Raw genomic sequence first — 46,609 nt, forward strand, 5'->3', positions numbered from 1 at the left:
TTTCCAGGTAGATTGTAAAACTCTACAGTTATCTTCTGATTCTCAACATAGACATCACTATCACTTCTAACAATAGCATCTCCACCAGACTCAAAACTCTTCTGCTTTTCCTGTTTGGATTTAACCACATCACCGCTACCCTCTTTTAAAACAGCTGGTTTATACCCATCTACGAGACTAACCCCCAACAAAGTCCAGCCATCATTTTCGAGATTGTAGCTATCAAACTTCACAGCTAAACTATTGTTTTTGCCCATCAGTAAGAGGAAACCATCCTTTATCTCCCATCTAACAAGATCGCTTCTGGGATAACCCTCTATAATTCCACCTTTACCAAATTTAACCTTAAACGTCTCGTCCCCTTTGGTGAAAACCCAGACCATATTTTCAAACTCAAATGCCTGAATAGGGAACTTGTACTGATTGGCATAAGCCAGCGAAACCAGCATTATGATGATAAAAAGGATTTTAGAAATCTGTTTCATAAGCACCCCCTTTGCAGCTCATAAGTAATTCTAACCATCCACAAATAATTATCAATTAAAATTGCGTGAAAAAATTTCATACTCTAATGGCACAAACTTTGATAAGAATACTACAAAACGTACAGGAGGCAAAAATATGAGAAAAAAAGCTCCTAAAAGACGGATACAGATAATAATACTCATGACTACAGCAACCCTACTATTTGGTTGTGCCACAAAGATGGAAACAAATGTCCCAACAGCAGACTATAAAAAGGAGATAGAGGAATACCACAAAAGAACCTCCCCCAAAGCCCCCACAGCATCTCTATGGACAGATATAGGTAACAGCAGTGCTCTCTTTCTCGACTATAAAGGTAGAACAATAGGTGATATCGTAATAGTAAAGATCGTGGAATCATCCTCAGCCACAAACTCCAATTCCACCTCCGCATCAAAAACATCCTCCTATGACATGGGGATTACAAGTCTTTTAGGACTACCAACCCATTTGGGGATGAAAAATTTTCTTGGCTCTGGCAGCCCTTTTAATCCAGATATTCAGGAAAGCACGAAAAACAGCTTTACTGGTCAAGGGAAAAAACAGAAATCAGACCAGGTCAAAGCCACTATGGCAGCAAGGGTTGTTGATGTTCTTCCCTCAGGTAATTTAGTAATAGAAGGTCAAAGGGAGATCATCGTTGATCAAGAGAAACAGGTGATCACCGTAAAAGGTATAATAAGGCAGAAGGATATAGATGCCGACAATCAGGTTCTTTCCACTGCCATCGCAGATGCCCAGATTAGCTATAGTGGTAAAGGTGTAATCTCTGATGCCAATAAAAAGGGTTGGCTCAGCAATATCATAGATTGGATATGGCCATTTTAGGGAGGTTAGCATGATTAGGATAATTATATTCTTACTGTTGTTCACAATAAATCTTCACGCGGGAACAAAGATAAGGGATCTTGCTAAAGTAGATGGGATAAGGGACAATCAGTTGGTGGGCTATGGCCTTGTAGTAGGATTAAACGGTACCGGCGACAAGTCTGGCACCGAGTTTACCATTCAATCCCTTACGAATATGCTGGATAGAATGGGTATAGCTGTGGATAAGAAAAAGGTAAAAGTAAAAAATGTTGCCGCAGTCATGGTCACAGCTAAACTCCCTCCATTTGCAAAGCCCGGCACAAAGGTGGATGTGGTAGTCTCCTCCATAGGTGATGCCAAAAGTCTTGAAGGTGGAACATTGATACTTACCCCCCTTGCAGCACCAAATGGGCAGTTTTATGCTTCGGCTCAAGGTCCCATATCGGTAGGTGGGATGAACGTCCAGGCTGCAGGGGCAGGAGCAGTAAAAAATCACCCAACAGTTGGTAGGATCCCAAACGGTGCAATCATAGAAAAGGATATCAACTTCAACATATCCGAAGAGAATATAAGACTCCTTTTCAAGGATATCAGTATCTCAAATATCGTCAAAGCAAAAAATATAATCAACAAGTTTTTCAAAAACAGTGCAAACATAGTAAACCCAACAACCATAGAAGTAACAATCCCTAACGAATACAAAGATAAGTATTATGAATTTATGGATACAATCTTAAATCTGGAGATAGATACAGAGACCTTTGCAAAAGTAATAGTTGATGAAAGAACAGGTACCATCGTGATGGGTTCGGATGTCAGGGTGAATACAGTGGCCATCTCCCACGGAAACCTGACCATTAAGATAACAAGCAGCCAACAGGTAAGCCAACCAAACCCATTATCACAAGGTCAAACAACCACCACAACCCAAACAGATATAAAGATTGAAGAAGACAAGGCAAAACTTATGGTCCTACCTGAAGGTGTGAGAATAAGCGATCTTGTTAAAGGCCTTAATGCCATAGGTGTCACCCCAAGAGACCTTATAGCAATATTACAAGCAATCAAATCTGCAGGTGCCCTTCAGGGTGAATTAGAAGTAATTTAGGAGGGGATTATGAACTCAGTCATGAATATAGCCAATAAAAACTTTTTGAATTTAAATAGAGAAGAGCAGTTAAAAAAAGCCTGCGAGGATTTTGAAGCTCTCTTTTACGAAATGGTATTAAAATCAGCAAGAGCTACTGTCCCAAACGATGGTATAATCAAAAGAAGTTTTGGTGAAGAGATTTTTCGGGAGATGTTGGACGGTGAATTTGCAAAAGGTATGGCTAAATCCTCTAAAGGTGGATTAAAGGAGCTCCTTTTTGATCAATTAAAACATACCTTACCCAAAAACTATAACAGTAGTGATGGGGTAAAAAATTCCCATAATCTTTTGGCATAGGTATTGCAAATATATCATAAAGAGGTCGGAAAGAGATTGAAAATTGTTCTAAAGTAATGTAAAGTTTGGTCGATAATCCTGATAAGGGAAAGTAAAGGAGACGGTCATGAGAGTAGAGGACAAATATATACAGAATTTTGAAAAGATAAATAGTATGAAAAAAAAGAGCACAGATACATCTAATGTGCAAGATGGTGGAAAAGAGAAAAATACCATTGCAGCAAGATCTGAGGTTTCCTCTCTCTTAGATAGAGTCAAAAATGCTCCCGATATCAGAAAAGAGAAAGTCGACCAGATACGTAGCCAATTAGAGGCTGGGACCTACAATGTGTCCGGCAAAAAAGTTGCTGAAAAGATTGTTGGTGCAGCTTTAGATAATATTTTCTAACTTCCGACTATACTACTAAACCTAAACGTGGAGGTATTTATGGAAACAATCCAGAACCTTATAGGTGTACTTAAACAACAGCTTTCCTTGTACAATGCCATATATGAGTTGTTAAAAGAGGAGAAATCATACATTTCAAAATGGCAAATAGATAAAACCTTAGAAGTGGTAAAGCAAAAAGAAACCCTTCTATACAAAGAGAGACTCCTTGATGAGGCGAGGGAAAAAATCGCCAAATCCCTCCAGAGAAAAATGAATCTCAAAAATGCTTCACTAAGTGTTCTTATCGAGGCATGCAACGATAGCTCAATCAAAAATGATCTAATCAATTTGAGAAAGGAGATAATTGATATAACCAACAAGATAGCAAATGAAAATATGTCCATCAAAATCCTTTACCACACAAACCTCCAGTTGATTAGAGAATTTTTCGAACAGATGGGTTTCACAGAGAATTACTCCTACGACAACAGTGGCGTAATAAATCACAAAAACATCGGAGTGGCAAGAAGTGCTTAGGTACTTTTTCTTAAAATAGGAGTATAATATGGCTAACATATTTGGCATCCTTCATACAGCTGTATCAGGTCTGTACGTGGCTCAGGCAGGTATAAGTGTAACAGGTCATAACATTGCAAACTTGAACACAGAGGGTTTCTCAAGACAGAGAGCTATCATCTCCACAGAAACCCCTTTGAATGTCCATCCAGGGCCATTTGGAAGGGGAGCAAAACTTGACAAGGTGATGAGAACCTACGACGATGTCCTCGCAAAAACATTGAGAAACGAAACCAGTTCTTTAAGTTATTGGGAAAACCTCCAAACAACGTTGGATAAGGTGAAAATACATTTCAACGAATTGGAATCCGGATCAGGTCTTGGTGATTATCTAAAGGAGTACTTCAACGCCTGGTCAGACCTCTCAAACACCGCCCCTGACAACTCAGATGAATCCTATGTCAAGCGCAGAACACTGATTGAAAAAGCCACAACTCTCACCATGAAAATACGGGAAAGCTATTCGAATCTCGAAACCATTAGAAAAGAGAATGATGCAAATATAAAAATAAAAATCGACAAGATCAACGATATCTCTAAAAACATAGCATATCTAAATTATCAGATAGCCAAATCTGAAGCCAGCGGTAATATTGCAAACGATCTTAGGGACAAAAGGGATATTCTTTTAAACGAACTGAGTAAAATAGTAAACTTCGTAGCATCAGAACAGGACGATGGACAGATATCTGTATTTGTTGGTGGGATATCGATAGTCGATTCCGCTCAAGCGAATGAACTTTTTGCTGTAGAAAATAAAGAAAACAATGATCATTACGATATATACTGGGGAGCCAGTGGACTCAATAAACCCCAGGTGAACATCACTGACAAGATCTTAGGGGGGGAACTGTACGGTGAATTAAAAACAAGAGACGGCTATGTTGGCAAGTATGTAAAACAGATTAATCTATTAGCAGAACAACTTATTACCTCTACAAACAAGCTACATAGCATAGGTCAAGGGCTAAAACGTTTCGATCAGATCACATCAAACAACGGAGTAATAAACCCTTCCTACAAATTTTCTGAAAAGGCTGGTGAATTCCAATACCCAATTTCAAAAGGTACTTTTAGGATAGCGCTTTACAACAATGAGGGGAAAATAGAGACATACTACGATATAGACATAGATCCAGAAAAGGACTCTTTAAATGCCATCATAGCTCGAATTTCATCTGCAGATGGTGATCCTAATGGTGGTAAACTCCAGGCTTATCTTGCAGAAAACAACACATTAAAGATTACAGTAGAGTCTGGATACACCTTTACCTTTACTGAAGACACTTCAAACTTCTTGGTGGCTGCTGGATTAAACACCTTTTTCAAAGGCCTTTCTGCAAAGGATATCGAAATAAACGGACTTGTTAGTAACGACACAAGCTTCATAGCCACCTCTCTTACAGGTGAACCTGGTGACAATCGAAATGCCCTTAAAATTGCAAATATTAAATTCGATTCGCTGAGTAGTGGCGTAACTATAGATGAGTTTTATACCACCTTCGTTTCCATGATAGGAAGTGACAAAAGTCAGGTTGATGTCTTTTACAATACAAAAAAGAATGTGGTCCAAGAATTGAAGATAAAAATGGATCAGATCCAAGGGGTTTCAATGGATGAAGAGTATACCAACATGATCAAATACCAAAAGGCCTACGAAGCAAACGCAAGATTCCTTACCGCTGTGGATCAGATGATAGATAGGTTGATAAACAACACAGGTTTAGCAGGACGATAAGGGGTAAGCCATGAGAGTGACTTTTAATATGCTGTCACTTAAGTATCTAAGTAACTTAAGCAGTAGCCTTGAAAAGGTAACCAACGCTAATGAAAAAGTGGTAAAGGGTAGAAACCTCCTTGCCCCTGAATCAGATGTAGTCTACTACGCATCATCCCTTAATGTCCAGAGGACAATAGATGAAGGCCAACAGTTCTCAAGAAATGCAGAAAATGCCATTAGTTGGCTGTCAAACTATGAAAACGAGTTGCAAAGAGCCTTTGATATAATAAGAAATGCCAAGAACGAATATGCCATTGCCGGTGCAAATGCAAGTCAAAACTCCGTAAGTAGAAAAGCTTTAGCTGGTGATGTTTCCAATCTATTGCAGCAGTTGGTGGATGTAGGCAATGCAAACTATTTTGGCAGATACTTTTTCTCCGGCTATAAAACAGATACAAAAGCCTTTGCCTCCGACAAAAGGGAAGTTAGTGCAGTAAAGATTACTTCCGATGGCGACATACTAAAAAGAAATGTTTTTGCCGATCTTCCAGAACTTAAAGAGGGGAACTATAAATTGGAAGTTACCTCTATGGGGAGTGAGTATATAAGCATAGTTTTAAAAGACGCAAAGGGATCACCCCTTATAATTGACTCAAACGGCTCAGATGAATCAGGTAAAGGGGGGAACCTAGCAGGTACACAACTTAAAGTGAAATTTAGACCAAACGAAGTCGTAAATTTAGGTGTAGGTATCGCTGTAAAACTCCCTACCTCCAATACATCTTTTACAGCTTCCTTCTATTACAAACCTGGTGATGATATAAATTACATGGGGGACAAAGGGCAAATAACCACAAAGATCGGCTACCAACAAGATGTTACTATAAACTTCACCGGCCAAGAAGTCTTCACAGAGGTGGAAAGGATCCTTAAAGGGACAAGATACAACACCATTAAAGGCCTACAGATAACTGAGACCACAAAGTTTTCCCAATTCGATGGAGCCAACATCTCTTTAGCAGATTACATAGAAGTATCTGGTACTGACCATAATGGCCTTAAGGTGGGTACCGCAAAAATACGTGGGATAGATATAGTAAATTTAGATATGACAAATGTCTCATCGAGTGACCGTACTTTCAATTTGGAGTATGCGGGAAAAATCAGATCGATTACCCTAGATGCCAGAAGTTATAAGGATATAGATGATGTGATCTTCTCAATAAACAGAGAGATAGAAACATTGGGTTGGGCAGAGGAGATTGAAGCCAAAGCAGATGGTGACCGTATCCTCATCTCCACCACAAGATCAGGTAATGCTGTAAAACTAAAACTAACTGCAACAGAACAAAACCCCTTCGGTTTCCCCACAACTATAGAAGAAACAGGTAGAGATACAACCTTCGAACTATCCTATGACAATTTTGACAACACTTCCCCATTGAGTCTATCGTTTTCATCTGTTTTTGCCGATGCCCAGGTAGATATATATCTGGACAATAAACTCATATCCATACCCGCATCAGCAGGAAGAACTTTGACAAGCTTGGTAACCCAGTTGAATAATCAACTTCAAAACATGAAATTAGATGCTATCTACAATTTCAGGGAAAATGCAGGTAATCTTATTGTTGAAAAAACAAATATCGATTTCACTAATACAACAGCCCTATCTGTAAGACTCAACGACGGTACCAACAACCTTTACAAGACAGCCACTCCCCGAAAGGTGGGATACCCCTCTGCTAATGAGAAATCTGTTTCAGATCTATTAAGGTTTATCGAAAATCTTTATGATAACACAGTAGATGCACGCCTTGAAGATGGTAAAATAGTGGTTAGCGACAAAAGAGGCGGTCCAAGCAAATTCACCCTAAAGCTCATCCCCAGCAATAGCGGAATCGGATACCCTGAAGTGGAACCAAAAGCCATATTGAAAGGTAAATATACAGGTGGAATGGACGATGAATGGATCGTATCAATGACCTCATCTGGCATATACAGAAATATAACCATAATGGACAAAAACAACAATATCATAAAAGTGATAAACAACATCGATACCACCACCTACAATGGAGGTGAGGTCGATCTCGGATATGGTGTTAAAATGGTATTACCAGGTGAAACAACAGGCGTTGTAACACCGGCACTGAGCTTCAAGTTACAACTAAAGGCTTCCTCCAGCCTAAGTTTTGGTGACATGAACATCGTTCAGGAAGGAAAAAATGTAAACACCTTTAGGTCATTAAAAAATCTATATGATGCCCTAAACCTTGACATACCAAAGGAAGGGATAGGCGCCCCATCAGCATGGAGAGATGATAAATTCAAATCCACAATGAAACCATACCTTGATGGCACCTTCAGGGGTAATTATAACGATCAGTGGACCTACGAGGTTTTAACCCAAGACAAGAAAACATCGTTTTATCTGCAAAAAGAACTCTCCACTTCCTCCATTTCAGAAATAGCAACAGCTGGTAGTGTCAACTTTGATATCCTTCTTAAAGATAAAGATGGCAATATGATCAGGGAAAGCTTCTCCAATGTCCAACTGGCTAATCTTATAGAGGAAATCAATTCTCCTTTAAGAACAAACCTTTATAAAAACGGTGTAAAGGCTGAATTGGTAAACAACAAGCTCGTGATAAGATCTGGTTCGGGCACCCAAGAAGTGGAATTGACCCCTACTGATCAAAACTCAGCTCAGTTATTGGGCTATTCCGTCATGTACAATCATGATAACGACCTCAACACTCCAGATATATCCTCAAACTATAGAACCATATTCAGCAAAAATCAGATCTCTTACAATCTATCCAATGCCACCGATGCCCAGAGGACACTCAGTTTTAATTATTATGATGGAACTAACTGGAACTCAACCTCTATAAAGATAGATAAAAAAGACTATACAGGCTTAGATGATCTTATTGATGAAATCAACAGCAAGATAGCTTCCACCCCTTCAATCGCAGGTAGAATAACAGCAGTCAATATAAACAACCAGCTATCATTTCAATTTAACAACACAATAAATAACCTGCTGATATCTGGCGATAATGAAGGCACTTTGGGGTTTTTTAAGGCTGGAGATACACTTAAGATAAAAGTATCAAATTCAAAAGGTGAGCTTATTAACACACTCACCTTTGACACAGCCAACAAACTAAAGTATGTCGCAGATGGTGTAAAACTCTCCTTCAACACTGGAATAGCCTACGCCACCGACTCCTTCAGCTCCACAGTTGGTTCTGGTATCAACTACGAAATCGGCATCCTCGATAAAGCAGAAAACCAGATAAATGAGAAGCTCACCATAGCAGGTACACGTTATAATAGAGCAGAATCAGTGGTTAACTTTCAGGCGACTCTAAAAACAGTCTCAGAGACTGTAAAAGCAAAATATTTAGGCTCCCGTTCCGAGGATGCTACTGCAGCCATTACTGAATTTCAATTAGCTCAACAGGCATATCAGGCAGCACTGGCCACTTCCACAAAACTGATGCAACTATCGATATTAGACTATATAAGATAAAAATAGGAGGCAAAAATGCAAACTATGTCAAAGACTAAAAAAACTGTTGAAAAAAAGGTTTTATACTCCCTTAAATACGGCAAATTGGAGTTCACCGAAAAAGATCTCTTCTATATGACTACACCCCTTTTAGGTTTTGCTCATCTTAGCGATTTCTTACTGATATCTTCAGAGGAACACCTCCCCTTTTATATCTTCCACTCCGCTGAAGACCCCACTGTCTCCTTCATAGTTGTAGATATCACCATGTTTTTCCCAGATTATGCTCCAGACATACACAAAAGAGACCTAAAAATCTTACAAGCAAAGTCTGTTAATGATCTTAAGCTGTTTGGTATCGTTGTAGTACCCCCCAACCCAAAAGATGCCACAATCAATTTAAAAGCTCCCCTTGCGATAAACCCACAAAAAAGACTTGCAAAACAGATAATTTTGGAGGATGATAGGTACCAGATCAAAACACCTCTGTTTAAGGAATAAAGATGTTAGTACTTACAAGAAAAATTGGTGAGAGCCTCATAATCGGTGATGATATTGAAATTAAGATTGTAGATGTCAATGTAAAGTCTGTAAAGATTGGGATAGAGGCACCAAAATCTGTTACTGTCTATAGAAAAGAGATTTATGAGGCGATCAAACAGGAGAATATACAAGCAACAGACCAGGAGAATATAGTGTCTTTGGTGGACTATATAAAAAAGAAACAACCCTAATTTTTTAATACTGTCAGCCAAAAGATAAACGAAAAGACTGATAGTAGAGTGGATATCATGATGGAACCGCTTGCAAGCTCTCGGTCACCATCCATCATGTCTGCCAATACAAAGTTTACAGTGGCAGGGGGTGAGGAAAGCATTATGATCAAGATCTTCTCCTCGAGATCTAAATTCATCCTTAAAATCTGAAACAGTAAATATGCAACAAACGGCAATCCCATAAGTTTAATGACTGCAACCAGACTCAGATAAACTTTATTACCCCTTATGTACCCCAAATTTATCGTAGCCCCTATTCCTATAAGAGCTATAGGGAGAGCAACCTTACTAACAATTTCCAATGGTCTAACCAAAAAAACTGGTAATTCCACCCTAAAAAAAGAGAATAATAATCCTAAAATGCATGAGAAAGCTATTGGGTTTATTAGTGTTGAGTTTATTACCATTCCCAACTTGCTCTTATTTCTACCCTTACCCATACTTAGTGAAACAACAGATAATAGATTAACAAAAGGAACAATTATAGCCATAAGAATACTACCCACCGCAAGACCTTCTTTACCAAAAGCATAAAATGCCACAGGAAGCCCCATATATGCGTAGTTTGCTCTAAAATTATTCATAGCAAACGTTCCAATACTCTGAATCGGCATCTTTATCACTTTCCCCAACAATATACTAAATACAAACACCAAAAATACAGAGATCATCATCACCAATACAACTGGCAAGTAGTTTGATATCTCTAAGGTTGTCTTTGAAATCTCATAAAAGAGCAGAGTAGGCAAAAAGAAATTAAAAGTCAGTTTATTGGATGTTTTTATATAATGTTCATCGAGGTACCTGAATCTTTTTAGGATATAACCAAATAAAACAACAATAAATATAGGTAAAACCAATAAAGTAGTATCTATCATGTTAAAAAGCTGGAGGTGATCACCTCCAGCTGATTTTTTTAATCAATATCTACTTTTATATCCCAGTTTTTGATCCTCATTGTTCCATTTCTTTCAAGATTGAGCTGCATCTTGAAGCAACGATCAAACAGTTGAGGCTCATGTCCTACACCTTTGCTCAAGCATTCTCTTTCTGCCATTTCAAGGTACTCCATCAGGATAGGCTTGTATTCAGGATGAGCACATTTTTTGATGATCTCACGAGCCCTATCCTTAGGTGCAAGACCCCTTAAATCTGCTAAGCCCTGCTCAGTAACAAGTACATCAAGGTCATGCTCAGTATGGTCTATATGGGGAGCTTTTGGGACTACACAACTGATACCTATTGGGTCAGTCTTGCTTGGACGTGTAGACGGCGTGTGCATAATGGATAGATATGCATTTCTCAAGAAGTCTCCAGATCCACCAAGACCGTTGATCATCCTTGTACCACCTACAAGTGTTGAGTTTGCATGACCATAAATATCAAACTCAACAGGTGTATTCATAGCAATAACACCCAATCTTCTGATAACCTCTGGAGAGTTAGACTGGGAAAGCGGTCTTAATGTAATTTTTGGTGCATAAAAATCCATTTTTTCAAAGAACCTTGGGAATCCAGGATTCTCAGAAAGTGACAACGAACAAGCTGAAGCATAATCAAGCTTCCCAGAGTCAAAAAGATCAAGCATTGTATCCTGTAAAACTTCAGTGTAAACAGAGAGATTGTAGAAATGACCCTTAACAAGGCCACCCACAACAGCATTTGCAATAGAACCGACGCCAGACTGCAACGGTAGAAGATTCTTAGGTAACCTACCCTTCTTGACCTCAAAGTCAAAGAAGTCAAGTATATGGGCAGCAATGGTATCGGAAGTATCATCCAACTCTGCAAAAGCTCTCCCCTTATCCCTATATTTGGATTCGACTATTGCAATGATTTTATTTGGGTCGCATGGCACGTATGGTGTACCAACCCTATCATTTGCCTTTGTAATAGGGATAATCTGCCTATGAGGTGGATGTTTAAGCACCATAATATCGTGCATACCCTCAAAGGAAGGCTCACCAGTATTAACTTCTATAATCACTCTATCGCATACCATCAAGATCTCTGGTATTACACCACACGAAGAGGTAGGTACAAGCCCTCCATCCTCAGTAATTGCAGAAACCTCTATTATTGCAAGATCAAGTTTCCCTGTCTCTGTATCCTTAGTATAGAAGCCGTAGCCCAAATCCTGAGCAAACAGAGAAAGGTGCTTGTCCCCCATTCTTATTCTACCTTCATTAATACCCTTTTGAATATTTTTACCAGTTTGATATGGCCACCTTCTATCAATCATATCAAGAGCTGCCCATCTATCCTCAGTCTCAGCACCAACAGAAGCACCTATGAAAAGGTTAAACTTCCATTTACCCTGCAAATTGTTTTTCTCCACATAATCTGCAAGTGCTATCGGAACAGCCTTAGGATAACCTGCTGGAGTAAAACCAGACCAACCAAGATTCATACCCGGCTTAAAAAATTGGATCGTGTCCTCTGCCTTCATAACCTTTGACAGAAGACTTTTCATTCTTACTCTTGATTCAAGTGTTCCGTAATCTGACATGTATTCCTCCTAAGCATTCCGCCAATGCGGTTTTTTATTTATGACAAAACATTTTTTTGCATCATTTAAGCTCGGTATCTGCTCCCTCACAGTTGTTATCTTACTACGATCAATATCCACATAAGCAATCCCGCTTTCTTCACCCAAGCAAAACAGCTCTTCACCCCAGGGATCAAAACCTGCTGAGTAGCCACACTTGAGTTCTTTATCGTTTTTTACAGCTTTAGAACAGGAGCAACCTACCACATAAGCCTGATTTTCAATGGCTCGTGCCCTCAAAAGAGTCAACCAGTGCAATGATTTGGCTGCAGGCCATATAGCTGGCACCAGATAAACTTCCGCCCCTTCATATGCAGATATCCTAAATATTTCAGGAAACCTTATCTCATAGCAAGTGGCCATAGCAAAGTTAACATCTTTATATTTAAAAGTTGTTATATTTTCGTCTGATTTTAAAAAATATTGGTCTTCCCTTTGGGGTGAAAATAGGAACTGCTTCCTATAGGTCGCTATCACACCATCAGATGTTATACCATAGGTTGTATTGTAAATACCTACAATAGCTTTTTCAGGCATACTACAAACAATTAACTTATTTACTGCGTTTGATTTTAAAAGGCAAATAATTTCCTCTACTCTTGACGCATGATCACTAATACCAGTATAATCAAACCCACAAAACCACATCTCAGGTAAAAGAACAATATCAGCCTCACAAGACAATATTTTACTGACAAAAGTATCGATATTTTTATCAGCCAGACCAGTATAAATCACTTCTTGTATACAAGCTATCCTCATAGATTCTTTCCCTTTTGTTTTTTAAAACAATATCTCTAAAATGTCAAGATATAAATATCAAGAAACAGTATAGATTTTTTCTATAAGTTAAATAGATATCCTTTACCTTATTTCCACTTGAAAAAGGGCAATACTTTTATATAAAATATTTCAGGAGGTTCTCAATGGGTACAGTACTAACCTTTATCAAAGGTGACATTACTGAATTAATTGTGGATGCGATAGTAAACCCTGCAAACAGTGCTTTAATTCTTGGCAGTGGTGTAGCTGGAGCAATAGCCAAAAAAGGAGGTCCAGAGATTCAAGAGGAGTGCAGAAAGATAGGCTTTTGTCCTGTTGGTGAGGCGGTAATAACATCTGCAGGAGGCTTGAACGCAAAGTATGTTATCCACGCAGTTGGTCCCAGATATGGTATCGATACCCCCTCAGACAGACTTCTATACAATGCAGTCACAAATGCTTTAAAATTAGCTGAAGAATACCATATATCCTCTATAGCTCTTCCAGCAATATCCACAGGCATATTTGGATACCCTTTGGATGAAGCTGCCAAGATCATTACCGATGCCATATATGATTTTATAGACAGAAAGCCTTTCTATGTAAAAGATATTATCCTATGCCTCTATAGCGATAGGGATTACGAAACGTTTATCAAATATTCAAAACACAGACATGAATCTTGAGAATACACTTTTTTTCAGTGCTGTTGTTCTTTTTCTCGTTTATGCTCTAATAAAAAACAGAGTCTCAAAAACAACACAAGAATGGACCTTATCTGGTAGAAACCTCAACCAATGGCAAGTCTCTTTTGTCATAATAGGCACACTCGTTGGTGGAGCCTCCACCATAGGAACTACCCAAATAGCTTATGAATACGGTCTTCCATCACTTATATTCACCTTTTCCAGTGCCTTAGCCTGTTTGGTTTTAGCTTACTTCTTTTCAAAAAAACTTAGGCAATCGGAAAGTATCACAGTAATTGAACTGATTGGACACCACTATGGTAAGAAAACAAAAAAGTACCTCTCCCTCTTTGCCCTAACTGGGATATTCTTGCAAACAGTTGCCCAGATGATAGCAGCCTCTTCCATCATAAGAGCAAACCTAAATCTTAACTCATCAGCAGCTATAGCTGTTACCTCCCTTTTCATAGTAATGTTCATCGTGTTTTTTGGTATCACTGGCGCATCTTTTCTGGGTAAATACAAGATTTTTATGTTGTATATAATCATGATTATCTCCCTCATGATAATTCAGTCGCACAACTTACCCTTTCAAGGGTCCACGTATAAAAACTATGGGGCAATGCGGGCCGCAAAGGATATTATCTCCACCCTCATTGGTGTTTTATCCACTCAAACATACCTTCAAGCTATCTTTGCAGCAAAAGATATAAAAAGCGCTAAAAACGGGGCATTGCTGTCAGCAATACTCATACCACCAATTGGGATAGTTTTCTACTTAATTGGTATTTACATGAAGACTACTGCACCTAATATAGCGTATACAGCTGATACCCTAGCCATCTTTCTAAAAACCCACTTACCAGCTGAACTCTCCTCAATCTTCTTAGCATTCCTATTCATAATATCGGTGGGGACAGCTTCAGGATTATTCTTAGGAACTTTAACAATGCTTTTTGAAGATAATCTCAAAAACCTTTTTAAAAATAAAACTAATACCATACAATATTACAGACTAATAGGTATTATCCTGATAATATTATCAGCAATAATTACCTTAAAGGTTAAAAACAGTATTTTAGAATGGAGTTTCTTATCGATGGGTCTTAGGGGAGCCTCCATATTTTTACCCCTTGTTGCCATTATATTCGACTGGAATAAACAAAATAAAATTACCTACTACACCCTTATTCTATCACCAATATGTTATATAATCGCTATCTTCATATTATACTTATAGCTTGACAATTTCCGTTAAAACAGTATGTTCATTAACCATAGTAAGTACTCGGAGCAATTAGATGATATTTGACAAAGATGCCATAAGTTATGACAGTAAACAGATGCACGCCCATAGGGCAGCTGTTATTGCTAATGAGATTAAAAATGCCATCCCCATCGATAAGGATTGGATAATGGCAGATTTTGGATGTGGTACTGGTTTTTTAGGGTTAAACTTTGTGAATACAGTTAAACATATTGATATGTTTGACACCTCAGAAAATATGCTTGCTATCCTTAAAGAAAAAATCGTCACCAACAACATATCCAATGTAAACATAAAAATGTTTGATATCTTTAAAGATAACATCCGAGTAAATCGCTATCATCTAATTATCTCCTTAATGGTGCTACACCATATCAAAGATCTTGCAGGTGCCATCCATAGGCTATCAAATATGGTAAAGAAAAACGGCTTTTTAGCCCTCTCAGATCTGGATAAAGAGGATGGTAGCTACCATGAAAAGGATAAGCCACCCCACAACGGCATAGATCAAACGTTACTTACCGAAATCTCTGTAAATAATGGTATGGAGCTTGTATATTGTTCTACACCATACACTGTGGAGAAAAACAAAAGAAGCTACCCCATCTTCTTACATATATACCAGAAGCTATAGAGAAACTACCCCTTCAAGGTATAAAACATAATACCCAAATACTCTTTGAAGGCCTTTGAAACTATATTTAGATTTCCAGACACGGGCAAAAAATCGTATATGCTATAATACCCATCAAATTTAAAATCAGCCGGTTCAGCACAAATGTTATTAATACCACTTTTTTTAAACAAAATCATCGATCTTTTGGTATGATAAGCTGAGGTAACAAGGATGATATCCTGTTGTTTGAGTTGTTGTAGTATAGCCAAAGTAAAACGTACATTTTCCACAGTATCCCTACTATCCTTATCGGTATATATCCTATCATCCTCGACTCCAAGACCAACTAATATAGCTTTCATCAGATCTGCTTCATAAGGTAGCTTATCGTTAACCCTACCTCCAGTCAAGATTATAGGACCTTTGAGTCTTTTTTGAATTTCAAAGCCTTTTAAAACTCTTTTAAATGAATCTTCACTAAGTTCTTTTTGCCCATAAACCCCACCACTTAAAACAACGATCACACCTCTATCGCATCTGCTATTTCTAAAACCCTTTTCCAGTGGGTACAAAAACAGATCCTTAACAGGGGTAATAGAAAAAAGGTACAAAAGAACTCCAGCTAAAAGCAACACATATCTCTTTAACCCTTTGAGCCAAAAAGATGCCACCAAGAATACCACAATAAAAATACCTGGTGGTATAACAACAGAATACAGGAGCTTTTTCAAAAAAAGCATATCTATTTCCTAATCTTAGCCCAACTGTCCTTGAGCCCCACAGTTTTGTTAAACACCAGCAGATCTTTTGTAGAATCTTCATCCTTTCTGAAATATCCGTTTCTTAAAAATTGGAAATACTCCTCCTGAGTCTCAAGGAGGAAAGGCTCCCCTTTTGCTCTTTTAACTATCAAGGAATTTGGGTTTATATAATCGGTCCAGCTTTTACCATCCTCCACATCATCTGGATTCTCCTTTGTAAAAAGATGGTCGTAGAGCCTCACCTCGATATCCACAGCTTCCTTTGCTGAGACCCAATGTATGGTCCCTTTGACCTTCCTACCATCGCTGGTCCATCCACCACGGCTTGCTGGATCATAGCTACAATAAATCTCCATGATATTACCGTCCTCATCCTTTTTAAAACCTGTACAGGTAATGTAATAACCATGTTGTAGCCTAACCTCTTTACCCGGAGCAAGTCTAAAGAACTTTGGATCAGGATTTTCCATAAAATCTTCCTGTTCGATATATAGCTCTCTGGAAAAAGGGATCATTCTTGTACCCTTATTGGGATCCTCTGGGTTATTCACCGCCTCCATCATCTCCACTCTATCCTCGGGGTAGTTTGTAATGATGAGTTTTACAGGATTTAGAACCACCATAACCCTTTGAGCCCTTTTGTTGAGATCCTCTCTAATGCAATACTCGAGCATGGCATAATCCACAACACTATTACTTTTAGCAACCCCTATCATCTCTGCAAAATTTCTTATAGCCTCAGGGGTATATCCCCTTCTTCTAAGTCCACTTATGGTGGGCATTCTTGGATCGTCCCAACCATTTACGTACCCCTCTTCCACAAGCTTCAAAAGCTTTCTCTTGCTCATGACTGTGTATGTGAGATTGAGTCTTGCAAACTCTATCTGTTGGGGATGATATACTCCAAGCTCATCCAAAAACCAATCATAAAGGGGTCTATGATCCTCAAACTCTAATGTACATATAGAATGGGTAACCCCCTCAATGGAGTCCTCCAACCCATGAGCCCAATCGTAAGATGGATAAATACACCATTTATCCCCTGTTCTATGATGTGGCTTTTTTATGATCCGGTACATGACAGGGTCCCTTAGGTTTATATTAGGTGAAGCCATATCTATCTTAGCCCTTAATACAGCCTCCCCTTCTTCAAACTCCCCATTCTTCATCTTTTCGAAAAGAGTAAGGTTTTCCTCTACACTCCTATCCCTATATGGGCTATTTTTACCCGGCTCAGTCAGCGTACCTCTATATTCCCTCATCTGCTCTGGGGTAAGATGGCACACATAGGCTTTCCCTTTTTTTATTAGCCTAATAGCCATCTCATACATAAAATCGAAATAATCTGAAGCATAGCACTCCTTTTCCCCCCACTCAAACCCTAACCACTTCACATCCCTTTTTATGGATTCCACATACTCTGTATCCTCTTTTTCCGGGTTTGTATCATCAAACCGTAGATTGCACTTACCACCAAACTTTATAGCTATACCAAAATTTAGACAGATAGATTTTGCATGTCCTATATGGAGATATCCATTGGGCTCCGGCGGAAAACGGGTAATTACTTGCTTGACTTTGCCACTTTTAAGGTCATTTATGATGATCTCTTCTATAAAATTTGAAGGGGTAAAATCCATAACTGTTTCCTCCTATATAGTAAAATACTGCGCTTTATCACTATGCACAATAATTGCTGATGTAGTAAATTCTGGCACCATCTGATATGTTTCTGTTATCGTAATCCCCATTTCGTTCGCTCCTAAAAGTTCTGCCAAGACTTTATTCCCCTCTAATTCTGGACAGGAGGGATAACCAAAACTGTATCTTAGCCCCCTATACCTGTTTGAAAGTATAGCATCGATGGAGTTAGGCTCATTTTCGGTGATATTTAGCTCATGTCTAATCTGCCTATGCCAATACTCTGCAAGTGCTTCGGTAAGTTCCGTGAAAAAACCATGATACAAAAAGTATCTTTTATAATCACTATCTTTAAGTGTCTTTAAAAACTCCACAGGCTTTTCACCCAAACTCACTATCTGTATGGGTAAAACATCAACTATCCCCTTTTCGAAAGGTTTGAAGTAATCTGCCAAACAGAGGAATGGTTCTTTGTTCTGGCGGGGGAAAATAATCCTTATGATCTCCCTTTCATCATTGCTCAGCACAACAAGAGCATCACCATCACTTACCACCTTAAAATAGCCATACCTTATATTAAAATCGACAAGGGCATACCCTTTTACTCTGTTTACTATATCCTCATATTCCTTTAAAACAACCTTTTGAATAAGCTCCTCATATTCAGCCATAGACTGTTCTTTTAATTTTTTATATCCCCATCTATTTGTCCAAAGGGTCCTTCTATTGAGAAACGTTAACACATCATCAAAAGACTTAACCGCCCCTTTTTTCACACCATAAAATGGTGGGATAGGAACTACAGATGACGATAGATCATGTTTCACCTCCACTTTGCTGGAGGGGGAAGTCACCTCTTTTCTATTCCCAGACTCTTTTGATCCCATGTTATCTAAACTGCTACTTTGCAAATAAGTAATAGCAGAAAATGCATCCCTACAATAGTAAACCTCACCATCATAAACCGGTACACACTCATTCTTTACAAACCCTTCAGTCAGCGCGGCACCCCCCAAGAGCACCTTTACTCGAAGTCCTCGCCTGTTTATCTCTTCAAGATTCTCCTTCATAATCAATGTAGATTTCACAAGAAGACCACTCATACCAATCGCATCGGCACCTACCTCTATAGCCTTTGCTATTATCTCCTCCACAGGGACTTTTATCCCCAAGTTATAAACACGATAACCGTTATTAGAAAGTATAATATCCACAAGATTCTTCCCTATATCGTGAACATCACCTTTTACTGTAGCAAGCACTATCTTCCCTTTAGGCTCTGTATCCACCTTTTCCATGAAATTTTCCAAATAAGATACAGCTTTTTTCATCACCTCTGCCGACTGCAAAACAAATGGCAGAAGCATCTTACCTTGACCAAAAAGGTCACCTATCTCCTGCATGCCGTTCATAAGAATTGTATTTATAATGTCATAAGGACTATGTATCTTCAAAAGTCTATCCAATACCTGTTCTAACTCTGTTTTATCACCTTTTTTAAGTTTTAGTACCAAAAGCTCCTCGTCGGATAGGTTATTAACAGATTTTAGACCGTTATCCTCTGTTTTCGTGGAATAAAAGTTTATAAAATTTTCAAGGGCACCCTCTTTACCATAAATGAGATCTTCAGCCAGTTTATACTCTTCAGCAGGTATCATATCTTCGGGTAGTATTTTAGATGCATGGACTATGGCCATATCAAGACCTGCCTCAACTGCTTTTCTTAGAAAAACCGAATTAAGCACAACCCTACTTTTAGGTAATAAACCAAAGGAAACATTGCTAAGACCTAATAACGTTTTAGCTCCTGGCAGATCGTTTTTGATCCTTTTTATCGCCTCCAATGTCTCCACAGCAGCATACCTCAGGGTAATATCTCCACTACCAATGGAAAAGGTAAGTGGATCTATGATCAGGTCTTCTGGATCAAAACCGTACTTAGCAGTAAAAGTATCATAAATTCTCTTTGCTATACCAAATTTCTTATCGGCGGTCATAGCCATCCCTTCCTCATCAATGGTTAACCCAATAACCGCCGCAGGGAAATCTTTTACAAAACTTAAAACCCGATGGAGTTTTTTACCTCCATCTTCAAAATTGATCGAATTTATAATAGGCTTACCTGTATACCTTTTCAGAGCTTCCTCTAAAACATCAGGCTCTGTTGTATCTATAACTGCAGGCAGCAACGACATTTTATTCACCATAGAGATAAACATTGACATATCCCTTTTCTCATCCCTACCTGCATATGCAACACAAATATCAACAAAATGAGCCGCCTCATCCTCCTGTTCCTTTACAATCTTCAGCATACCATCAAAATCATCTTTCAATAAAAGTTCTCTAAAGGCTTTACTACCGTTTGCATTAGCCCTCTCACCTATGAGGGCAGGAGGGGGGTTTTGGGTCAATGGGGTTGAAGTATATATACTAGATGCCATCCCCTTAATCTTAAATCTCTGAGGCTCTGGGGCCTTAAATCTATCGCATACTTGCCTTAACGCTTTTATATGTTCATAAGTAGTACCACAACAACCACCGATAATAGATATGGGATAATGATGCAATAGATCCGACATAATCGTTGCCATCTGTTCTGGATTCATATTATAGATAAACTTCCCATTGACATTTATGGGTAGCCCAGCATTTGGAATACATGATATTCTGCCTCCCCAACTGGAGGATAAGGTGCTAAGGGGATCATACATCATATCAGGCCCCAAAGCACAATTTATACCTAAAGAATATAAAGGGTAGCTGCCGATCGTAACAGCCACAGCGCTAAGATCTGAGCCAGTGAGCATCGTTCCATTTGTTTCCACCGTCACAGAAACCATGATTGGTAACCTAACACCTTTTGCTTCCATAGCTCTCCTACAACCATTTATGGCAGCCTTTATCTGGAGCATATCCTGACATGTTTCTATTATGAAAAGATCTACCCCACCATCTATTAAAGCTACAACCTGTTCGTAATACATTATAAATAGATCATCGTAGGATATATGCCCAAGACTAGCCAGCTTTGTACCAGGTCCAATAGATCCAGCCACATACCTACCAAATCTATCTGCCACTCTTTTTGCTATCTGGGCAGCCCTAAGGTTTATTTCGTATACATTCTCCTCCAAACCATATTCAGACAAAACCAGCCTCGTTCCACCGAAGCTGTTGGTCTCTATTACATCAGCACCTACCTCAAGAAAATTACCATGTATCTCCTCTATAATATGGGGTGCAACTATGTTTAAGTACTCGTTACATCCATTTTTACCACCCCATGTTTCGTTAGGTATATCATATTTCTGAATATTTGTCCCCATTGCACCATCAAAAAGGATCACACGCTCTTTTGCAAAATCTTCAAACTTTAGCATTCTTACCCCTTTCCCATGAAATATATACTATAACCATTCCAATAACCACAAGCACAAAGCTTACCAGATGGGGAGCCCTAAAATACCCGATCATCAGGTCGTCCGCCCTAAATGTCGTCACAATACCCCTTATAACACCATAAAAGATAAGGTACAGCCCTGAAATAAGCCCCTTTCCTATATTATTGTCTCTTCGCCAAAGATATATAAGTATAAAAGCTCCAATAAAGTTTAGAATCATCTCGTAAAAAAACGTTGGATGCACCGGTAAAGATCCAAACTCCACATATGCCGGTGGATTATAAGTAGGCGGAAAACTTATGCCAAAGGGGACATACTCTTTTAGCTCATACAACCTGTTTTCAAATTGCACTACAAGCACCTGCTTTTCTATAATCAACCTATGTAGCATATTCATACCTTCAGTACCATTAGGTAAATTAAAAGCGCTTTTTACAGTTTGCCAAAACTGTGGAAATACATTTTTCATCCTGAATATAATATCCGGTGGTGTTATAGTAGGCACACCGTGGGCCTCTCCGTTTGCAAAATTACCAAACCTACCGATCCCCTGTCCCAAAAGCAGAAATGGCAGTATAAGATCAGAGAGTTTAAAAAAGCTGTATTTTTTTCTGGCATAGAGATAGCCTGCAATAATTCCACCTATAAGCCCTCCATGAATAGCAAGGCCCCCATGCCAAAAAGCGATGATCTCAGAAGGGTATTGGGAGTAAAAATCCCATCTTAATATCACATAATATACCCTTGCCCCGATGATGCCACCAAAAAAAGAGATCAAAACTATATTCTCAATCTCTGATGGTTTATACCCCAATCTCTGTCCCCTTTTTTTCACAAAGTATAACCCTAACAGTATCGCAATTAGATACATCAAACTATATACTCTCAACTCAAATCCACCTATCTTAAAAAGATACGGGAACATGTTCACCTCTTATCAAGTCTTTGCCCCTTTCCTTGAGGCAATCAAAATCGAAATAAAAATTAGGCAGATACCAATAAATTTATACAGATCTATCAATTCCCCAAATATGAAATAAGCTAATATTGTTGCCCCTATAGGTTCACCTAAAATCCCAATTGCCACCATCGAAGGTTTGAGATGCTTCAAAGACCAATTCACTGCAGTATGACCTATTAGCTGGGGGAAAATAGCCAATAAAATCATGCTGATATAAGAAGTATCTTTATATCCAGTAAAAGGTAGCCCCTGAAAAATAGAAAATAGTAGCAAAAAGATTGCGCTTGCCGTGTAAGCTACAGTCACATAAGTCACTATATCAAGCGTCTCTCGAACTTTACTGCCAATAAGCAGATAACAGCTTGCACATATAGCCCCAAACAGCGCCAGAATATCCCCCAGAAGAGCATTTTTATCTGTAATCACCAAGCCCTTAAGACCACTGTCCCCCAATGCCAGAATCATACTACCAATAATCGATAAAAAAATACCGATTAAAATCTCTTTATGTAACCTCTCTTTGAGAAAAATCACTGAAAAAAGCCCCACAAAAAGTGGATTGGTGGTCACCAACACAACACTGCTGGCAACAGAAGTAAGCTTTAATGAAGCAAACCAAGAGACAAAATGCAAAGAAAGGATAAACCCACTAATGATCGACAATACAAATTCCTTCCTCCCCAGAGTTTTAAATGTATGCCCTTTAATTTTGAAAATGATGAGTAGTATAAGCGACGATATAACAAGCCTGTACGTGGCTATCATCACCGATGGAACGTCATCACAAAATTTTACCAATATTGATGCCATCGCAAGGGAAATGATTCCAATTGTAAAAATAGTTATATTCTTAATCACTTTTCACCTTTTTACCAATTTTTATTTCAATCATTAGCATAGAAATAAATATAAGAAAAGCCCCTAAATATTGGATCCGGGTCAAAACCTCTCCCCCTATGAAATATGCAAAAAAAGCAGAAGACAATGGTTCAAAAGTAAAGATTATTGCAGCCTTAGTGGGAGATGTATACCGTTGAGCGTAAGTTTGTATCAAAAAAGCCACCACAGTAGCAAAAACACCTGTAAGCAACACAGCAAAAACCATCTCCCCATCAAATCTAAATGTAAAGCCCCACCCTTCCAATATAATGGCAGCACCTATCGATAAAACAGTAAGAACAAAAATCTGTATTGAAGTAAGAGCAAAAACATCATCCCTTCGTGCATAATAATCCACAAAAATGATGTGTAGTGCCACAAAAAACGCATTTAGCAGCACCAAAAACTCCCCTATCCCCACTTTTACCTTTCCAGTAAAGCTTATCATCGAAAGCCCCACAAATGCCATTACCACCGCCACACCAGTCTTCAGATCTAATCTCTTTCTAAAAACGAAAAAACCTATCAAAGGCACAAAGATCAGATATAACCCGGTTATAAACCCCGTTTCAGATGCAGTAATAAATTTTAACCCCATTGTCTGGCAAGTAAATGTAAGAAAAAGTATCAGTCCCAGTATGCAACCATCTATAAATACCCTTTTATTCATTTTTTTAGGTCTATATAAGAAGATCAAGAGTAAAAGTACAGATGCCACAGTAAACCTTATTGCATTAAACGTTATCGGTGGCACCCTTTCCAAAGACTGTTTCACAATGATAAATGTGGATCCCCAAATCAAAGATATTAACACAAGCAACATATCTGCGGTAAACGATGAAATCCCTCTATGCAACTTTACCCCTCACAATATACCCGATATTGGGAATAATTATCCCCAAAAGGATCAAGATCATCCCAGTTATCTGCAACAATACAACCCTTTCCCCAAGCATCAAAGCTGATGCAGTCACAGTTACAACAGGCTCAATGGTGGAAAAAATAGACGCATAAAAACTACCGATCTTATCTATGGCTACATAAAGAAGGCTTACAGCTAAAAACGTAGGTACCAGCCCAATCAGCACTGAAACTAATGCTTGCTCCCTATTCAAATAGAAGATATCAATAGGATTGTTAAAAAAACTAAAAGCCACCGCCGTGCTGAGAATCACATAAAAACTAAATGTCATAGGTCTTATATTTTTAAGTGACTTCTGCACAAAAATCAGATAAAAGGAGAACACCAGCATAGCACCAGCAGCGAATGCTACCCCTTTTATATCCTGTTTTCTTGCAAAGGCATCATAAAAGATCATCCCACATCCCAATGCTATCAAGACCATCGAGAGTATATTGTTAGAAGTAATCCTCGCTTTAAAAAATATCCTTGAAAGCACCGCCACAGTCAATGGGTATATATAAAGAATAAGAGACGTGGTAGAAGCTGATATATACTCCAATGCTTTGAAAAAGAAAAAGCTCTGTAACAGATAAAGAACCCCACCTGCAAAAATAGCTTTCATAAGGTCTTTTAAACATATTTTAAACAGTGTCCTATCTTTCATTAGAAAAAATATGAAAAAAAGTGACGAAGCTATAACAAATCTGTAAGTGAGCAACTGTAAGGAACCAACACCCAGATTTGTTCCAAGTTTACCGAGAATAGCTAAAAACCCAAAAGCTATAGCAGACAAAAGACAATAAAGGATACCAACTATCATTATAAGTACAATATTATCGTTGTTACCAAGCTACCGACAATTATCGTTAATAAACTTAGCCTTACCAACCCAACTCCCAACTTAGAGCCACCTATATAAAAGACAATGACAGTTTTTACAACAGTATTAACCATAACCGCCAAATATATCCCCAAAACAGCCACCCGCTGAAATAACTGTTCCTGTGAAAGTTTAGAAAGATAAATCGTTATAGCATCCACATCACTTATACCCGATATGATAGATATCATCACCAAACCATAGCTCCCAAACAGCTCCTTGCTCTTTTCTGCAAGAAAAATGATGAAGGTAAGCAACAATGCAAATTTAATAGATGAAGCAAGATCCATCGGGTTTTTAAGCACAATCTCAGCCCCTTCTGCCCTGTCCACCTCTTTTTTCATAAGCATAATACTTATTAAAATCGACACCACCATTGAGATCATTATAAAGCCAACTTTTAAAGTAATAAAGTCACTAAAAATAGTAACCAACACAATCACCCTAAGAAACATGACTGCCCAAGAACTCAAAATACCATATATATACAACTTTGGATTGTTTTCATTTTCCCTATAGAAATTAGACAAATTGATCGTAACAGCTGTTGATGACACCAATCCACCTAAGATAGACGACAAGAAAACCCCTTTTTTGCTACCAGCCAACTTTATCATAACATAACCAGCAAAAGATATAAAAGAAAGTACTATCACCACCTTGAAAATATCAGTATATTTGATAGCTGTCCAATTACCCAATGGCTTATCCGGCAGCAGAGGGTATATTACAGCAATCAACACCAGAAATTTAAACAACGACAATAATTCAGCAAAATCTATCCTTTTTAAAAAAGAGTGTATCTGTGGTTTGAGACTGAGCAATAGTACCATGATCACAGCAGATGCAGAGGAAACATAACGATAACCAAAAGCTGCTGATGCTGATATTATAAATGTTGCTAAGAGGGAAATCTCAGTGGTTATCCCCCTATCCTCTTCCCTTTTACCCTGAGAAAAAATCACCGCCATAATAAATGCAAAAGATAAAAACGCCACCAGAAAAATATATATATTTATTTTTAGAGCGAGATATGTAGAGATAGATGCATATATACCGGTGATAGCAAAGGTCCTAATCCCTGCTATCCTTTTACCTTCATCTTCATCCTTGTAGTGCCAACCCCTCTCAAGACCTATGAGAAGAGCAAGTCCCATAGCTATAATCAGATCAATATAGTTTTCCATAGCATCAAAAAAGGGTGGGTTTCCCCACCCAGATTATGTTTAAAGCATTGGCGCTATGATCAACGAAACAATACTCATCAACTTTATAAGGATATTAAGAGCTGGGCCACTTGTGTCCTTAAAGGGATCGCCCACTGTGTCACCTGTTACTGCTGCTTTGTGGGCTTCTCCACCTTTCTTTTCACCTTCAAGTTCACCTTTTTCTATGTATTTCTTAGCATTATCCCATGCTCCACCAGCATTTGCCATTAATAGTGCCAAAAGAACCCCTGATACGGTAGCACCAGCAAGAGTCCCCCCAAGGGCCTCTTTACCAAACACAAAACCTATAACAACAGGTGCAATGACAGCCAAAATTCCAGGTAAGATCATCTCTTTTAAAGCTGCTTTTGTAGATATATCAACACATGTTTTTGGATCTGGCTTAACACCGGGCTTACCCTCAAGAAGTCCCGGTATTTCCCTAAACTGTCTTCTGATCTCTTCCACCATTTGCCCAGCGGCTTTACCAACAGATGTCATTGTAAGAGCTGCAATCAAAAACGGCAAGAAACCACCAATAAATAGCCCCACCACAGTGTATGGACTTACCAGATTTATCAGCTTAAGTCCAGCAGCGCTGGAGTAAGCAGCAAAAAGAGCTAACGCTGTCAAAGCTGCAGACCCAATAGCAAACCCTTTACCCATAGCAGCAGTGGTGTTACCCAAAGCATCAAGGCTGTCTGTAATCTTTCTCACATCTGGTCCCAATTCAGCCATCTCTGAGATACCACCAGCATTATCAGCAATAGGTCCATAGGCATCAACAGTCATCGTTACACCCACTGTTGCAAGCATACCAACTGCAGCAAGGGCGATACCATAAAGACCTGCATAATGGTTTGCAACAAGTACAGCTACAGCTATGGCAATAATAGGTAGCACTGTACTTTCAAGACCCACAGCAAATCCCTGTATAATATTTGTAGCAGGGCCTGTTTTAGAAGCCAAAGCTATCTTTCTAACAGGACCAGCAGAAGTATAGTACTCTGTTATAAGCCCAATCAAAATACCGGCTATTGTTCCAAAGAATACTGCAAGAAAAACACCATTACTGATAGCCTGAGAAGCAATCGTGAAATAAGAACCTACCAAGAAGAGAATAGCACCTATAAATGTTGAATATCTCAGGGCGTTTTGTGGTGGAAGGTTTTTAAGCACCATCATGGAGAAAATACCTATTATAGAGGCTATAGCACCTATGACTGCAAGCAAGATCGGAAGGTACATAAGCTGAAATCTAAGGGTCTCACCTCCTAACTGAGCCAACTGTTCTGTGGAGGCTGTAGCAGCGATTGCAATAGTCGCAACAATGGACCCCACATAGGACTCAAAAATATCTGCACCCATACCTGCGATATCACCCACGTTGTCACCGACATTATCAGCAATAACACCGGGGTTTCTCGGATCATCTTCAGGGATACCAGCTTCCACCTTCCCCACAAGGTCAGCACCCACATCAGCCGCCTTTGTATAGATACCACCACCTACTCTTGCAAAAAGCGCAATTGAAGATGCACCCATCGCAAAGCCGTTGATGTACTTTGCTGTAGTAGGATCACCGAAAATAGCGAATAATATACCAACACCTATAAGACCCAAACTAGCTACTGCCAAACCCATTACAGAGCCACCCATATAAGACACAAACAAAGCCTTGGCCATACCTCCGCTTCTGGCTGCTTCACTGGTTCTTACATTTGCTCTGGTTGCAGCCTTCATACCGATAAAACCAGCCAATATAGAGGCAATAGCCCCCAAAAGAAAGGCAGCTGCAGTTTTAATCCCGAGATCAGACGAAATTACCATCAGTATAAAAACAGCCACAATAAAGAAAACCAATATCTTATACTCCCTAAAAAGAAAAGCCATGGCACCTTCATGAATCATGTCGGATATCTCTTTCATCTTCTCATTACCAGCGGGCTGGCTTTTGATGTAATTATAAAGAACTATAGCTAAAACGAGTCCCAATACTCCTACAACCGGAGCCAAATACATTAAACTGGTCATTTCTGGTTTACCTCCTGTACAATTTTTTTATTGTTGTATAAATTCATTGAGACCTGAACTCCCTTCTCTAAAAGAGCTAAAAGCGCATCCGCTCCCAAATCGATAAATTCTTTTAAATACCCTTTTTCCGTCCTATCAAACTCAGAAAGCACATACCCGCTGATATCCTTATTGACAGGCTTACCGATCCCCATCTTAACCCTAATAAAATCATCCCACCCAGAAGCAGCTATTATCGAATCTACACCCCTGTGTCCACCGGATGAGCCACCTTTTTTTATTTTTATCTTACCAAACTCCATGTCAAGGTCATCATGAACCACAACCATATTGGTAAAAGGTATATCAAAGTACCCGCATATCTCTACAACAGATTTTCCACTCAGATTCATGTATGTTTGAGGCTTAACCAGATAGCACCTCTTACCATAGATATCAAGTACGGTATAATCAGCTTCAAAGCCACCCCTATAGGATCCACAAAACCTTTCTACAACCATATCTATCACCATAAAACCGATGTTATGCCTCGTTAAAGCATACTTACTGCCTGGATTTCCAAGGCCTACAACAATCCATCTATTATTCATATATTCATGAAAAGGGAACTTATACTCTCTTTTTTATGAATTCTGACAATTGCCTCAGCAAATAGATCAGCTGTGGACAAAACTTTAAGCTTAGAAAAGGACTGTTTCTCTTTTGTAGCTTCAATTGTATCGGTGATCACCACCTCATCTAATACACTTTTTATGATCCTCTCGATCGCAGGACCACTTAAAACACCATGAGAAGCACCCGCCACCACAGATTTTGCTCCATGCTCCATAACAGCTGCAGCAGCTTCGGTAAGAGTCCCTGCAGTATCTATCATATCATCAATTATGATAACACCCTTCCCCTTCACCTCACCTATAACATTCATAGCCTTCGCCACATTGGGTCCAGATCTTCTTTTATCAATTATAGCAAGGGATGTATCTAAAGCCTTTGCAAAGCCCCTTGCCCTTGTAACACCTCCAGCATCCGGCGAAACCACCACATAGCCCTCACCACACATCCCCTTTTCCCTGAAATATTTGGCAATAATAGGAATAGAATACAGGTTGTCCACCGGTATATCAAAAAAACCTTGAATTTGTCCCGCATGCAGATCCATCGTTACTATTCTATCTATACCAGATTTTGTTAAAAGATTTGCTACCAGCTTAGCTGTTATAGGTACACGGGGCTCCACAGTCCTATCCTGTCTCGCATATCCAAAATAGGGGATCACCGCCGTAACACTCTTTGCAGAGGCCCTCTTAAGGGCATCCACCATTATCATAAGCTCCATAAGATGGACTTCAGCAGGGTAGTTTGTGGACTGGATGACAAATACGTCCCTACCCCTTACCGACTCATTTATACGAACAAAGATCTCACCGTCGCTGAATTTGCTAACAGTAGCATCACCTAATCTGATACCAAGCTTTGACACTATCCCTTGTGCCAATGTTTTATTGGAATTACCTGAAAAAACTAAAAAATCCATAACTGCTCCTACAAATTATTAACCATACAAACAAAATAACCCTGTCTTTTCTTAAAAAACTCTGCCGTCTGCTCCAAGCACCCCCGACTTGAAAACAAACCAAACACCGTTGATCCGCTACCACTCATTAGTGCTCCATCAGCCCCTTTTTCCAAAAGGGTTTCTTTAATCCATCTTAACTCAGGATACTTAACAAACACTGTTTTTTCAAAATCGTTCTCAAGCCCATTAATGATATCAGGGTAAGATAGAAAACCTTTATTACTACAATTCTCACCATCGTTTGTCAATCTTAATTTCACCCCTTCATAAGCCTCTTTTGTGGCAACTGAAAACATCGGTTTAACAAGTAATATATTCATCTTTGGAAGCTTAGGTCCATCGACAATCTCTTCCCCTCTACCGGCAACATAAGAGGAATACCCTTCTGTCAAGAAAAAAACTGTATCGGAACCAACCATCTCCAATACCCCTCTCTTTTCCTCTTCTTTCAAGTTCAAGGAAAAAAGCCTGTCAATTAGCTTTAATGCTGTAGCTGCATTACTACTACCACCACCTAAACCTGCACCCCATGGAATCCGTTTGATCAGAAAAAACTTCACAAAACCTACCTGATATCTCTGTCTGACTATCTCGTATACTCTTGTGATGATATTGTCTGGGCCTGTAGAAAGCCCAACAGCATCTGATATTATTTCAAACCTGTCGGCTCCCTCAACAGCTATCGTATCATAAAGGGATACCTTCGTCATAAGGGATGATATATTATGATATCCATCATCCCTTTTGGAGATCACACGCAAATACAGGTTTATTTTAGCATAACTTCTTTCTATAAGCATAAAATCAATTAAATATGATTTTTAAGAATCTTTTTTTACTTTCCTGATGAAGCTGTATCTCCTTTATACTACCATCTACCACAGTATAGGTAGCCTCTAAATCATCCTTAACAATCTTTGTAATTTTATAATCCTCAGCAAAAATAGCAATATCATCTTTTTGGAAGATTATCCTCCTACCATCCTCATAAAAAAGATAGCTTTCATCGGGTCTAATACCCGGATAGTTAAGCAGATGTATATACCTGAGCATCTCTTCCAGCTTTTTAGTCTGATTGCTGTTTAGTGCTACAGAGTCATTATCCTTTTTTATATCGAGCACGCCGTTGTTATATTTTGCATTATACAAAACCATCCCAAAAGGTCCAAGTATTACAAGTTCACCATTATTTTCACAATCCTTCTCTACTAACCCCTTCATTTTTATCTTTATCTTTTCATCCTGATAATCAAAAATAACGCTACTTTTGTAGCTACATATCGTCTTTGTTGATCCATTGACCTGTTTTACTAATTCTTTCAATCTTTCAATGTACTGACTTTTATTATCAGATTGATTATCATATAAAGGTTTAACCAAAACAACTTCCTTCTTTGCACAACCAGAAATGAAAAGTAAAACTAAGAGGGATACCTTTAGCCAGAGGGATATCATTACTCTTTTAACACCTCATCGATTGTCTTCTTAATGCCAAGAGCTTTCATAATCTCCTTCATATGATCTATCATCTCCTGTTCGTTAGGGGTCAATTTCAAAGCTCTTTTCTGGTATGTGAAGGCTTCATTGTACCTTTTCAACCTATAAAGCACCCAAGCCATACTATCTAAAAATGCAGGATTCTCCGGCTCCATCTTTAACGCTTTTTCTATCATAACATAGGCTTCTTCTAAATTTTTGTTTAAGTCTGCATAAAGATAGCCGAGGTAGTTGAGGGCAGAAGCATTATTAGGGTTTAGGGCAAGTAACCTTTTCAAATACTCCTCCACCTTATCATATTGCTTGATTTTTTCATAATAATCAGCAATATCCATCAAAAGTTCTTCATTATTAGGATAATGTCTCAATGCTTCCTGTAACACAGCCAACTGATTCTTTTTTTCACCTTTTTCCCCTAAAATTGAAGCCTTTATGCGATAATAATCCACATCCCTTTCATCCTTTTCCATCTTTTCTATAGCTTCTAATGCGTTTTTATAATCCTTTAATCTGAAATAGGAATAAGCTAACCTCTTTTTAGCAAAACCATGCTTTAGATCCCTGTTGATAAGTTCTTTATAATATTTTACAGCAGACTCAAAATCTTTCTTTATCTCGCTGATCACACCCATATAGTAGTAGGACGTGGTATCACTTTTATCCTCTTCCCTTAGCCTATCAAACCATCTAAAAGATTTATCATACTCCTTCTTTTCAAAGAAGATACCAGCTAACTGCTTTAGGACATAGACCTTTTCCCTCCCAGTTATCTTATCTGCAATCAACTCATAGTATTTCACCGCTTTATCAAAATCCCCTTTGACACGATATAGCTCAGCCAATCGGTACTCAGGGATAATCAACCCTGGTTTATCCTTTACAGCTTCTTCGAGATATTGTATAGCTTTGTCGGTTTGATTATCTTGAATATAAATCTCAGATAACATCAAAAGGGGCATGAAGTTTTTTTCCAGCTTCAGTGATGCCTCAAAATCTTTTATCGCTTTATCCTTCAGTTCTAAATTATAGTAGAACATCCCCCTTTTGTAGTAATACTCCGGTTTTATCTCCTTTTCCAAAATCTTGTCCAACGACTGAATAGCACAGGCATAATCCCGTCTCTGTTCACATATTTTAGCCAAAAGTTCATAATTTTCCACCGAGGGATCTATTTCCACAGCCTTTTTCATCTGTAGCACTGCTTCATCGTGGTTGTTAAACACATTTGCCAAAGTACTTGCATAAAATCGCCTTAACGTAGAGTTTTTAGCATAGGTCTCGTTGCTAAACGCATTGTTCATAAGTTTTTTAAAATCATCGTTTCTACCCGCAGCTATATACACCTCAGCCAATTTTATAACAACCCCTTCATCTACAACAGACCTATTCAGCCTTTCGAGTATAGGGATAGCTTCTTTAATATTACCTTCATTGATAAGCATATTAGCCCTTAAAAACTCCTTTACCACGTTCAGATCCTCAGCAAAAGCAAGATACATAGATGAAAGTATAAATATAACTATAAATAACCTTTTCAAAACACACTCCTACTTCAAATGTTTATCCAAGAAATCGGTAGCTATCTTCCCAGATATAAAATTATGATTTTCCAAAATCTTTTCATGTAGAGGGATAGTGGTCTTAACCCCTTCAATAACAAACTCCTTAAGGCACCTTTTACCCCTTTCTATAGCCTCGTTTCGATCCCTACCATGAACTATCAGTTTTGCTACCATTGAATCATAAAAGGGTGGAATAAAGTAGTCTTGATAAGCTGCAGAATCTACCCTTACACCAAAACCACCAGGAACATAATAGGCCTTTATCAGGCCGGGTGAAGGGGTAAATTTCTCTGGATCCTCGGCATTGATTCTGAACTCTATGGCATGTCCATTTATCTTGATATCCTCCTGATCAAAGGGGATCTTGCCAGTGGCAGCAACAATTATCTGCAATTTCACAAGATCAATACCCGTTATCATCTCAGTAACAGGATGTTCCACCTGTATACGGGTATTCATTTCCATAAAATAGAAATTACCATGCTTATCCAAAAGGTATTCTATGGTACCTGCGTTTTTATAGCCCAGCTTTGCTATGGCATTAGCAGATACCTCCCCCATTTTCTTACGTATCTCGTCGGTTAGCGCCACACTTGGAGCTTCCTCTAACAGCTTTTGATGTCTTCTTTGTATTGAGCATTCCCTCTCAAAAAAATGAAGCCCTTTACCATTTCCATCCCCAAATACCTGGATCTCTATATGCCTAGGGTCTTCTATTAGCTTTTCAATATACACTTCATCGTTACCAAAGGCATTTTTTGCTTCCATCTTAGCTGTCTCAAAATTCTTAAGAAAAGTCATCTCGTTGTGGGCCATCCTCATACCTTTACCACCGCCACCAGCAGAAGCCTTTATCATCACTGGAAACCCTATTTTCCTTGCTATATCCAAGGCCTCTTTTGAATCCTTTATCGGGCCATCACTTCCGGGCACCACTGGTACCCCTAACTTTTTCATGGCATCCTTAGCATTGGACTTATTACCCATCAAATCGATATGCTCCGAAGATGGACCAATAAATGTAAAGCCACATTCTGTACATATCTTAGCAAACGTAGCGTTCTCCGCCAAGAAACCGTAACCCGGGTGTATAGCATCAGCATCAGAGATCTCTGCTGCAGCAATGATGTTTTTTATATTCAGATAACTCTGTGATGGTGCAGCTCCACCGATACATACCGACGAGTCTGCAAAAGCCACATGAAGAGACTCCCTATCCGCCTCAGAGTAAACAGCCACCGTTTCTATACCTAACTCCCGACAAGCACGAATGACCCTTAATGCAATCTCGCCTCTATTGGCTATCAAAACCCTTCTAAACATCAGAATTCACTCCTAAACCTTTTCCACAAGGAAAATAGTCTCACCAAACTCGACAGGAACACCATTTTTACCTACTTTCTTCACTATCTTACAATCAAACTCCGCCTCAATCTCATTCATTATCTTCATGGCCTCAATTATACAGAGGGTCTTACCCTTCTGAACCACATCCCCCTCTTTTACAAAAGGTTCAGCACCGGGAGCTGGTGCTTCATAAAATGTTCCTACAATAGGTGATTTTATCTCAATAAGGTTTGAAGCAACGGATTCTGTCGCTTGGATTGGCTTTTCTGTGGAACCTGTTGCAACAGATACTGATGGTTGAACAGGCACAGGTTGTTGTGTAACACCTACAGGAGGCATTTGGGGCAAAATTACCTGCCCACCTTGAACATTTTTTGAAAGATATACCCTCACATTATCACATTCATATTCAAACTCAGTAAACCCAGATTTTTCGATAAACTTTACCAGTTCCTTTAATTCTTTGATATCCATAAACACACCCCTTTATTTTTTCCCTCCCTTTCTCCCCCAAAACGTAGTTTACCTACTTACCCTTTCAATATAAGAACCATCCCTTGTATCGATCTTAATAATATCCCCCTCATTTATAAAAAGGGGAACGATAACCGTACCACCAGTACTTACCTTTGCAGGCTTGGAACCACCACTAACTGTATCACCCTTTATACCAGGGACAGTCTCCACAACTTCCAACTCAACAAAATTAGGGATCTCGACCCCTATCGGCTTCTTATTAAATATTTGTACCCTTACAATAATATTTTCTGGCATAAACAGAGCTACTTCCCCCACTTCTTCACTGGTCATCGTTATCTGTTCATAACTCTCGTTGTCCATAAAATAGTAATTTTCACCATCATTATAGAGATATTGCATCTGCTTCTCTTCAAAATCTGGCTGTTTTATCTTCTCATCAGATGTAAAAGTTCTCTCTATGACCCTTCCTGTGATGAGACTTTTCATCTTCGTTCTAACGTTGGCACCACCTCTACCCATCTTTATATGTAGATATTCAACCACAACATAGGGTTCACCATCAACCTCTATTTTGGTGCCTCTTTTAAACTGATTGGGAGTAACTACCATCTCTTCACCTCTTTATATTGTTTTTTATCAAAACGTTACGTTATTTTGTTAACATTATTAGAATCTTATCACCCTGTTCTTTAACATAGAACTGATAATTTCACAACCATTTTTAGTAACTAAAACTGTCTCCTCCACCCTTATGCCATATCTACCAGAAAAATAAATCCCCGGCTCTATGGTAAACACCATCCCCTCCTGTATTATCGTATTATCATTGGCATTAAGAGCCGGCTTCTCATGGACATCAATACCTATGGAGTGCCCTAAACCATGATTGAAATAGATGTCAAGCCCATACTTAGCAAGATATCTTTTAGCTATAGAATATATCTGGCTACAAACCTCACCTACCCTTATCTTTTCAATACAATAGTCTATGGTATCCGATATGATGGATATCCGGTTAAGCAGATCTTTATCATCCCCAAAGTATACCATTCTGGTAATATCGCTTACGTACCCGGCCTTTGCCCCATAATCCACGATAACGGGTTCATTTATATCAATGATCTTGTCGCTTGCTCTTCCGTGGGGGAGTGCACTCCTATAACCGGAAGCAACAATCGTATCAAAACTCTCCTTTTCTGCACCTAAGACCTTCATATTATACTCTAAAACAGCAGCCCATTGCTTCTCGGTACAACCAAAATTAAAGCCTTCCAAACTTTTCATAAGCCCTTCAGATGCTATTGTATAGGCACTTTTAATCAACTCTATCTCTTCAGGCTCTTTTATCATTCTTAAAAAAGATATTTCAGATGGCTCATCCACTACAATCTCAGCCTTCTTTGATAAAAGGATGTAAAGCGCCAAAGGGAATTTGTCTGTTACAAACACCTTTGGACATCCATTAAAAAGGTTCAAGAGAAACTCTTTATAAGAGCTCACCACCTCCATATCCCATTCACTGGTAAGCTCCGTCTTTATCTGCTCCCCATACCTACCATCAGTGATAAACAGATTCCGTTCCTCAGTAATGACTATATAAGCCATACTACCAGTAAAATTAGATATATAGTATATATCAGACATGTCAGAAATCACATACGGTATCTTCCCAGCTTTTTCCAGCTTATCCCTAAGCAGATCAACTCTACTCATAATCAAACCTTATTCAAGCAGATTGAACTCTCGAAATATGGTCTATAGCCATAAAATAGGAATCCCTACCAAACCCGGTAACAACTCCTTTTGCAATATCAGAAAGATAGGATTTTCTACGAAAAACCTCCCTCGAATACACATTAGACAGATGAACCTCTATAAAAGGTATTTTAACAGAAAGAAATGCATCCCGCAGAGCTATACTTGTATGGGTATAAGCACCTGGGTTTATAACAATATAGGAAAAAACCCCCAAGGCATTGTGAATAGCATTTATAAGTTCACCTTCAATATTTGACTGAAAAAAAGTTAACTCAATCCCCTTTGATTTTGCATAAACCATCAAAGATCTGTTCAACTCCTCAAGGGTTTCATAACCATAAATCTCCGGCTCTCTTCTACCAAGCATATTTAAATTTGGTCCATTAATTACAAGAACCTTCGTCATTGAAACTCCTTTTGTATCTCATCGTTAAACATATCAAGTATATACCTAAGTTTACCAACAAGAGCCTTAGGCTCCATAGACACTGCAAAATAGTAGCTTTCATTTATCTTTTTAAAAAAAAGCTTTCGATTGTCACCTTCAAACAAAAAGGAGTGGACGTTGTTTATATCAAGGGTCGATGATATCTTCTTGAAATATCTCAACATAGAAGAAAACTCAGCCCCTATCTCATCTGCCATATCCTCCCTGCCCATCTTGTAAACGACAAACCCATCCTTATCAAACACTGCCACCATTTTTGTCCCATTTACATGATTTATTATGTGACTGAGGATGTTGCTAAACATTTCTCATCTCTTTAATCTTCTTTATATTGCCAAGCCACCGCTCAAGCTCTTGAACTATTCTATTATGCTCATCCTTTGTAGAGTCTATTTTCAACTGCGCCTCTTCTTTTTCAAAACCTGCTGACACTAAATCCATTGCCAAACCAGTCTCTTTAATAATGGAGATCTCAACTTCTTTATCTTTATCTTTATCTTTATCTATATCTATATCTATATCTAAATCATACATTTCAACAGTTTGTGTTGGTTCATCAAGCTTTATATCTTCAAGAACACTCTTCTTTTCAGAACCACTGAGTTCATCAAAATCGATCTCTTTCCCAAACAGATCATCAAAGGACACGTCTTTTACCTCATCCATCAGTGGTGTGGCAGGTTCTTCTTTATCTACCCTACTTTCATTGATTACAAAATCAGAAAGGTTGTCAAACTTTAAAAGATTACTCTCTTCAACAACACCTGAAGTAGGCTCCTGCTTTTGCATAGAATCTTCTAAACCCTGTGACACATTAGCACCATCAAAAACATTAGTCTCTATTTTCAGATCTTTATCCTCAACTTCCAATAGCTTCTCATTTAAACCACCTTCACCTTCGACAGGTATCTCCACAACATTCACCTTCCCCTCTTCTATCACAGAAGTATCCAAATTGAGGTGTTCCAGTTCATCCTTCAAACTAGCCATATCATGGTCAACAGGTGTATGATCAAGATGTGCTACCGCCTCATCTATGTTTTTAATCTCATCAGAAGCCCTAAACTCTTTTCCACCAAGACTTTCTGTGAGCTCATCCAGTAATACCCTTAGCTCAAAATCCTCAGGTGTTGTTACAAGAGCAGTCCTATAGTAAATCGTAGCACCCAAAATATCACCAGACTCTCTTAGGATATCTCCTAACATCTTATTTGCCCTATAGTTATCAGGGACATGCTCCACCACATCAAAAAGAAGGTGTTTTGCCTCATCCTTCATCCCTTTTTCAAGAAAAGCATTGGCCAAAAGAACCTTAGCAGCGTAATAATCTGGATGTTTATCCAGTCCCTTGCTACAGACATCGATCACCTCATCATATTTACCAAGCTTAAGATATGCAAATGCAAGGGGCATAAAAAGTCTTGAAGAAGGATCCTCTTCTATTTTTTTTGAAAAATACTCCACATCCTTTTGATACCTTTTTATGGAAGCCTCATCCATTTGGCACCTTCAAAAAAGTTTTTTACATCATTTAAATCAATTCTTTCAATAATTATACCATTTCCTACCTCAGATGTCAAGGCAAGGACTAACCCATTGGATTTTGCCTTTTTGTCCGATGAAATAGCATCCAGAAAAAAGTTTAGATCATTTATCTTAAAATTGAGGTTATAACCGAAAGCTGTTAATATATTAAAAATATCATCCACTACTTTACTATTTATAAACCCACATTCAGCAGCAAAAAGAGCTTCCATATACATACCCCAAGCTACAGCAAGGCCATGTTTTATTCCATGATCCGAATCCACCTCAAGCCCATGACCAAATGTATGTCCAAGATTTAGTAAACGCCTTATACCCTTCTCCGTTTCATCCTCTTCAACAACTCTTCTTTTAAAATCACAACAGATCTTTACAACATCAGTCATGATCTTACCATTTCTGTTCAGGATCTCATTTCTGTAGGTCAAAAGAAAATCATAAAACCCTTTGTCAAAAAGTACCGCATACTTTATAACCTCTGCAAGTCCACTTTTGTACTCCTCCTCAGAAAGTGTTTCCAGAAAATCTGTGTCAATCAAAACCATCTTAGGCTGGTAAAAAGTGCCCACGAGGTTTTTAACATTGCCAAGGTTTACACCTGTTTTACCACCTACACTGCTATCAACCATAGAAAGCAATGTTGTGGGAACCTGAATATACCCTATACCCCTCATATAGATGGAAGCAGAAAACCCAGCAATGTCTCCAACGATACCACCACCAATTGCAATTAAGGTGTCCCCCCTTAAACAGTTTCTGTTTTTTAAATGGTTTAAAATAGCCTCCACCGTCAAAAAAGTCTTGTTGTGTTCATCTGCCTCAATCAAAAAAGGCTCATAATCAAAAAGTCCCCCATAAAGTACAAAGACATTCTTATCCACAACTAAATGAGTTCTACTATCTAAAGAAAACCGTCTTATCTCCTCTGCCACAAAACTATTACCTATGATTATGTCGTAACTAAAATCAGCCCGCTGAGACAACGATACTCTTATTTTTTCCATAGCTTTTCCAGATCCATTATTATCTGTTTCACAATCGTTTCAGGGGAACCATAGGATGTATCCACGATAAGATCCCCTTTGATGTAATATGGAGCCCTTTCATACATCAGCCTTTTTATTTCAGACATCGGATCTGGTACCTGTAGTAAAGGGCGACACTGATCATCTTTTAACCTCTCATATATCACTTCAGGGGAAGCCACAAGCGTAACCATGACACCACTTTTCTTCATCAAAGCGATATTTTCATCAAAAATGACTATTCCCCCACCTGTTGACACCACATAGTTATCTTTTTCTGCTATATCCCTTAACACCTCCCCCTCTACAGCTCGAAAATACCCTTCCCCATCAGCTTGAAAAATCTCTGAAATAGTTCTTTTTTCCCTTTTTACTATCTCTTCGTCGAGATCCACCCACTTCCTGTTTAACATCTCAGCCAAAAGCTTAGAGATCGTTGTCTTACCTGTACCCATAAAACCTATAAAATAGACATTCCCCATCATATGCTCCTAAAATTCACTGATCCACTGATCACTTATTCTGAATTTAATAGCTTCTGCAATGTGCTTTGACTCAATCTTCTCTGAACCATCCATATCTGATATTGTCCTAGCCACTTTTAATATTTTAGAAAAACTCCTTGCAGAAAAGTTGTACTTTTTATTGGCCTTTTCAAGTAGTAAAAGGGAATCAGCATCTAATTCACAGTATTTTTTTAGATGCTTCTCACTCATCTGGGAATTAAAAAAGATCTTCTCCCCTTTAAACCTCTCCTGTTGTATCCTATGAACCCTTTCCACCCTTTTTCTGATAGCTTCTGAAGTTTCTCCATTGGAAACACCTGAAAGTTCATTAAACTTCAAAGATGATACATTGACATGGATATCGATACGATCCATTAATGGCCCTGATAATCTACTTCTATACCTTTTTATTTGACTTTCAGAACAAACACACTGCTTAGTTTCATCGCCTAAAAACCCACACGGGCAAGGATTACAGGCAGCTACTAACATAAACTTAGCCGGATAGGTAACAGACCTGTTAGCCCTTGAAACAGTAATATACCCATCCTCCATTGGCTGCCTTAAAACCTCCAGAACACTTCTTTTAAACTCCAAAAACTCATCTAAAAACAAAACACCATTATGAGCAATAGATACAGCACCGGGTCTTGCATCCTTTGTTCCACCAATGAGGGCAATATCACTTGTAGTATGATGTATCGAAGCAAAATAGCGTTCTCTTACCAGTCTTCCTTTATCTTTTAAAATACCTGCCACAGAGTGAATCTTTGTAGTTTCGATCGACTCTTCCAAACTCATAGGTGGCAATATAGTAGGGATCCTTTTGGCAATCATTGTTTTACCGCTACCGGGTGAGCCGATCATAAGCATATTATGCATGCCAGAAGCTGCAATCTCTGCAGCCCTTTTAGCTGTGAACTGCCCTTTTATCTCTGAAAAATCCACATCGTAAACTGGTTCTTTCCCACTTTCACCTTGTTCTTTTTTAAAACAATATCTTGTATCATCACAACCAGAAAGGTAGTAGTCAAGTATTTGGGAAACATTTTCAAAGGCAAACACCTCAAGCCCCTCAACTATACTCGCTTCTTCTGCATTATCTAATGGTAGTACAATCTTTTTAATACCACAACTTAAAGCACTAAGTGCCATGGGCAACACACCATTTACACCTCTAAGATCCCCATCAAGGGACAGTTCTCCAACAAATACTGTATCGGACAGATCCCTTGTAACAATCCCTGCAGCCGATATAAGCCCCATGGCAATAGGTAGATCGAAATGCGAGCCATCTTTCTTTACATCCGCAGGAGCGAGATTGATCGTTATAGGTTTTGAAAAAAGATTAAAATTTATATTTTTTAAAGCTGATTTAACCCTTTCCTTACTCTCTTTTACCGCACCCTCTGCAAGTCCCACAACAGTAAACGAAGGTAGTCCCATCTCCCTAACATCCACCTCGACATCCACAAGAATAGCTTCGATACCCACCAGATGGAAAGTCAATATTTTAGAAAACATGATTCATTTCACCGTAGAATACACTCATTTAGAGTTTTTATTAGATAGACTCATATCTGTCAACAAAAATTTACTACAAAATAGTGTTGAAATTTCACTCAAAAACTGTATTATCCCCAAAAACATAGGGGAATTGTAGCATTGCCACAAATCTTTATGAATACTGAAGACTTCTGTAAAACATTTGATCAATTTTATCATACTAAAACCCCCTTTCTATTCCTTGTAGATTTTAATAAACAAAATCTTTTCATAAAAGATTTAGCTTCCTTAGCCTCAGATGGTGATATCCTCTACAATTTCAATGGTATTACAAATGTAACCTTTAAAAAAAACTATAACGGTTCCATAAAAATCTCCTCAACCCCCATCAGCTACAGATCTTATTTAGCCTCCTTTAATAAAGTAAAAAAGCATCTAAAGAATGGGGACAGCTATCTTGTTAACCTCACTTTCCCCACAAAACTATCTCTAAACATATCATTAGAAGAAATTTTTTACAGAGCACATGCCATGTACAAAATGAAATTTTACGATATGTTTGTCTTTTTCTCACCAGAACAGTTTGTAACCATAAACGATGCAAAGATATCCACCTACCCAATGAAAGGGACTAAATTGAAAATTACAGAAAATTCAGAATTAGAGCTACTGCAAGACGAAAAGGAACTGGCAGAACATATAACAATAGTAGACCTTTTGAGAAATGATCTTAACATGATAGCCAAAGATGTCGCTGTAGAACAGTTTAGATACATTTCCTATATAAATACCCAAAAAGGGGTACTAATTCAAACCAGCTCAAAAATCTCAGGCAAATTATCCCCAAAGGATATATCCCAGAAGATATTACAGATACTTCCAGCTGGTTCTGTAACAGGAGCCCCAAAAAGAAAGACTCTTGAGATAATAAAAACTGCAGAGATTGATTACAGAGGTTTCTACACTGGGATAGCTGGTATTTTTGACGGAAAAGTTTTAGATACCTGCGTAATAATAAGGTACATAGAAAAAAGAGACAACACGATCTATTATAGAAGTGGTGGTGGCATTACAATATATAGTAACCCCCTCTTAGAATACAAGGAGATGTTGGAGAAGATATATGTCCCAACTGTTTGAAACAATAAAGGTTTACCAGAGAAAAGCTTTCAACTTAGAATACCATAAAAAGCGTATAATATATACATTTAATACACTCTTTAAAACAGCGCCTTTTTTCGATCTAATCGCATATATCAACTCAATACCCCTAACCGATGAGCTTTCCAGATTAAAAATCACTTATGATTTAAACAACATAGCTTACTCCATCACCCCCTACCAACGAAGGGAGATCACCGCATTATATACAGTAGAAACCACAATAGAGTACCCTTTCAAATATGAGGACAGAAGCTGTTTTGATCCTTATCTAAAAGGTACAAAGGAACCTATCTTCACTAAAAATGGCATGATCACCGATACAACATTTTCAAATCTTGCCTTTTACGATGGGCAATGTTGGTGGACACCAAATACATATCTACTTAAAGGGACTAAAAGGGATTATTATATTGAAAAAGGTATTTTAAAGGTAACTGAAATTTCTGTAAGTGATCTAAAAAGATTTAAAAAGATCTCCTTAATCAATGCCATGAACGATCTTGACGACTTCTGTTTTGATATCCAAAAGGTTATCAATGCCCCTTAGTAATCGAAATTGGACCTACTGGTTTAATAGCTGATTAAGACTTCTATCCTACGCTATCAAACCCTCCTATTAAAAAGCCATTATGCCTAAAACAAAACCCTGAGGAGGAGTACCCTTAAAGAAGTTTATAACCAATATCCCCTCAGTGATCATAGATGAAGAGCACTATAACACACTATTATCGCCATATTTGTTCAGCGCAAGCCATTTAATCACTTCCTTCTGATCCTATGCAACCAGCCATTCTACTATAAAAACTTTTTTACTCATGCCTTGAAAAACTATCAAAATAGTCTATTTTCTTTTATCACACACTGAGCATTTTTTGCCCAGTAAGCTTATAACAAGTTGTGTGTATTATCCACCTTTTTTGGTATATAATTTGTATAGCATATATTGAAATAAAAATGTGGAGTTAGTATGAACCGTAAACATAGATTAGCCATATATATGGTGTTGCTGATGATATTTCCGAGTATCATACAGGCAGAATGGAAAGGGTTTAAAGGCAGTGGTGGTTGGGGCATGAATAGCCCATTTAATAGGATGTTTGATCCTAATAAGATAGAAACAGTATTTGGAACAGTAGAAAAAATTGATATCACAACGCCCCATAAAATGATGTCCCACGGTGTCTATATCGTATTAAAATCAGATAAAGGCCTTTTAGATATTCACTTAGGACCCCAATGGTATATCGAGCGTCTTGATTTTGATTTGAAAGCAGGTGACCAGATTGAGGTCAAAGGTACTCCCATAATGATGATGGGCAAACCATCCATAATAGCTGCTGAGATTAAAAAAGGGGAAGAGCTTTTGATCTTAAGAGATATAAATGGTATCCCTGTATGGTCGAGATTTGGCGGTAAACGAAGATAGTAAAACTACAACTAAACCCAGACCCTAATAAAGTGTAAGACCATCATAGGCACAGATGGTATTATCAAACTCCATTTTTGATAGTTCCCACATCTCATCAATCATGGTATCAGTGTACTCTGGGTTATGGTGGAAAAGAACAAGATTTTTTACCCCAGCACTTTTTGCAATTCTAATACCGTCCAGGTAAGTGGAATGCCCCCATCCTGCCTTAGATACACCATCAAAATGACCATTATAATCATCAGGGAGATAAGTGGTATCAAATAGCATAAAATCTGCATTACTTGAAAATTCTATTAACCTACTGTCTGACTCTTTAGTATGCTCATAATCTGTAGCATAAATTGCAGTATATCCGTTTCTTACTATTTTATAGACCATCGAACCATCAGGATGATTCCCATTTATGGCGGAAACCTCAACATTACAAAACTCATACTTTCTTTCCACATCTACAAACATAACACTGATTTTTGCCTTAAGATTCTGGTAGGTTACCGGGAAAAATGGTGGTTTAAACAGCTCCCTAAGGAAACACTCTGGATCATCAAAATTCACCTTCTTCTCCACATAAATATCGATACTATACTTACTACTATACAAGGCTCTAAGTATCGGTAAACCAATGATATGATCCCAGTGTAGATGGCTAAAAAATATATTTATTTTACTTAACCCTGAGAACTCTGCACTGTTTAGTGCCGTAACCCCTGTCCCACAATCCAATATCAAACACTCGTTTTTATCTATCGGAACGTAAACAGATGAGGTATTTCCTCCATATTTTCTGTAATGCTCACCAGATACAGGTATTGTTCCTCTACAGCCAAGAATCTTTATCATTGGATCTTCTTAAGCAGCGTGACCACGTTACCTTTTTTATTATATATAATGCTATCAAAGTACATAGATGCTATCAAAATACCTCTGCCATGCAATTTATAAAGGTCCTCTTCCGAAGGGTTCCTTTTTATCTTGGATGTATCAAACCCTTTCCCCCTGTCTTTGACAACGATCTTAAGGTGTTTCTCGTCAAGTGTCACCGTTATTGTAGCTTTTCTTTTACCAAGCTTTTTATCAGATCTTTTAGTCTCTATCAGTTTGTAATAGGAGTCATTCTCTGTAGCCTCAAACTTTTCATCCCCAGAAATCTCCAAATTCCCATGCTCTATGGCATTTGTAACCATTTCTGAAATACCGATTCTAATCTTCTGTAGATCCGATAGTTTAAAAAAATAAATAAAGTCCTTAGTTATGTTATAGACAATTTTATCAATGGAAAAGATATCGTTGGACACCTCATATTTAAAACTGATTTTCTTTAACAGACAACTGCTGTTAAGATTAGACACCATGCCCCCATTAATCGCAGCATCGACAAACACCTTTAGCCTTATGTTGTCCAAATTTTCATCCATGACAAAATAAGACACACCCAGTTCCTTCGGCTGACCTATAAAAGCTATAGGGATTTTCAGATCTTTAAACTCTTCAAAAAACTTTTCATCAGAAATAAGTAACCCAAAAGATACATCTCTTAAATTTATATCTTCATTTAGCAAGTCAAATCCCTGAAAACCTTCATCCTCACAAAAACCTTTAATAACATTAGCAATTTTCTTATTTTCCGTTTTATAATATATAGATTTCATGCTGCAATTATAACAAAATAAATCAAAAAATAAATATTTTTTTTAACATAACACTATAACTTACTCTTTGCATTTAAGAAAACACTATTCCGATTGACAAAAGTTCATCCACGATTATAATCTAAACTAAACATTCATACGCTGGTGAAGATATATGGGGAAAAGATTAGTATTTATAATTTTCAAGCTAATTATAGTAGTTTTGATCATAGGCTTTATCGTTAGAAGTATATATTTAGTCTCCTTTGAGAAGACTACTATTGCCAAAAAAAAGGTTGTATTGATAGACCTGGAAGGGATCATATATGAATCCGAAACATTGATAGAAAAACTTAAAAAATATCAAAAAGATGAAAATGTTGTAGGCATAATACTTAGAATAAACTCCCCCGGTGGAGCTGTTGCTCCAAGTCAGGAAATATACCGGTTCATCAGAAAGATGAACAAACCAGTTTATGCAGCCCTATCCACCATTGCAGCATCAGGGGGGTATTATGTAGCTTCTGCCTGCGAAAAGATCTATGCAATGCCCGGAACAGTTACCGGGAGCATAGGTGTCATCATGAAATTTACAGACTTATCCAGAATCTATGATAAGTTTGGTATAAAAACGGAGACCATAAAAAGTGGTAAATTCAAAGACATCGGCTCTACAACAAGAAGCATGACCAAAGAGGAAAAAGAAATACTCCAGCGCTCCATTGATGAAGTCTATAATCAGTTTATAGATGACATTCTTGCAAAAAGAACACACATCTCAAAGGAAGAACTCCTTAAAATAGCAGATGGTAGAATACTTACAGGTAGTGAAGCAAAACA

46 protein-coding genes are annotated in these 46,609 nt (G+C 38.2%); 16 read left to right on the forward strand and 30 right to left on the reverse strand.

Annotation, left to right across the window (positions count from 1 at the left end; translation table 11 throughout):
* Positions 1–485, reverse strand: a 485-nt coding sequence (locus tag N3C60_02950; GenBank protein ID MCX8083857.1) for a hypothetical protein, incomplete at its 3' end; no start/stop codon positions are given.
* 136 nt (positions 486–621) lie between these two features.
* On the opposite strand from N3C60_02950, the gene N3C60_02955 reads away from it, so the two are divergent.
* The 9 genes from N3C60_02955 to csrA all read left to right on the forward strand — a co-directional run bounded on the left by N3C60_02955 (position 622) and on the right by csrA (position 9,702).
* Positions 622–1,353, forward strand: a complete 732-nt coding sequence (locus N3C60_02955; GenBank protein MCX8083858.1) for a flagellar basal body L-ring protein FlgH — start codon at positions 622–624, stop codon at positions 1,351–1,353.
* Between the two features lie 10 nt (positions 1,354–1,363).
* Positions 1,364–2,443, forward strand: a complete 1,080-nt coding sequence (locus N3C60_02960; protein ID MCX8083859.1) for a flagellar basal body P-ring protein FlgI — start codon at positions 1,364–1,366, stop codon at positions 2,441–2,443.
* A gap of 9 nt (positions 2,444–2,452) precedes the next feature.
* Positions 2,453–2,782 (forward strand): rod-binding protein, encoded by a 330-nt coding sequence (locus tag N3C60_02965; protein ID MCX8083860.1) that lies wholly within the window; start codon positions 2,453–2,455, stop codon positions 2,780–2,782.
* Positions 2,783–2,888: 106 nt separating this feature from the next.
* Entirely contained in the window at positions 2,889–3,170 is a 282-nt protein-coding gene (gene flgM / locus N3C60_02970; GenBank protein MCX8083861.1) for a flagellar biosynthesis anti-sigma factor FlgM, read from the forward strand.
* 39 nt (positions 3,171–3,209) lie between these two features.
* Positions 3,210–3,689 (forward strand): flagellar protein FlgN, encoded by a 480-nt coding sequence (locus tag N3C60_02975; protein ID MCX8083862.1) that lies wholly within the window; start codon positions 3,210–3,212, stop codon positions 3,687–3,689.
* Positions 3,690–3,717: 28 nt separating this feature from the next.
* The gene (gene flgK, locus N3C60_02980; protein ID MCX8083863.1) at positions 3,718–5,466 is read left to right on the forward strand and encodes a flagellar hook-associated protein FlgK; all 1,749 of its coding nucleotides are present in this window, start codon (positions 3,718–3,720) and stop codon (positions 5,464–5,466) included.
* Positions 5,467–5,476: 10 nt separating this feature from the next.
* Positions 5,477–8,989, forward strand: a complete 3,513-nt coding sequence (locus N3C60_02985; protein ID MCX8083864.1) for a hypothetical protein — start codon at positions 5,477–5,479, stop codon at positions 8,987–8,989.
* Positions 8,990–9,013: 24 nt separating this feature from the next.
* Positions 9,014–9,469 (forward strand): flagellar assembly protein FliW, encoded by a 456-nt coding sequence (locus tag N3C60_02990; protein ID MCX8083865.1) that lies wholly within the window; start codon positions 9,014–9,016, stop codon positions 9,467–9,469.
* Between the two features lie 2 nt (positions 9,470–9,471).
* Positions 9,472–9,702, forward strand: a complete 231-nt coding sequence (gene csrA / locus N3C60_02995; protein MCX8083866.1) for a carbon storage regulator CsrA — start codon at positions 9,472–9,474, stop codon at positions 9,700–9,702.
* Here csrA and N3C60_03000 read toward each other — a convergent pair.
* The 3 genes from N3C60_03000 to N3C60_03010 are packed head-to-tail and all read right to left on the reverse strand — an operon-like array spanning position 9,699 to position 13,054.
* Positions 9,699–10,622 (reverse strand): AEC family transporter, encoded by a 924-nt coding sequence (locus N3C60_03000; protein ID MCX8083867.1) that lies wholly within the window; start codon positions 10,620–10,622, stop codon positions 9,699–9,701. The genes csrA and N3C60_03000 overlap by 4 nt on opposite strands.
* Before the next feature lie 38 nt (positions 10,623–10,660).
* Positions 10,661–12,253, reverse strand: a complete 1,593-nt coding sequence (locus N3C60_03005) for an acetyl-CoA hydrolase (protein ID MCX8083868.1) — start codon at positions 12,251–12,253, stop codon at positions 10,661–10,663.
* A gap of 9 nt (positions 12,254–12,262) precedes the next feature.
* Positions 12,263–13,054 carry a hypothetical protein gene (locus tag N3C60_03010; GenBank protein MCX8083869.1) on the reverse strand — a complete coding sequence of 264 codons (792 nt, stop codon included), beginning with the start codon at positions 13,052–13,054 and terminating at the stop codon, positions 12,263–12,265.
* Positions 13,055–13,218: 164 nt separating this feature from the next.
* Between N3C60_03010 and N3C60_03015 the strand changes: the two genes are divergently transcribed.
* The 3 genes from N3C60_03015 to N3C60_03025 all read left to right on the forward strand — a co-directional run bounded on the left by N3C60_03015 (position 13,219) and on the right by N3C60_03025 (position 15,641).
* The gene (locus N3C60_03015) at positions 13,219–13,740 is read left to right on the forward strand and encodes a macro domain-containing protein (GenBank protein ID MCX8083870.1); all 522 of its coding nucleotides are present in this window, start codon (positions 13,219–13,221) and stop codon (positions 13,738–13,740) included.
* Positions 13,730–14,980 (forward strand): hypothetical protein, encoded by a 1,251-nt coding sequence (locus tag N3C60_03020; GenBank protein ID MCX8083871.1) that lies wholly within the window; start codon positions 13,730–13,732, stop codon positions 14,978–14,980. Before N3C60_03015 ends, N3C60_03020 begins: the two co-directional genes overlap by 11 nt.
* Before the next feature lie 61 nt (positions 14,981–15,041).
* Entirely contained in the window at positions 15,042–15,641 is a 600-nt protein-coding gene (locus N3C60_03025; protein ID MCX8083872.1) for a methyltransferase domain-containing protein, read from the forward strand.
* A gap of 5 nt (positions 15,642–15,646) precedes the next feature.
* On the opposite strand, the gene N3C60_03030 is transcribed toward N3C60_03025, so the two are convergent.
* From N3C60_03030 to N3C60_03145, 24 genes are read right to left on the reverse strand one after another with little or no spacing between them, the layout of a single operon-like run.
* The gene (locus N3C60_03030) at positions 15,647–16,363 is read right to left on the reverse strand and encodes a YdcF family protein (protein MCX8083873.1); all 717 of its coding nucleotides are present in this window, start codon (positions 16,361–16,363) and stop codon (positions 15,647–15,649) included.
* A 2-nt stretch (positions 16,364–16,365) separates the two neighbouring features.
* Positions 16,366–18,024, reverse strand: coding sequence for a glutamine--tRNA ligase/YqeY domain fusion protein (locus N3C60_03035; GenBank protein MCX8083874.1), 1,659 nt, complete (start codon positions 18,022–18,024; stop codon positions 16,366–16,368).
* Between the two features lie 12 nt (positions 18,025–18,036).
* Complete coding sequence (metH, locus tag N3C60_03040) at positions 18,037–21,408, reverse strand: methionine synthase (GenBank protein ID MCX8083875.1); 3,372 nt, start codon at positions 21,406–21,408, stop codon at positions 18,037–18,039.
* Positions 21,395–22,354, reverse strand: coding sequence for a prolipoprotein diacylglyceryl transferase (gene lgt / locus N3C60_03045; GenBank protein ID MCX8083876.1), 960 nt, complete (start codon positions 22,352–22,354; stop codon positions 21,395–21,397). The genes metH and lgt overlap by 14 nt, the downstream gene beginning before the upstream one ends.
* A gap of 12 nt (positions 22,355–22,366) precedes the next feature.
* The gene (locus N3C60_03050; GenBank protein ID MCX8083877.1) at positions 22,367–23,248 is read right to left on the reverse strand and encodes a DMT family transporter; all 882 of its coding nucleotides are present in this window, start codon (positions 23,246–23,248) and stop codon (positions 22,367–22,369) included.
* Positions 23,241–24,125, reverse strand: coding sequence for a DMT family transporter (locus N3C60_03055; protein MCX8083878.1), 885 nt, complete (start codon positions 24,123–24,125; stop codon positions 23,241–23,243). The genes N3C60_03050 and N3C60_03055 overlap by 8 nt, the downstream gene beginning before the upstream one ends.
* On the reverse strand, positions 24,118–24,993 hold the full coding sequence (locus N3C60_03060; protein ID MCX8083879.1) for a DMT family transporter: 876 nt from the start codon (positions 24,991–24,993) through the stop codon (positions 24,118–24,120). The genes N3C60_03055 and N3C60_03060 overlap by 8 nt, the downstream gene beginning before the upstream one ends.
* On the reverse strand, positions 24,993–26,240 hold the full coding sequence (locus N3C60_03065) for an MgtC/SapB family protein (protein ID MCX8083880.1): 1,248 nt from the start codon (positions 26,238–26,240) through the stop codon (positions 24,993–24,995). Before N3C60_03065 ends, N3C60_03060 begins: the two co-directional genes overlap by 1 nt.
* Positions 26,241–26,279: 39 nt before the next feature.
* Positions 26,280–28,295, reverse strand: coding sequence for a sodium-translocating pyrophosphatase (locus tag N3C60_03070; GenBank protein ID MCX8083881.1), 2,016 nt, complete (start codon positions 28,293–28,295; stop codon positions 26,280–26,282).
* On the reverse strand, positions 28,292–28,885 hold the full coding sequence (gene pth, locus N3C60_03075) for an aminoacyl-tRNA hydrolase (protein MCX8083882.1): 594 nt from the start codon (positions 28,883–28,885) through the stop codon (positions 28,292–28,294). The genes N3C60_03070 and pth overlap by 4 nt, the downstream gene beginning before the upstream one ends.
* Positions 28,882–29,829, reverse strand: a complete 948-nt coding sequence (locus tag N3C60_03080; GenBank protein MCX8083883.1) for a ribose-phosphate pyrophosphokinase — start codon at positions 29,827–29,829, stop codon at positions 28,882–28,884. The genes pth and N3C60_03080 overlap by 4 nt, the downstream gene beginning before the upstream one ends.
* Positions 29,830–29,837: 8 nt before the next feature.
* A complete protein-coding gene (gene ispE / locus N3C60_03085) occupies positions 29,838–30,671 on the reverse strand; it encodes a 4-(cytidine 5'-diphospho)-2-C-methyl-D-erythritol kinase (GenBank protein MCX8083884.1) in 834 nt (277 codons plus the stop codon).
* A gap of 4 nt (positions 30,672–30,675) precedes the next feature.
* Positions 30,676–31,326, reverse strand: a complete 651-nt coding sequence (locus tag N3C60_03090; protein MCX8083885.1) for a hypothetical protein — start codon at positions 31,324–31,326, stop codon at positions 30,676–30,678.
* A complete protein-coding gene (locus tag N3C60_03095; protein MCX8083886.1) occupies positions 31,326–32,906 on the reverse strand; it encodes a tetratricopeptide repeat protein in 1,581 nt (526 codons plus the stop codon). The genes N3C60_03090 and N3C60_03095 overlap by 1 nt, the downstream gene beginning before the upstream one ends.
* A 9-nt stretch (positions 32,907–32,915) precedes the next feature.
* Positions 32,916–34,253: an acetyl-CoA carboxylase biotin carboxylase subunit gene (accC, locus tag N3C60_03100; GenBank protein MCX8083887.1), complete on the reverse strand. Its 1,338-nt coding sequence runs from the start codon at positions 34,251–34,253 to the stop codon at positions 32,916–32,918.
* A 12-nt stretch (positions 34,254–34,265) separates the two neighbouring features.
* Complete coding sequence (gene accB, locus N3C60_03105; GenBank protein MCX8083888.1) at positions 34,266–34,751, reverse strand: acetyl-CoA carboxylase biotin carboxyl carrier protein; 486 nt, start codon at positions 34,749–34,751, stop codon at positions 34,266–34,268.
* A gap of 48 nt (positions 34,752–34,799) precedes the next feature.
* Positions 34,800–35,366 (reverse strand): elongation factor P, encoded by a 567-nt coding sequence (gene efp / locus N3C60_03110; GenBank protein MCX8083889.1) that lies wholly within the window; start codon positions 35,364–35,366, stop codon positions 34,800–34,802.
* Between the two features lie 57 nt (positions 35,367–35,423).
* A complete protein-coding gene (locus N3C60_03115) occupies positions 35,424–36,470 on the reverse strand; it encodes a Xaa-Pro peptidase family protein (protein MCX8083890.1) in 1,047 nt (348 codons plus the stop codon).
* A 13-nt stretch (positions 36,471–36,483) separates the two neighbouring features.
* Complete coding sequence (gene aroQ, locus N3C60_03120; protein ID MCX8083891.1) at positions 36,484–36,921, reverse strand: type II 3-dehydroquinate dehydratase; 438 nt, start codon at positions 36,919–36,921, stop codon at positions 36,484–36,486.
* A complete protein-coding gene (locus N3C60_03125; GenBank protein MCX8083892.1) occupies positions 36,918–37,268 on the reverse strand; it encodes a roadblock/LC7 domain-containing protein in 351 nt (116 codons plus the stop codon). The genes aroQ and N3C60_03125 overlap by 4 nt, the downstream gene beginning before the upstream one ends.
* Complete coding sequence (locus N3C60_03130) at positions 37,261–38,463, reverse strand: tetratricopeptide repeat protein (GenBank protein MCX8083893.1); 1,203 nt, start codon at positions 38,461–38,463, stop codon at positions 37,261–37,263. The genes N3C60_03125 and N3C60_03130 overlap by 8 nt, the downstream gene beginning before the upstream one ends.
* On the reverse strand, positions 38,445–39,512 hold the full coding sequence (aroB, locus tag N3C60_03135; GenBank protein ID MCX8083894.1) for a 3-dehydroquinate synthase: 1,068 nt from the start codon (positions 39,510–39,512) through the stop codon (positions 38,445–38,447). The genes N3C60_03130 and aroB overlap by 19 nt, the downstream gene beginning before the upstream one ends.
* Positions 39,500–40,015 (reverse strand): shikimate kinase, encoded by a 516-nt coding sequence (locus N3C60_03140; protein MCX8083895.1) that lies wholly within the window; start codon positions 40,013–40,015, stop codon positions 39,500–39,502. Before N3C60_03140 ends, aroB begins: the two co-directional genes overlap by 13 nt.
* 9 nt (positions 40,016–40,024) lie before the next feature.
* Positions 40,025–41,533 carry a YifB family Mg chelatase-like AAA ATPase gene (locus tag N3C60_03145; GenBank protein ID MCX8083896.1) on the reverse strand — a complete coding sequence of 503 codons (1,509 nt, stop codon included), beginning with the start codon at positions 41,531–41,533 and terminating at the stop codon, positions 40,025–40,027.
* A 186-nt stretch (positions 41,534–41,719) separates the two neighbouring features.
* Here N3C60_03145 and N3C60_03150 point away from each other — a divergent pair, with 186 nt between their 5' ends.
* The 3 genes from N3C60_03150 (at position 41,720) to N3C60_03160 (ending at position 44,135) form a co-directional block, all read left to right on the forward strand.
* A complete protein-coding gene (locus N3C60_03150) occupies positions 41,720–42,685 on the forward strand; it encodes an aminodeoxychorismate synthase component I (GenBank protein ID MCX8083897.1) in 966 nt (321 codons plus the stop codon).
* A complete protein-coding gene (locus tag N3C60_03155; GenBank protein MCX8083898.1) occupies positions 42,669–43,256 on the forward strand; it encodes an aminotransferase class IV in 588 nt (195 codons plus the stop codon). The genes N3C60_03150 and N3C60_03155 overlap by 17 nt, the downstream gene beginning before the upstream one ends.
* Before the next feature lie 420 nt (positions 43,257–43,676).
* Complete coding sequence (locus N3C60_03160) at positions 43,677–44,135, forward strand: hypothetical protein (protein ID MCX8083899.1); 459 nt, start codon at positions 43,677–43,679, stop codon at positions 44,133–44,135.
* 24 nt (positions 44,136–44,159) lie between these two features.
* Here the strand turns inward: N3C60_03160 and N3C60_03165 are convergent, their stop codons facing one another.
* The gene (locus tag N3C60_03165) at positions 44,160–44,981 is read right to left on the reverse strand and encodes an MBL fold metallo-hydrolase (protein ID MCX8083900.1); all 822 of its coding nucleotides are present in this window, start codon (positions 44,979–44,981) and stop codon (positions 44,160–44,162) included.
* The gene (locus N3C60_03170) at positions 44,978–45,790 is read right to left on the reverse strand and encodes an ATP-binding protein (GenBank protein ID MCX8083901.1); all 813 of its coding nucleotides are present in this window, start codon (positions 45,788–45,790) and stop codon (positions 44,978–44,980) included. The genes N3C60_03165 and N3C60_03170 overlap by 4 nt, the downstream gene beginning before the upstream one ends.
* Positions 45,791–45,944: 154 nt before the next feature.
* On the opposite strand from N3C60_03170, the gene sppA reads away from it, so the two are divergent.
* Positions 45,945–46,609 (forward strand): signal peptide peptidase SppA (sppA, locus tag N3C60_03175; GenBank protein ID MCX8083902.1); only part of this gene is annotated, 665 nt, incomplete at its 3' end.

Origin of the sequence: Calditerrivibrio sp. (assembly GCA_026415135.1) — a bacterium.
GTDB lineage: Bacteria > Chrysiogenota > Deferribacteres > Deferribacterales > Calditerrivibrionaceae > Calditerrivibrio.

Coding starts and splice junctions, on each gene's coding strand:
- N3C60_03130 (MCX8083893.1), bottom strand. CDS start 38,463: ATGGATGAGGCTTCCATAAAAAGGTATCAAAAGGATGTGGAGTATTTT.
- metH (MCX8083875.1), bottom strand. CDS start 21,408: ATGCTAAAGTTTGAAGATTTTGCAAAAGAGCGTGTGATCCTTTTTGAT.
- N3C60_02975 (MCX8083862.1), top strand. CDS start 3,210: ATGGAAACAATCCAGAACCTTATAGGTGTACTTAAACAACAGCTTTCC.
- N3C60_03160 (MCX8083899.1), top strand. CDS start 43,677: ATGAACCGTAAACATAGATTAGCCATATATATGGTGTTGCTGATGATA.
- lgt (MCX8083876.1), bottom strand. CDS start 22,354: ATGTTCCCGTATCTTTTTAAGATAGGTGGATTTGAGTTGAGAGTATAT.
- ispE (MCX8083884.1), bottom strand. CDS start 30,671: ATGCTTATAGAAAGAAGTTATGCTAAAATAAACCTGTATTTGCGTGTG.
- N3C60_03090 (MCX8083885.1), bottom strand. CDS start 31,326: ATGATATCCCTCTGGCTAAAGGTATCCCTCTTAGTTTTACTTTTCATT.
- N3C60_03020 (MCX8083871.1), top strand. CDS start 13,730: ATGAATCTTGAGAATACACTTTTTTTCAGTGCTGTTGTTCTTTTTCTC.
- pth (MCX8083882.1), bottom strand. CDS start 28,885: ATGAATAATAGATGGATTGTTGTAGGCCTTGGAAATCCAGGCAGTAAG.
- N3C60_03060 (MCX8083879.1), bottom strand. CDS start 24,993: ATGATAGTTGGTATCCTTTATTGTCTTTTGTCTGCTATAGCTTTTGGG.
- N3C60_03155 (MCX8083898.1), top strand. CDS start 42,669: ATGTCCCAACTGTTTGAAACAATAAAGGTTTACCAGAGAAAAGCTTTC.
- flgM (MCX8083861.1), top strand. CDS start 2,889: ATGAGAGTAGAGGACAAATATATACAGAATTTTGAAAAGATAAATAGT.
- N3C60_03010 (MCX8083869.1), bottom strand. CDS start 13,054: ATGAGGATAGCTTGTATACAAGAAGTGATTTATACTGGTCTGGCTGAT.
- N3C60_03035 (MCX8083874.1), bottom strand. CDS start 18,024: ATGGATTTTACCCCTTCAAATTTTATAGAAGAGATCATCATAAATGAC.
- N3C60_03080 (MCX8083883.1), bottom strand. CDS start 29,829: ATGGATTTTTTAGTTTTTTCAGGTAATTCCAATAAAACATTGGCACAA.
- N3C60_03015 (MCX8083870.1), top strand. CDS start 13,219: ATGGGTACAGTACTAACCTTTATCAAAGGTGACATTACTGAATTAATT.
- N3C60_03065 (MCX8083880.1), bottom strand. CDS start 26,240: ATGGAAAACTATATTGATCTGATTATAGCTATGGGACTTGCTCTTCTC.
- N3C60_02985 (MCX8083864.1), top strand. CDS start 5,477: ATGAGAGTGACTTTTAATATGCTGTCACTTAAGTATCTAAGTAACTTA.
- N3C60_02965 (MCX8083860.1), top strand. CDS start 2,453: ATGAACTCAGTCATGAATATAGCCAATAAAAACTTTTTGAATTTAAAT.
- aroQ (MCX8083891.1), bottom strand. CDS start 36,921: ATGACGAAGGTTCTTGTAATTAATGGACCAAATTTAAATATGCTTGGT.
- flgK (MCX8083863.1), top strand. CDS start 3,718: ATGGCTAACATATTTGGCATCCTTCATACAGCTGTATCAGGTCTGTAC.
- N3C60_02990 (MCX8083865.1), top strand. CDS start 9,014: ATGTCAAAGACTAAAAAAACTGTTGAAAAAAAGGTTTTATACTCCCTT.
- N3C60_02955 (MCX8083858.1), top strand. CDS start 622: ATGAGAAAAAAAGCTCCTAAAAGACGGATACAGATAATAATACTCATG.
- N3C60_03000 (MCX8083867.1), bottom strand. CDS start 10,622: ATGATAGATACTACTTTATTGGTTTTACCTATATTTATTGTTGTTTTA.
- aroB (MCX8083894.1), bottom strand. CDS start 39,512: ATGGAAAAAATAAGAGTATCGTTGTCTCAGCGGGCTGATTTTAGTTAC.
- N3C60_03115 (MCX8083890.1), bottom strand. CDS start 36,470: ATGAGTAGAGTTGATCTGCTTAGGGATAAGCTGGAAAAAGCTGGGAAG.
- N3C60_03070 (MCX8083881.1), bottom strand. CDS start 28,295: ATGACCAGTTTAATGTATTTGGCTCCGGTTGTAGGAGTATTGGGACTC.
- N3C60_03125 (MCX8083892.1), bottom strand. CDS start 37,268: ATGTTTAGCAACATCCTCAGTCACATAATAAATCATGTAAATGGGACA.
- N3C60_03005 (MCX8083868.1), bottom strand. CDS start 12,253: ATGTCAGATTACGGAACACTTGAATCAAGAGTAAGAATGAAAAGTCTT.
- N3C60_03030 (MCX8083873.1), bottom strand. CDS start 16,363: ATGCTTTTTTTGAAAAAGCTCCTGTATTCTGTTGTTATACCACCAGGT.
- N3C60_03165 (MCX8083900.1), bottom strand. CDS start 44,981: ATGATAAAGATTCTTGGCTGTAGAGGAACAATACCTGTATCTGGTGAG.
- efp (MCX8083889.1), bottom strand. CDS start 35,366: ATGGTAGTTACTCCCAATCAGTTTAAAAGAGGCACCAAAATAGAGGTT.
- accC (MCX8083887.1), bottom strand. CDS start 34,253: ATGTTTAGAAGGGTTTTGATAGCCAATAGAGGCGAGATTGCATTAAGG.
- N3C60_03140 (MCX8083895.1), bottom strand. CDS start 40,015: ATGGGGAATGTCTATTTTATAGGTTTTATGGGTACAGGTAAGACAACG.
- csrA (MCX8083866.1), top strand. CDS start 9,472: ATGTTAGTACTTACAAGAAAAATTGGTGAGAGCCTCATAATCGGTGAT.
- N3C60_02960 (MCX8083859.1), top strand. CDS start 1,364: ATGATTAGGATAATTATATTCTTACTGTTGTTCACAATAAATCTTCAC.
- N3C60_03025 (MCX8083872.1), top strand. CDS start 15,042: ATGATATTTGACAAAGATGCCATAAGTTATGACAGTAAACAGATGCAC.
- N3C60_03150 (MCX8083897.1), top strand. CDS start 41,720: ATGAATACTGAAGACTTCTGTAAAACATTTGATCAATTTTATCATACT.
- N3C60_03170 (MCX8083901.1), bottom strand. CDS start 45,790: ATGAAATCTATATATTATAAAACGGAAAATAAGAAAATTGCTAATGTT.
- accB (MCX8083888.1), bottom strand. CDS start 34,751: ATGGATATCAAAGAATTAAAGGAACTGGTAAAGTTTATCGAAAAATCT.